The organism is Pantoea sp. SIMBA_079 (genome assembly GCF_046940275.1).
Classification (GTDB): domain Bacteria; phylum Pseudomonadota; class Gammaproteobacteria; order Enterobacterales; family Enterobacteriaceae; genus Pantoea; species Pantoea borealis.
The window spans coordinates 1-57671 of the sequence record NZ_JAWRYR010000003.1 but is presented as its reverse complement, the minus strand read 5'-3'; the positions used below and the strand labels follow the sequence as shown (position 1 = coordinate 57671).

Annotated in this window: 47 protein-coding genes and 3 tRNA genes (1 of these 50 running past the window's edge); 35 read left to right on the top strand and 15 right to left on the bottom strand. The window is 58.6% G+C overall.

What is annotated here, in order from left to right; translation table 11 throughout:
* On the bottom strand, window positions 1-563 hold the 5' portion of the coding sequence (locus SB719_RS06100; protein ID WP_065648264.1) for a MurR/RpiR family transcriptional regulator. It extends 169 nt beyond the left edge of the window; only the first 563 of its 732 coding nucleotides appear in the window; the start codon lies at window positions 561-563; the stop codon falls past the left edge of the window.
* A gap of 174 nt (window positions 564-737) precedes the next feature.
* Here SB719_RS06100 and trhA point away from each other — a divergent pair, with 174 nt between their 5' ends.
* Window positions 738-1391 carry a PAQR family membrane homeostasis protein TrhA gene (gene trhA, locus SB719_RS06095; protein ID WP_065648265.1) on the top strand — a complete coding sequence of 218 codons (654 nt, stop codon included), beginning with the start codon at window positions 738-740 and terminating at the stop codon, window positions 1389-1391.
* Between the two features lie 50 nt (window positions 1392-1441).
* On the opposite strand, the gene ygfZ is transcribed toward trhA, so the two are convergent.
* The gene (gene ygfZ / locus SB719_RS06090; RefSeq protein ID WP_065648266.1) at window positions 1442-2425 is read right to left on the bottom strand and encodes a tRNA-modifying protein YgfZ; all 984 of its coding nucleotides are present in this window, start codon (window positions 2423-2425) and stop codon (window positions 1442-1444) included.
* A 227-nt stretch (window positions 2426-2652) separates the two neighbouring features.
* Here ygfZ and sdhE point away from each other — a divergent pair, with 227 nt between their 5' ends.
* Both sdhE and SB719_RS06080 read left to right on the top strand, forming a co-directional pair.
* Window positions 2653-2919: an FAD assembly factor SdhE gene (sdhE, locus tag SB719_RS06085; RefSeq protein WP_039380010.1), complete on the top strand. Its 267-nt coding sequence runs from the start codon at window positions 2653-2655 to the stop codon at window positions 2917-2919.
* Window positions 2894-3310: a protein YgfX gene (locus tag SB719_RS06080; protein ID WP_314687390.1), complete on the top strand. Its 417-nt coding sequence runs from the start codon at window positions 2894-2896 to the stop codon at window positions 3308-3310. Before sdhE ends, SB719_RS06080 begins: the two co-directional genes overlap by 26 nt.
* Here SB719_RS06080 and fldB read toward each other — a convergent pair.
* Window positions 3307-3825, bottom strand: coding sequence for a flavodoxin FldB (gene fldB / locus SB719_RS06075; protein WP_065648268.1), 519 nt, complete (start codon window positions 3823-3825; stop codon window positions 3307-3309). The genes SB719_RS06080 and fldB overlap by 4 nt on opposite strands.
* Before the next feature lie 68 nt (window positions 3826-3893).
* Here fldB and xerD point away from each other — a divergent pair, with 68 nt between their 5' ends.
* From xerD to lysS, 5 genes are all read left to right on the top strand, one after another.
* A complete protein-coding gene (gene xerD / locus SB719_RS06070; protein ID WP_139074169.1) occupies window positions 3894-4820 on the top strand; it encodes a site-specific tyrosine recombinase XerD in 927 nt (308 codons plus the stop codon).
* 22 nt (window positions 4821-4842) lie between these two features.
* Complete coding sequence (gene dsbC, locus SB719_RS06065) at window positions 4843-5556, top strand: bifunctional protein-disulfide isomerase/oxidoreductase DsbC (protein WP_065648269.1); 714 nt, start codon at window positions 4843-4845, stop codon at window positions 5554-5556.
* A 9-nt stretch (window positions 5557-5565) separates the two neighbouring features.
* On the top strand, window positions 5566-7290 hold the full coding sequence (gene recJ / locus SB719_RS06060; RefSeq protein ID WP_412159093.1) for a single-stranded-DNA-specific exonuclease RecJ: 1725 nt from the start codon (window positions 5566-5568) through the stop codon (window positions 7288-7290).
* 94 nt (window positions 7291-7384) lie between these two features.
* Window positions 7385-8483, top strand: a protein-coding gene (gene prfB / locus SB719_RS06055) for a peptide chain release factor 2 (protein WP_139074170.1) whose coding sequence is annotated in 2 segments (ribosomal slippage) — window positions 7385-7459 and window positions 7461-8483 — 1098 coding nt in all. Because the reading frame shifts where the segments join, the coding sequence is not laid out codon by codon here.
* A 9-nt stretch (window positions 8484-8492) separates the two neighbouring features.
* Window positions 8493-10013, top strand: coding sequence for a lysine--tRNA ligase (gene lysS / locus SB719_RS06050; protein WP_039380000.1), 1521 nt, complete (start codon window positions 8493-8495; stop codon window positions 10011-10013).
* 49 nt (window positions 10014-10062) lie between these two features.
* Here the strand turns inward: lysS and SB719_RS06045 are convergent, their stop codons facing one another.
* Window positions 10063-10689: a hypothetical protein gene (locus tag SB719_RS06045; protein ID WP_065648271.1), complete on the bottom strand. Its 627-nt coding sequence runs from the start codon at window positions 10687-10689 to the stop codon at window positions 10063-10065.
* A 292-nt stretch (window positions 10690-10981) separates the two neighbouring features.
* Between SB719_RS06045 and SB719_RS06040 the strand changes: the two genes are divergently transcribed.
* Window positions 10982-12145, top strand: a complete 1164-nt coding sequence (locus tag SB719_RS06040; protein WP_293005917.1) for an MFS transporter — start codon at window positions 10982-10984, stop codon at window positions 12143-12145.
* Here the strand turns inward: SB719_RS06040 and SB719_RS06035 are convergent.
* Window positions 12142-13062 (bottom strand): LysR family transcriptional regulator, encoded by a 921-nt coding sequence (locus tag SB719_RS06035; RefSeq protein ID WP_412159039.1) that lies wholly within the window; start codon window positions 13060-13062, stop codon window positions 12142-12144. The genes SB719_RS06040 and SB719_RS06035 overlap by 4 nt on opposite strands.
* A 109-nt stretch (window positions 13063-13171) precedes the next feature.
* On the opposite strand from SB719_RS06035, the gene lysA reads away from it, so the two are divergent.
* Together lysA and SB719_RS06025 are read left to right on the top strand one after the other, a co-directional pair.
* Window positions 13172-14425 carry a diaminopimelate decarboxylase gene (gene lysA / locus SB719_RS06030; RefSeq protein ID WP_292968581.1) on the top strand — a complete coding sequence of 418 codons (1254 nt, stop codon included), beginning with the start codon at window positions 13172-13174 and terminating at the stop codon, window positions 14423-14425.
* Complete coding sequence (locus SB719_RS06025) at window positions 14425-14877, top strand: GNAT family N-acetyltransferase (protein WP_084798749.1); 453 nt, start codon at window positions 14425-14427, stop codon at window positions 14875-14877. The genes lysA and SB719_RS06025 overlap by 1 nt, the downstream gene beginning before the upstream one ends.
* A 755-nt stretch (window positions 14878-15632) precedes the next feature.
* Here the strand turns inward: SB719_RS06025 and galR are convergent.
* Entirely contained in the window at window positions 15633-16634 is a 1002-nt protein-coding gene (gene galR / locus SB719_RS06020) for an HTH-type transcriptional regulator GalR (RefSeq protein WP_039379986.1), read from the bottom strand.
* 194 nt (window positions 16635-16828) lie between these two features.
* Between galR and SB719_RS06015 the strand changes: the two genes are divergently transcribed.
* The 4 genes from SB719_RS06015 (at window position 16829) to lplT (ending at window position 24800) form a co-directional block, all read left to right on the top strand.
* The gene (locus SB719_RS06015; RefSeq protein ID WP_412159038.1) at window positions 16829-19102 is read left to right on the top strand and encodes a molybdopterin guanine dinucleotide-containing S/N-oxide reductase; all 2274 of its coding nucleotides are present in this window, start codon (window positions 16829-16831) and stop codon (window positions 19100-19102) included.
* A 274-nt stretch (window positions 19103-19376) separates the two neighbouring features.
* Complete coding sequence (locus SB719_RS06010) at window positions 19377-21107, top strand: penicillin-binding transpeptidase domain-containing protein (protein ID WP_412159037.1); 1731 nt, start codon at window positions 19377-19379, stop codon at window positions 21105-21107.
* A 346-nt stretch (window positions 21108-21453) separates the two neighbouring features.
* The gene (gene aas, locus SB719_RS06005; RefSeq protein ID WP_292968633.1) at window positions 21454-23604 is read left to right on the top strand and encodes a bifunctional acyl-ACP--phospholipid O-acyltransferase/long-chain-fatty-acid--ACP ligase; all 2151 of its coding nucleotides are present in this window, start codon (window positions 21454-21456) and stop codon (window positions 23602-23604) included.
* Window positions 23601-24800, top strand: a complete 1200-nt coding sequence (gene lplT / locus SB719_RS06000; RefSeq protein ID WP_412159036.1) for a lysophospholipid transporter LplT — start codon at window positions 23601-23603, stop codon at window positions 24798-24800. Before aas ends, lplT begins: the two co-directional genes overlap by 4 nt.
* 315 nt (window positions 24801-25115) lie before the next feature.
* Here the strand turns inward: lplT and SB719_RS05995 are convergent, their stop codons facing one another.
* The 3 genes from SB719_RS05995 to mutH all read right to left on the bottom strand — a co-directional run bounded on the left by SB719_RS05995 (window position 25116) and on the right by mutH (window position 27396).
* The gene (locus tag SB719_RS05995) at window positions 25116-26156 is read right to left on the bottom strand and encodes an NADP(H)-dependent aldo-keto reductase (RefSeq protein ID WP_304234252.1); all 1041 of its coding nucleotides are present in this window, start codon (window positions 26154-26156) and stop codon (window positions 25116-25118) included.
* A gap of 143 nt (window positions 26157-26299) precedes the next feature.
* Complete coding sequence (locus SB719_RS05990; RefSeq protein WP_065648281.1) at window positions 26300-26518, bottom strand: YgdI/YgdR family lipoprotein; 219 nt, start codon at window positions 26516-26518, stop codon at window positions 26300-26302.
* 224 nt (window positions 26519-26742) lie between these two features.
* On the bottom strand, window positions 26743-27396 hold the full coding sequence (gene mutH, locus SB719_RS05985; protein ID WP_412159035.1) for a DNA mismatch repair endonuclease MutH: 654 nt from the start codon (window positions 27394-27396) through the stop codon (window positions 26743-26745).
* A 716-nt stretch (window positions 27397-28112) separates the two neighbouring features.
* Between mutH and rppH the strand changes: the two genes are divergently transcribed.
* From rppH to recD, 12 genes are all read left to right on the top strand, one after another.
* Window positions 28113-28643, top strand: coding sequence for an RNA pyrophosphohydrolase (gene rppH, locus SB719_RS05980; RefSeq protein ID WP_039379969.1), 531 nt, complete (start codon window positions 28113-28115; stop codon window positions 28641-28643).
* 12 nt (window positions 28644-28655) lie between these two features.
* A complete protein-coding gene (gene ptsP, locus SB719_RS05975) occupies window positions 28656-30902 on the top strand; it encodes a phosphoenolpyruvate--protein phosphotransferase (RefSeq protein ID WP_293005310.1) in 2247 nt (748 codons plus the stop codon).
* A gap of 112 nt (window positions 30903-31014) precedes the next feature.
* Window positions 31015-31896, top strand: coding sequence for a prolipoprotein diacylglyceryl transferase (lgt, locus tag SB719_RS05970; RefSeq protein ID WP_065648284.1), 882 nt, complete (start codon window positions 31015-31017; stop codon window positions 31894-31896).
* Window positions 31893-32687: a thymidylate synthase gene (gene thyA / locus SB719_RS05965; RefSeq protein WP_065648285.1), complete on the top strand. Its 795-nt coding sequence runs from the start codon at window positions 31893-31895 to the stop codon at window positions 32685-32687. Before lgt ends, thyA begins: the two co-directional genes overlap by 4 nt.
* A gap of 188 nt (window positions 32688-32875) precedes the next feature.
* A complete protein-coding gene (locus SB719_RS05960) occupies window positions 32876-33346 on the top strand; it encodes a prepilin-type N-terminal cleavage/methylation domain-containing protein (RefSeq protein ID WP_065648286.1) in 471 nt (156 codons plus the stop codon).
* On the top strand, window positions 33337-33876 hold the full coding sequence (locus SB719_RS05955; protein WP_412159034.1) for a prepilin peptidase-dependent protein: 540 nt from the start codon (window positions 33337-33339) through the stop codon (window positions 33874-33876). The genes SB719_RS05960 and SB719_RS05955 overlap by 10 nt, the downstream gene beginning before the upstream one ends.
* Entirely contained in the window at window positions 33873-34301 is a 429-nt protein-coding gene (locus tag SB719_RS05950) for a DUF2509 family protein (RefSeq protein ID WP_304234262.1), read from the top strand. The genes SB719_RS05955 and SB719_RS05950 overlap by 4 nt, the downstream gene beginning before the upstream one ends.
* A complete protein-coding gene (locus SB719_RS05945) occupies window positions 34285-34620 on the top strand; it encodes a prepilin-type N-terminal cleavage/methylation domain-containing protein (protein WP_240484884.1) in 336 nt (111 codons plus the stop codon). The genes SB719_RS05950 and SB719_RS05945 overlap by 17 nt, the downstream gene beginning before the upstream one ends.
* A 36-nt stretch (window positions 34621-34656) precedes the next feature.
* Complete coding sequence (gene recC, locus SB719_RS05940; RefSeq protein WP_304234266.1) at window positions 34657-38037, top strand: exodeoxyribonuclease V subunit gamma; 3381 nt, start codon at window positions 34657-34659, stop codon at window positions 38035-38037.
* 90 nt (window positions 38038-38127) lie between these two features.
* Window positions 38128-41022: a pitrilysin gene (ptrA, locus tag SB719_RS05935; protein WP_412159033.1), complete on the top strand. Its 2895-nt coding sequence runs from the start codon at window positions 38128-38130 to the stop codon at window positions 41020-41022.
* Window positions 41019-44561, top strand: coding sequence for an exodeoxyribonuclease V subunit beta (gene recB / locus SB719_RS05930; RefSeq protein WP_293005315.1), 3543 nt, complete (start codon window positions 41019-41021; stop codon window positions 44559-44561). The genes ptrA and recB overlap by 4 nt, the downstream gene beginning before the upstream one ends.
* Window positions 44558-46405: an exodeoxyribonuclease V subunit alpha gene (gene recD, locus SB719_RS05925; RefSeq protein WP_412159032.1), complete on the top strand. Its 1848-nt coding sequence runs from the start codon at window positions 44558-44560 to the stop codon at window positions 46403-46405. The genes recB and recD overlap by 4 nt, the downstream gene beginning before the upstream one ends.
* A gap of 560 nt (window positions 46406-46965) precedes the next feature.
* Here recD and argA read toward each other — a convergent pair.
* Window positions 46966-48294, bottom strand: a complete 1329-nt coding sequence (gene argA, locus SB719_RS05920) for an amino-acid N-acetyltransferase (protein ID WP_065648293.1) — start codon at window positions 48292-48294, stop codon at window positions 46966-46968.
* A 16-nt stretch (window positions 48295-48310) separates the two neighbouring features.
* On the opposite strand from argA, the gene SB719_RS05915 reads away from it, so the two are divergent.
* Window positions 48311-48508, top strand: coding sequence for a hypothetical protein (locus tag SB719_RS05915; protein ID WP_139074171.1), 198 nt, complete (start codon window positions 48311-48313; stop codon window positions 48506-48508).
* Between the two features lie 18 nt (window positions 48509-48526).
* Entirely contained in the window at window positions 48527-49762 is a 1236-nt protein-coding gene (amiC, locus tag SB719_RS05910) for an N-acetylmuramoyl-L-alanine amidase AmiC (protein WP_304234275.1), read from the top strand.
* A gap of 87 nt (window positions 49763-49849) precedes the next feature.
* Here amiC and SB719_RS05905 read toward each other — a convergent pair.
* From SB719_RS05905 to SB719_RS05895, 3 genes are all read right to left on the bottom strand, one after another.
* A tRNA-Met gene (locus tag SB719_RS05905) sits at window positions 49850-49926 on the bottom strand.
* A gap of 51 nt (window positions 49927-49977) precedes the next feature.
* Window positions 49978-50054 (bottom strand) — tRNA-Met (locus SB719_RS05900).
* A 51-nt stretch (window positions 50055-50105) separates the two neighbouring features.
* Window positions 50106-50182: transfer RNA gene (locus SB719_RS05895), tRNA-Met, on the bottom strand.
* Between the two features lie 205 nt (window positions 50183-50387).
* Here SB719_RS05895 and mltA point away from each other — a divergent pair.
* Window positions 50388-51536 (top strand): murein transglycosylase A, encoded by a 1149-nt coding sequence (mltA, locus tag SB719_RS05890; protein WP_065648295.1) that lies wholly within the window; start codon window positions 50388-50390, stop codon window positions 51534-51536.
* Between the two features lie 84 nt (window positions 51537-51620).
* Window positions 51621-52427 carry a tRNA cyclic N6-threonylcarbamoyladenosine(37) synthase TcdA gene (tcdA, locus tag SB719_RS05885; RefSeq protein ID WP_065648296.1) on the top strand — a complete coding sequence of 269 codons (807 nt, stop codon included), beginning with the start codon at window positions 51621-51623 and terminating at the stop codon, window positions 52425-52427.
* Here tcdA and csdE read toward each other — a convergent pair.
* Both csdE and csdA read right to left on the bottom strand, forming a co-directional pair.
* The gene (gene csdE, locus SB719_RS05880; protein WP_065648375.1) at window positions 52415-52858 is read right to left on the bottom strand and encodes a cysteine desulfurase sulfur acceptor subunit CsdE; all 444 of its coding nucleotides are present in this window, start codon (window positions 52856-52858) and stop codon (window positions 52415-52417) included. The two genes, tcdA and csdE, sit on opposite strands and share 13 nt — an antisense overlap.
* A gap of 4 nt (window positions 52859-52862) precedes the next feature.
* Window positions 52863-54068 carry a cysteine desulfurase CsdA gene (csdA, locus tag SB719_RS05875; RefSeq protein WP_065648297.1) on the bottom strand — a complete coding sequence of 402 codons (1206 nt, stop codon included), beginning with the start codon at window positions 54066-54068 and terminating at the stop codon, window positions 52863-52865.
* A gap of 206 nt (window positions 54069-54274) precedes the next feature.
* Between csdA and SB719_RS05870 the strand changes: the two genes are divergently transcribed.
* From SB719_RS05870 to rlmM, 4 genes are all read left to right on the top strand, one after another.
* Window positions 54275-54499 (top strand): YgdI/YgdR family lipoprotein, encoded by a 225-nt coding sequence (locus tag SB719_RS05870; RefSeq protein WP_039379928.1) that lies wholly within the window; start codon window positions 54275-54277, stop codon window positions 54497-54499.
* A 336-nt stretch (window positions 54500-54835) separates the two neighbouring features.
* Complete coding sequence (locus SB719_RS05865) at window positions 54836-55753, top strand: transcriptional regulator GcvA (protein WP_039379926.1); 918 nt, start codon at window positions 54836-54838, stop codon at window positions 55751-55753.
* 50 nt (window positions 55754-55803) lie between these two features.
* Window positions 55804-56199, top strand: a complete 396-nt coding sequence (locus SB719_RS05860; protein WP_065648298.1) for a DUF423 domain-containing protein — start codon at window positions 55804-55806, stop codon at window positions 56197-56199.
* Window positions 56192-57292, top strand: coding sequence for a 23S rRNA (cytidine(2498)-2'-O)-methyltransferase RlmM (rlmM, locus tag SB719_RS05855; RefSeq protein WP_065648299.1), 1101 nt, complete (start codon window positions 56192-56194; stop codon window positions 57290-57292). Before SB719_RS05860 ends, rlmM begins: the two co-directional genes overlap by 8 nt.
* Window positions 57293-57671 lie beyond the last annotated feature (379 nt).

The following is a 57671-nucleotide window of genomic DNA, read 5'->3' as shown; positions in this document are numbered from 1 at the left end:
GCGATGATTTTGCAGCGGTTGAGACTGAACTGACTGGCGAAGCGCAAAATCTCTTCAGTCTCACCGGAAACAGAGAGAATAATCGCCAGCGCGCTCTCACTGGCACCGGGCATAACCGGATAGTAAGGGTCATCAATATGGTGGCTGAATTTGCCCACGTTGGAAAAGAAGCGCGCGCCATATTTACCGAGACTGCCCGATGTGCCGGCACCAATAAAGAAAATGTGCCCGGCCTGCAGGATCATCTGCGCGGCCTGCGTAATCTGCTGCTCAAACTCGGCGTTATGAATACTTTTGAAAAAACTCAGCATTTCGCCGGGACCCGATGAGGGGATCGCAGGCGTTGTCTGCTCCTGCGCCAGACGAAAGCGAATGCGAAACTCTGACCAGCCGTCACAGTGCAGCTTACGGCAAAAGCGCAGCACGGTGGTGGTGGAGACGCCCGCCTGCGCCGCCAGATCGCGAATGGTCATATAGCTGACGCTTTGCGGATGTTTAATGATGAAATGGTAAACCTGCATCTCAAGATCGTTCAGGCTGGAGAGATCGCGGTGTGCAAACATGCGGGACATCGCTCAGGCAGAAAAGGGGATCTGCAGTGTACCAGATTGCGTTGCGTGCCGGAGGACACACCTCGTCACAGAAATAGTTGAGCGTACAGGTGTACACTGAAAAAGATCCCGGTTAGGCTGGGGATGATAAAAAACAACACTCTCTATCTTCAGGAACCCCGCGCCATGGTAAAACCCGCACTCACTACGCCCGGCTATACGCTGGCCGAAGAGATAGCTAACAGCATCAGCCATGGCATTGGCTGCCTGTTTGGTATCGCCGGTCTGGTGCTGCTGCTGACGCAGGCAGTGGAAACACAGGCAAGCGTCACCGCCATCACCAGCTACAGCCTCTATGGCGGCAGCATGATTTTGCTCTATCTCGCCTCCACGCTCTACCACGCTATTCCGCACCAGCGCGCGCGGCCGTGGCTGAAAAAATTTGATCACTGCGCTATCTATCTGCTGATTGCCGGCACCTATACGCCGTTCCTGCTGGTCGGGCTGAAATCGCCGCTGGCACACGGACTGATGGTAGTGATCTGGAGTCTGGCGCTGGCAGGCATCATTTTTAAGCTGACGATTGCGCACCGCTTTAAGGTCCTGTCGCTGGTGACTTATCTCAGTATGGGGTGGCTGTCGCTGGTGGTGATCTATCAGCTGGCGATGCGGCTTTCCGCCGGTGGTATCTGGCTGCTGGCAGCAGGGGGAGTGGTTTACTCACTGGGGGTGATTTTCTACGTATCGCGCCGGATACCCTTTAACCATGCGATCTGGCACGGCTTTGTTCTCGGCGGCAGCGTACTGCACTTCTGTGCCATCTATTTTTATGTGAAATAAACGCGTTATGCGCAAAGCGGGACGCCTGATGGCCCCCCGCTTTATGCGCCTTATGCGTCCAGTGCGTAAGGCAGTGGCTGAAGGGTGAGTTCGCCGCCCTCATCACCTTCAGCGCGCAGGATAGCATCTGGTTCCGGATCGTTATTCATCACCATCTGCACCCAGACGCTGCCATCCTCAAGCTGTACCGCGCTCAGTACCGTGCCGGTGCGCCGCCAGCGCTCGCCCATCTGCAGCTCCATTGCACTCCCCGCTTCCGGAACTTTACCGGCGCTGCCCGCCAGCCAGAACAGGGCGCGCTTGTTGGCACCGCGGAATTTTGCCCGCGCCACCATCTCCTGCCCGGTATAGCAGCCTTTCTTGAAGCTGATGGCATCCAGCGCCTGCAGGTTGGTTGCCTGCGGGATCAGCTGCGCGGTGGTGGCGGCGTCGATAACCGGAATACCCGCCTCGATATCCAGCGCCAGCCACTGCCTGCTGTCGTTGAACTGCGCCTCACCGTCCAGTGCCGCTTTAATTGCCTCCGCTTTTGCCGGCGTGGTCACCACCACAAAACGTTCAGCAGGCTGATCCAGCCACAGCAGCGTGCTCTCATCCTGCTGCACCACCGCGTGCTCTGCATCCGGCAGCGCTGTAAACAGATTGGCCAGTGCCGCACGCGCCTGAAAACCGGCAACGCCCAGCAGGACAGCGTCATCGTCAGCTTCGATGGCCACTTTGGCAAACACCGCATACTTTTTCAGCTCAGCGATTTGCTGGTCACGCAGGCTGCGGCGCACCAGATAGGCGTATCCCTCGCCGCGATGAAACAGGCGCAGGTTGCTCCACATTTTGCCTTTGGCGTCGCAGTGGGCGGCCTGACGATGCTGATCGCTGGCCAGCGTCGCGACATCCAGCGTCAGCTGCCCCTGCAGATAGCTGGTGCTGTCTTTGCCCTGCACCGACACCAGCGCCCACTCATCAAGCGACATCAGCGTCAGGGGCAGGCGTGCCGCAGCGACAGGCTGGCGGGGAGGGAGGGTGAAAATCGGCATGTGTCCATCCTGATTAATCAAATGTGTCCGGAGTTGTTTGTTCAATGTTAAAAGAGCAGCCGGGCAATGCAACCTGTTTACGGAACCGGGCGCACAAATCGCGTGATAGCGCAGCAACGTAGTCTGTCACTTTGCGTAATCCTGCGCAGGAAACAGCACTCAGCCTGCAGCGGGCCAAAAAAGCAGGTACACTGGCCCCCACTGTTTACAGCCGTGGAACACGACACATGGATATTCATGACAAATCACGCGTTAAGTGGGCCTGCCGCCGGGGCATGCTTGAGCTTGATGTCTCCATTATGCCTTTTTTTCACTATGAGTATGACTCGCTAAGTGATGAAGATAAGCGGGTGTTTGTTGCTTTACTGAAGAGTGACGATCCGGATCTGTTTAACTGGATGATGGACCACGGCGAGCCCGCGGATCCCGAGTTTAAGCGCATGGTAAAACTGATCCAGCAGCGTAACCGTGAACGCGGTCCGGTGGCAATGTAGCCTCCGTCCTTCACGCAGCGCCCGGCTGACTAATCTGGCGGCCGGTTTGAGCTGTGTGACGCTGCTGCTGTTCGCCTGGCCTGCGGAGCGGTATGTGCTGCAGGCGCTGCTTTCCGTCGCGGTGCTGGCGGAAAGCTGGCGCACTGAGCAACGCTTACGGCAACGCAGCGGCGAGCTGACGCGGGATGAACAGGGGAGCTGGGGCTGGCAGGGAACCTGCTGGTATACGGTACGGACGGCGCAGTGGCAGCCGTGGGGTGTGCTGCTGACCCTGCAGAACGCGCAGGACCAGCGCTGGCGTTTCTGGCTGATGCAGGACGCCATGACGATGCGCAGCTGGCGGCAGCTGCGCGCGCACGACGCGCTCAGTGACGCTGCAGATCGGCGTTAAAGCCGGTCTGCTGTTTCCGTGAGCACCTGCTCGCACCACTGCTCAATGCGCTCGTCGCTCTGCTCAAACTGGTTAACGTCGTCCAGCGCCAGGCCAACAAACTGTGTGCCGTCAGCGGTCAGCGGCTTGCGGCTGGTAAAGGTGTAACCCTCCAGCGGCCAGTAGCCGACAAACTGCACGCCCATCGGCTGCAGCAGCTCATGCAGCATGCCCAGCGCATCAAGAAACCACTCGCTATACTCAATCTGGTCGCCCATGCCGTAGAGCGCCACAATTTTCCCCTGCAGATTTAGTCCGGGCAGCTGCGACCATATCGCTTCCCAGTCCTCCTGCAGCTCGCCAAAATCCCAGGTCGGAATACCGAGGATCAGCAGGTCATACTGCTCCATCAGCGAGGGGTCATCATCTTTGAGGTTATGCAGCGTCACCAGCTCTTCACCAATAAAGTCGCGGATTTTTTCCGCTGCCATTTCGGTGTAACAGGTACTTGAACCGTAAAAAAGTCCGATATTCATGCGGTTAATGCTCTGTATGAAACTCACTCTGGCGCAATTGTACCAGAACCCCTCTGCTTTAAGGCATAATGAGCACGATTTCACACTGGCGAGAGGATAACGTGCAGGATAGCGATCTGATTGAACAGTTTCTTGATGCGCTCTGGCTGGAGCGCAATCTGGCGCAAAACACGCTGGCCTCTTACCGTCAGGATCTGCAAACCCTCACCGCATGGCTGCAGCATCACAACCTGACGCTGCTGACGCTGCAGGCGCTGGATCTGCAGCAGTTTCTTGCAGAGCGTATTGAGGGCGGCTATAAAGCCACCAGTTCAGCCCGCACGCTGAGCGCCATGCGCCGGCTGTTTCAGTATCTCTACCGTGAAAAGCTGCGCAGTGACGATCCCAGCGCGCTGCTTTCCGCCCCTAAGCTGCCACAGCGGCTGCCGAAAGATCTCAGCGAGAGTCAGGTCGACCGGTTGCTGCAGACGCCGGCAACAGATATTCCGCTGGAGCTGCGCGATAAAGCGATGCTGGAGGTGCTTTACGCCACCGGCCTGCGCGTCTCAGAGCTGGTGGGGCTGACCATCAGCGATGTCAGTCTGCGGCAGGGGGTTTTACGCGTCATCGGTAAAGGTAACAAAGAGCGGCTGGTGCCATTAGGTGAAGAAGCGATCTACTGGATAGAGCACTATATGGAACACGGGCGGCCCTGGCTGCTGAACGGCCAGACGCTGGACGTCCTGTTTCCCAGCCAGCGTGCACAGCAGATGACACGCCAGACCTTCTGGCACCGTATCAAGCACTATGCGACGCTGGCGGGTATCGACAGTGAAAAACTGTCACCGCACGTGCTGCGGCATGCCTTTGCCACACATTTACTGAACCACGGCGCGGATTTGCGCGTCGTACAGATGCTACTGGGCCACAGCGACCTGTCGACTACCCAGATTTATACGCATGTTGCCACCGAGCGGCTGCGTCAGTTACATCAACAGCACCATCCGCGCGCCTGAGCAGCGGCAACAAGGACTTATGATGAAAAAACAGTTTACCGTTCTGGCTCTGCTGGTCAGCGCCTTTTCCGCTCTGGCCCAGGCTGATGACAGCGCCATTCAGCAGACGCTGAAAAAAGTGGGTTTGCAGCAGGCTGAGATCCAGCCATCGCCGCTGCCGGGCATGAAAACGGTGCTGACGGAAAGCGGGGTGATTTACATCACCGAAGATGGCAAACATATGATTCAGGGGCCGCTGTATGACGTCAGCGGCGCGCAGCCGGTCAATGTTACTAACCAGCTGCTGGACAAAAAAGTCGCCGCGCTGGCACCGGAAATGATCGTCTATAAAGCGCCGAAAGAGCAGCACGTGATCACGGTATTTACCGATATCACCTGCGGCTACTGCCGTAAGCTGCATGAGCAGATGGCGGACTACAACGCGCTGGGTATCACGGTGCGCTATCTCGCTTTCCCGCGCGAAGGGCTGAACGGTCAGGTTGAGAAAGCGATGAAGGCGATCTGGTGCAGTGCCGATCGCAACAAAGCGTTCGATCAGGCAATGAAAGGCGATACGCCGCAGATGGATGCGCCAGCGACCTGCAAACTCAATCTCGATAAGCACTACAAACTCGGCATTCTGTTCGGTATTCAGGGCACGCCCGCCATTCTTACCGACAGCGGTATGATGATCCCCGGCTATCAGGGTCCGCAGGAGCTGAAGCAGGTGCTTGATGGTCAGAAGCGGGGCGGCTAATTCACAGTGATGCACACTACAGAACTGCGTCGGCGCACGCTGCCGGCTGATGCCAGCCTGCCTGACGATTTGCCGCCTCTGCTGCGGCGTCTCTATCTGCATCGCGGTGTTAAAACTGCGGCAGAGCTGGAGCGCGGGGCAAAATATCTGCTGCCGTGGCAGAGCCTCGGCGGCATAGACGCTGCGGTTGCGCTGCTGCACCGGATGCTCACAGGCGGTCAGCGCATTATGGTGGTCGGTGATTTTGACGCCGACGGCGCAACCAGTACCGCCCTTACCGTGCTGGCGCTGCGCAGCATGGGCGGCAACGTGGACTATCTGGTGCCTAACCGCTTTGACGATGGCTATGGCCTGAGTCCGGAAGTGGTGGAGCAGGCGCGCGCGCGCGGCGCGGAGATGATCCTCACCGTGGATAACGGCATCTCCTCGCACGCGGGCGTCGAAACGGCCGCGGCGCACGGCATCCCGGTCCTGATCACCGATCACCATCTGCCGGGCGAGACGCTGCCGGCCGCCGACGCTATCGTCAATTCCAACCTCAGCGACAGCGCTTTTCCGTCGCGCGCGCTGGCGGGCGTGGGCGTGGCGTTCTACCTGATGCTGGCGCTGCGCGCGCATCTGCGCGAACAGGGCTGGTTTACTCCCCAGCGCAGCGAACCCAATCTGGCCGCGTGGCTCGATCTGGTCGCACTTGGCACCGTCGCGGACGTGGTGCCGCTGGATGCCAACAACCGCATTCTGGTGTGGCAGGGGCTGAGCCGCATTCGTGCCGGTAAATGCCGCGCCGGTATCCGGGCGCTGCTGGAGATCGCAAACCGCGATGCGCGCCAGCTGGCGGCCAGCGACCTCGGCTTTGCCGTCGGCCCGCGTCTTAACGCGGCGGGGCGGCTTGACGATATGTCGGTTGGCGTGGCGCTGCTGCTGACCGAGGATATTGCGCAGGCGCGCATGCTGGCCAGCGAGCTGGATGCGCTGAACCAGACGCGCAAAGAAATTGAACAGGGCATGAAAAGCGAAGCGCTGGCGCTGTGCGACGCGCTGGAGCGTCAGCACAGCGATCTGCCGCTGGGTCTGGCCTTTTATCATCCTGAATGGCATCAGGGGGTGGTGGGGATCCTCGCCTCGCGCCTGAAAGAGCGTTTTCACCGGCCGGTTATTGCGTTTGCGCCCGCGGGCGATGGCACGCTAAAAGGGTCGGGCCGCTCAATTGCCGGCCTGCACCTGCGCGATGCGCTGGAACGGCTTGATACACTCTATCCGGGCCTGATTATCAAATTTGGTGGTCATGCCATGGCAGCGGGATTGTCGCTGGAAACGGAAAAATATGACGCGTTTCGCGAGCGCTTTGCCGCGCTGATTGATGAGTGGCTGGATGGCGAGGCGCTGCAGGGCGTGGTGTGGTCAGACGGTGAACTGCACGCGCAGGAGTTCAGCCTGCATACCGCGGAAATGCTGCGCGAGGCGGGGCCGTGGGGGCAGGCGTTCCCGGAACCGGTCTTTGACGGCAAATTCAAACTGCTGCAGCAGCGGCTGGTGGGCGAGCGTCACCTGAAAGTAATGGTGGAACCGCTCGGTGGCGGACCGCTGCTGGACGGGATCGCGTTTAACGTCGACACCCGGCTCTGGCCGGATACCAGCGTGCGGCAGGTTGAGCTGGCCTATAAGCTGGATATCAATGAGTATCGCGGTAACCGCTCTGTGCAGCTGATTATCGATCATATCTGGCCGCTCTGACCGCGCGCGCCGCTACAAACCGCGCGCGCTTTCGGGTAAACTCATGCGTTACTTTATCTTTTCTCACCGTATCGCCAAAAAAGACTGAAAAGCCATGTTTGAAATTAATCCGGTCAAAAATCGTATCCAGGACCTCAGCGAGCGCAGCGGCGTTCTTAGGGGGTATCTTTGACTACGATGCCAAGAAAGAACGTCTTGAAGAAGTAAACGCCGAGCTGGAACAGCCGGACGTCTGGAATGAACCTGAACGCGCGCAGGCGCTCGGCAAAGAGCGCGCGTCGCTGGAAGCCGTCGTTGAAACCCTCGAGCACATGCACCAGGGTCTGGAAGATGTGCAGGGCCTGCTGGAGCTGGCGGTTGAAGCGGACGATGAAGAAACCTTCAACGAAGCCGTGGTTGAGCTCGACGCGCTGGAAGTAAAGCTGGGTGAGCTGGAATTCCGCCGCATGTTCTCAGGCGAGTATGACAGCGCTGACTGCTACATGGATATTCAGGCAGGCTCCGGCGGTACGGAAGCGCAGGACTGGGCCAGTATGCTGCTGCGCATGTATCTGCGCTGGGCAGAGGCTAAAGGGTTTAAAACCGAGATCATCGAAGAGTCGGAAGGCGAAGTCGCAGGCACCAAATCTGCCACCATCAAGATCATTGGTGACTACGCCTACGGCTGGCTGCGTACGGAAACCGGCGTTCACCGCCTGGTACGCAAGAGTCCGTTTGACTCCGGCGGCCGTCGTCACACCTCGTTCAGTTCGGTGTTTATCTATCCGGAAGTGGATGACAACATCGATATCGATATCAACCCGGCCGATCTGCGCATTGACGTCTATCGCGCATCGGGTGCGGGTGGTCAGCACGTCAACAAAACCGAGTCTGCGGTGCGTATTACCCACCTGCCGACCAACATTGTGGTGCAGTGCCAGAACGACCGTTCACAGCACAAGAACAAAGACCAGGCCTTCAAACAGCTGCGTGCCAAGCTCTATGAATATGAGATGCAGAAGAAAAATGCTGACAAGCAGGCCGCAGAAGAGAACAAATCGGATATCGGCTGGGGCAGCCAGATTCGTTCTTACGTGCTGGATGACTCCCGCATCAAAGATCTGCGTACCAGCGTAGAGACCCGCAATACCCAGGCGGTGCTGGATGGCGATCTGGATCGTTTTATCGAAGCAAGTTTAAAAGCAGGGCTATAAGGAACCGACATGTCTGAACAACAACCGCAGAACGCTGACGCCGCACTTGAGTTAAACAACGAACTGAAAGCGCGTCGCGAAAAACTCAGCGCGCTGCGTGAAAAGGGCGTGGCGTTTCCTAACGATTTTCGTCGTGACACCACCTCCGATCGTTTGCACGCCAGCTATGACGACAAGAGCAACGAAGAGCTGGAAGCACTGGGCGTGGAAGTCAGCGTTGCCGGTCGTATGATGACGCGCCGTATCATGGGCAAGGCGTCGTTTGCCACGCTGCAGGATGTGGGCGGTCAGATCCAGATCTACGTTTCGCGCGACGATCTGCCGGAAGGCGTCTACAACGAGCAGTTCAAGAAGTGGGATCTGGGCGATATTCTGGGTGCACGCGGTAAGCTGTTTAAAACCAAAACCGGCGAGCTCTCAATCCATATCTCAGAACTGCGCCTGCTGACCAAAGCACTGCGTCCGCTGCCGGACAAGTTCCACGGACTGGCTGACCAGGAGACGCGCTATCGCCAGCGCTATCTTGATCTGATCTCCAATGATGAATCGCGTCACACCTTCCAGGTGCGCTCGAAAATCATGGCAGGTATTCGCCAGTTCATGGTAAACCGCGACTTTATGGAAGTGGAAACACCAATGATGCAGGTGATCCCGGGCGGCGCTTCTGCACGTCCTTTCATCACCCATCACAATGCGCTGGATATCGATATGTATCTGCGTATTGCGCCGGAGCTCTACCTGAAGCGTCTGGTAGTGGGCGGCTTCGATCGCGTGTTTGAGATCAACCGTAACTTCCGTAACGAAGGCATCTCGCCGCGTCATAATCCTGAGTTCACCATGATGGAACTCTATATGGCGTATGCAGATTACAAAGATCTGATTGAGCTGACTGAGAGCCTGTTCCGTACGCTGGCGCAGGACGTGCTGGGCACCACTGAAGTGGCATATGGCGAACACACCTTTGACTTCGGTAAGCCTTTTGAGAAGCTCACGATGCGTGAAGCGATCAAAAAATATCGTCCGGAAACGGACCTGGCCGATCTGGAAGACTTTGACAAAGCGGTGGCGATCGCCAGCGCGCTGCATATCAAAGTGGAGAAAAGCTGGGGTCTGGGTCGCGTAGTGACGGAGATCTTTGAAGAGACGGCGGAAGCTCATCTGATCCAGCCCACCTTCATCACCGAATATCCGGCGGAGGTTTCACCGCTGGCGCGCCGTAATGACGAGAACCCGGAGATCACCGATCGCTTTGAGTTCTTCATTGGCGGTCGTGAAATCGGTAACGGCTTCTCAGAGCTGAACGATGCTGAAGATCAGGCAGAGCGTTTCCTGCAGCAGGTGAATGCAAAAGATGCCGGCGATGACGAAGCGATGTTCTACGATGAAGATTACGTGACCGCTCTGGAGCATGGTCTGCCACCAACGGCTGGCCTGGGTATCGGCATCGACCGTATGGTAATGCTGTTTACCAACAGCCACACCATTCGCGATGTGATCCTGTTCCCGGCGCTGCGCCCGACGGCGAAGTAACGGCAGGCGCTGCCCGTCTCTCTCCCGGGAAAGAGACGGGCAGCGGTTATCACGGCGTGAGCACGTCTGCCAGCCACGTCTGAAAGCGCGCATACGGTACGTAGAGCGCCACATCGTTATACAGCGTTTTTCCGCTTTGGTTATCGTCGATTCGCCGACTGAAGCCCACGATGACCCCGGCCAGCGTATCGTCACTGGCGTTATAAACTGCACCGCCCGACATACCTTTCACTACGCCCGCACTGGCCGCCACCACCACACAGTTTGCTTTGTTCCAGCCGTTTACCAGCGTGGTATTCACCAGATTCTCACCGCTGGAGGCGACCGGCAGAGCGGAGATAAAGCTGTAGCCATAGAGATTAACGCGATCGCCAATATGACCGTTACGGAACGCCGGCGGCAGGCTGCCTGCCTGATTTTTATGGTAGACCACGGCAAGATCGCAGTCGGGATGCCAGGCTTTTACCCGATAAAGGGAATATTTCGCCACGTGTGCCGCCGTCAGGCTGTAGTCAGGGGTCAGCGGAATAGTCGTGCCCAGCGTGCCGATCCCAAGAATAGTGGGAATACCGGTAACGGTCATATCCACCCGGCGCGCGGCTTCTTTACTGTACTCATAGTGTCCGACCGAGCAGCCGCTGAGGCAGCATGCGGCCAGCGCAATTATCCGGCGCATCTCTTTTTTCTCCTGTAGGGGCGCTCACCTGGGCGCTGCGTTCTGACCGCTACCAGCCTCCGCCGGCTGAATGCCGGGCAACGCTATCACTATCCGGCACTGTGCCACAAGCCGGACCCGTGCGGATTATTGCCGCGCCGGCAACATAGCCTTGCGGCGTGCAGGGTGGTTGCGCTGGCAGGGCTGTGCTTTAATGCTGCGTGACGCAGTTCAAATATTAATAAGCGTTCTGTTTTACCGTGCTGTGTTCGCAGCACGGCCCGCCTGCAAAATTATCTTGGGAGAGTGTGTTATGCCTGTTGCATTACTGGCGCTGGCGCTGAGTGCGTTCGCCATTGGCACCACGGAGTTTGTCATTATGGGATTACTGCCGGAAGTGGCAGGCGATCTGCAGGTGTCGATTCCTTCAGCCGGCTGGCTGATCAGCGGTTACGCGCTCGGCGTGGCGATTGGCGCACCGATTATGGCGCTGCTGACCGCAAGCCTGCCGCGCAAGCGCACGCTGAGCCTGCTGATGGTGATTTTTATTATCGGCAACGTGCTGTGCGCGCTGGCCTATAGCTATAACCTGCTGATGCTGGCACGCGTGGTCACCGCACTCTGTCACGGTGCGTTTTTTGGCATTGGATCGGTGGTGGCAGCGAGCCTGGTAGCGCCGGGCCGTCAGGCGTCCGCAGTGGCGCTGATGTTTACCGGTCTGACGCTGGCAAACGTGCTGGGCGTGCCGCTTGGCACCTGGTTTGGTCAGCTGTTTGGCTGGCGTGCTACCTTCTGGGGCGTGGCGATTATCGGCATTCTGGCGTTTATCGCCCTGATAGTCAGCCTGCCGGCAAATAAAGAAGAGAAGCCGGTTCACCTGGCCAGTGAGATTAGCGCCCTGGCCAACGGACGGCTCTGGCTGTCGCTGCTGATGACGGTCTGCTTTGCCGCCGCGATGTTTGCGCTGTTCAGCTATATTGCGCCACTGCTGCTTCAGGTTACCGGCATCAGCGATCGCGGCGTGAGCTGGACGCTGTTCCTGATCGGCGCCGGCCTCACGGCGGGCAACATTATTGGCGGTAAACTGGCAGACTGGAAAGTCTCTTTCAGTCTGATCCTCAGCTTCTCGCTGATTGCGCTGTTCTCGCTGCTCTTCAGCTGGACCAGTCATGCGCTCTGGCTGGCTGAAATCACGCTGTTCCTGTGGGCAATGGCGACGTTTGCCACCGTACCGGGTCTGCAGATCAACGTGGTGCGTCACGGCAAAGAGGCGCCTAATCTGGTGTCCACGCTGAACATCGCTGCATTTAATGTGGGTAATGCGCTCGGTGCCTGGGTGGGCGGCGCCGTTATTGCGCGCGGCTATGGCCTGACGGCAGTGCCGGTTGCGGCTGCCGCCATCGCCGCTGTCGGCCTGGTGGTGTGTGTGATCACCTTCCGCAACGCCAGCGGGCAGGGCGATACGGTTCGCGTCTAAGCGAGTTGCGCGGCGATAAGCCCCGGAAACGCCGCCACCTGTTGCTGCAGGTGGTGGCAGAAGCGGTCAACCAGCGCAGAGGCGGGCCGGTGCTGCGGGCGGATCAGGCTCACGGTAAACGGCACGCTGATACTGAAACGCCGCATTACCACGCCGCTCGCCGCGTAATCCAGCGCGGTGAGCGGATTCACAATTGACAGACCAATCCCGGCGCGCACCATCGCGCACACCGACGCGGCGCTGTGGGTCTCCAGCACCAGCCGTCGCTCAACCTGCTGTTCCAGAAACAGCGCATCCAGCAGCTGACGATAACTGTCATGCCGCGACAGACTGACAAAATTTTGCTGATGGAAATCCGCAGGTGTCAGCACATCGCGCTGACAAAGCGGATGCTGCGGCGGCAGCACGCACACTTCATCGCAGGTCAGCAGGGAGAAGCGCTCCGTGCCGGCAGGTGCATGCTGTGTCTCGGTCAGGCCGAGATCGTAGCGCTGCGCCGACAGCCACTCCTCCAGCAGCGGCGACTCCTGCGGAATAATGTTCAGGTTCACCTGCGGATAGCGCTGCATAAAGGGTTGCAGCAAAGGCGGCAGCAGCGACTGCGAAAATGCCGGCAGGCAGGCCACTGAAAGCTCTCCGTGCCGAAACTGCCGCAATCCTTCCGCCGCATCCAGGATACGGTCCAGTCCGTACCAGGAGCGCTGCACCTCTTCAAACAGACCCAGGCCCTGCATGGTAGGCTGCAGACGACCGCGCACCCGTTCAAACAGCGTCAGTCCCAGCTGCTGCTCCAGACGCGCCAGCTCACGGCTGACGGTGGGTTGCGAAGTGTGCAGCAGCGCGGCGGCCTGCGTGAGATTACCGCTGGTCATTACCGCATGAAAAATCTCAATGTGCCGCCAGTTAATATTCGCCATCGTCCCTCCCTCAGAGGCATATCATATTTGCATAGCTGCCGCTAAAACAGATATTTCTGTGAATCGATGCGCTATGGCTAAATGGACGTAACAGTACAGGAGAATTGTTATGCCACGTCCGTTAGACACCACTGAATCCGCCCTTAATGCTACCCATCTGCTGCCGCTGGCACAGCGCTACAGTGGTCCGTTCTGGGCCTATGACGCCGCCATTATTCAGCAGCGTATTGCGCAGCTCAGCCAGTTTGACGTGGTGCGCTTTGCGCAGAAAGCCTGCTCAAATATTCATATCCTGCGCCTGATGCGTCTGGCCGGTGTGAAAGTTGATTCCGTCTCGCTGGGAGAGATTGAACGCGCGCTGGCGGCGGGATTTGAGCCCGGCGGCGAGGACATTGTATTTACAGCGGACCTGCTGGATCTGCCGACGCTTCAGCGCGTGGCTGAGCTGCAGATACCGGTGAATGCCGGTTCCGTAGATATGCTGCACCAGCTGGGCGCACGCTCACCAGGCCATAAAGTCTGGCTGCGCATCAATCCCGGCTTTGGTCACGGCCACAGTCAGAAAACCAACACCGGCGGCGAAAACAGCAAGCACGGCATCTGGTATGGCGATCTGCCGCTGGCGCTGGCTGCGATCCAGCAGTACGACCTGCAGCTGGTGGGGCTGCATATGCATATCGGCTCCGGCGTGGATTATGGTCATCTGCAGCAGGTGTGTGACGCCATGGTCGACCAGGTGATTGCGTTTGGTCAGGATCTCAGCGCCATCTCAGCCGGGGGCGGGCTCTCTATTCCCTACCGCTTTGATGAAGAAGCGATCGATACCGACCACTATTTTGGCCTCTGGAGCCGCGCGCGCGATCGGATTGCCGCACACCTCGGGCATCCGGTGAAGCTGGAAATTGAACCGGGCCGCTTTCTGGTGGCTGAATCAGGCGTGCTGGTGTCGCAGGTGCGGGCGGTCAAAGCGATGGGCAGCCGTCACTTTGTGCTGGTCGATGCGGGCTTCAGCGATCTGATGCGTCCGGCCATGTATGGCAGCTATCACCATATCTCGGTACTGCCCGCTGATGGCCGTACGCCGGGTGCAGCCACGCAGGAGAGTGTGGTCGCCGGGCCGCTGTGTGAATCAGGTGATGTGTTTACCCAGCAGGAGGGAGGGAAGGTGGAGACCCGCACGCTGCCCGCCGTACAGCCGGGCGATTACCTGGTCTTTCATGATACCGGGGCCTACGGGGCGTCGATGTCCTCCAACTACAACAGCCGCCCGCTGATCCCGGAGCTGCTGTTTGAAAACGGCAGCGTGCGTGAGATCCGCCGCGCGCAGACGATTCAGGAGCTGCTGGCGCTGGAGCTGAACTGATGCGTATTGTGCCGCTCAGCAGCGTGCCGCACCACGCCAGCCAGATAACCGACTGGCTGTGGCAGGCGTTTGGTGCAGGCACGACGCGTGAGTTTTATCACAGTATCGTGCGCAGCAGCCTCAATGGCGCGGATCTGCCAGTGACGTTTGTTGCGCTGGATGCGCACGATATTCCGCTGGGCACTATCGGTTTCTGGCGCTGCGATCTTATCAGCCGTCAGGATCTCTGGCCGTGGGCGGCTGCGCTCTATGTCGATCCCGCCTCGCGCGGCCAGGGAGTCAGCGAGGCGCTGCAGCAGCACGTGATCGGTTTTGCCCGCGAGCGTGGTCACGCGCGTCTCTGGCTGTGGTCAACGTTTGCCGGCTACTACGAGCGGCACGGCTGGGAGTTTGTCTGCGAGGCGCTGGAGTTTCCCGCCGAGCGGGTGAGGGTGTATAAGCAGGATCTGTGACGGAGGCCGGTTCTGCTTGCCGCGAGGGCGGGCGCCGGTTCCGTTCGGCACGGGGGTTGGTTCCGGGACGGGCACCGGTTCCGTTCGCCGTCAGCGGCGGCAGCTGCCTCTGCCCCGGCACGGCGACCGGGCAGAGGACGCCTGGCCGCGCCCTCTGCACTCCCCGGCCCTGCGCCAGCCCCGCCCGCCGCTGCGCGGTTCCCTCGCTCACGCCCGCTTCCCGGGGACCGGCCGCCATTCGCTCCTGCTCACCGCGCCCTTTCGCCGACGTCCTGTCGGCTCATCCCGGAACCGCGCCCTCCCTCGGCGGACCCGGATGGCGCTTCCCGCTGCTGCTGCTTTTTTCTCTCTATTATGTTTTTTATGGCTGTGGGTTCTGTCCGCAGGTTCAGACCCTGCGACCTTTTGAGAATAAAAAAATGAATATGCAGGCGGGGAGGGGCGCCATCCGCAGCGCCGGGCGCAGCGTGACGGCCAGGGCGAGCCGGCAGGACGCCGGCGAGAGCGCGGGGTGAGCAGGAGCGAATCCGCGCGGTCCGTTAAGGCCGGAGGGATGCGTCCGGGAATTCGCGAGGACGGCGCGGGGCGCGGATTGCTAAGGGGCGCGCCCACCCGGCCCTTAGCCCGTCCGCATGCGGAAATGCCGCTGAAACTGCCAGAAGCCTGGCGGGCGGAACCCCTTCAGAGCCTCGCGCTGCTCAGCGCACAGCCCCCGCGCTGCTCAGCGCACAGCCCCGCGCTGCTCCGCGCATCACTTAACCGGGCCCACCCACCGAGTGACGCCGTACCAGCGTCGGACTGAACATATTGGTGACTTCCGGCAGCTCGCTGCCGTGCGCCAGCGCCAGCGCGAGCTGCGCCGCCTGCTGTGCCATGGTGACGATAGGATAGCGCACGGTGGTAAGGCGCGGGCGCACGTAACGTGACACCAGCACATCATCAAAACCGATCAGCGACATCTCTTCCGGCACGCGGATGCCGTTATCACTCAGCACCGCCAGGGCACCCGCGGCCATTGAATCGTTATAACAGGCGACGGCCGTCAGAGACTTGCCGCGTCCCAGCAGTTCTGTCATCGCCTGCTCACCGCCTGTTTCATCCGGCTCACCCCAGGCTACCAGACGATCGTTACAGGGCAGACCATGTTCCCGCAGCGCATCGTAATAACCCTGCAGGCGATCTTCCGCATCAGAAATGGTGTGGGTGGAGCAGATAAAGGCGATATGCGTATGCCCCTGCTGGATAAGATGCCGGGTAGCGAGCCAGGCGCCATAGCGATCGTCCAGCGCGATACAGCGTGACTCAAAACCCGGGATCAGCCGGTTCAGCAGCACCATACCCGGCACCTGACGCATCAGCATCTCCAGATCGTCCGCCGGGATTTTCTTGGCATGCACCACCAGCGCCGCGCAGCGATGGCGCATCAGCTGCTCAATCGCCTGTCGCTCTTTTTGCTCATTATGGTAACCGTTACCAATCAGCAGAAAGTTGCCGGTCTCGCCAGCCACTTCATCCACCGCTTTTACCATCGCACCAAAAAAAGGATCGGAGACATCACCGACCACCAGCCCCAGCGTTTCAGTGGATTGCTGCGCCAGCGCACGCGCATTGGCGTTAGGGTGATACTGCAGCTGCTCCATCGCCTGTGTTACCGCAAGGCGCGAACCTTCGCTGGCTTTGGGAGAGTTATTGATAACGCGGGAAACGGTCGCAACCGACACCCCGGCCATACGGGCAACATCCTTAATGGTAGCCATGCAATTATCGACATCCAGGGAAAACGTTTACACATCGCATCAGTGTTACGGAAAAGCCCCTGAGCCGCAAGCGATCAGAATGCCAGCGTTGTCGCAAAAGCGCGGAAAATCAGCTGCTCACATGCAGACTTCAGGCGGACTGCAGCCTCATGCTATGCTGCCGCGCACTCTCTTTTTATCTGCCGGACACTCTCATGAAAACACGCGTGCCGCATCTGGCGCACTGGGGCGCTTTTACCGCCGTGACGGAAAATGGCCGCCTGACAGGCTGCGAACCCTTCTTTGCCGACGCCGATCCCTCACCGATGATCCATACCATCCCGGAGCTGGTTTACTCTGACAAACGTATCCGCCAGCCAATGGTGCGCCGCTCGTGGCTGAAATCACGCGAGCACAGCGATCGTACCCTGCGCGGGCGTGAAGATTTTGTGCCGGTCAGCTGGGACACCGCGCTCGATCTGGTGGCGGAAGAGAACCGTCGCGTACGTGAACGTTACGGAGCCTCCGGCATTTTTACCGGCTCATACGGCTGGTCCTCGGCCGGGCGGGTCAACCATGCGCGGACGCTGGTCCGACGTTTCTATTTTCAGGGGGGCGGCGGCGTCGATCAGCAGGGGAACTACAGCTGGGGCGCCGCACAGTTCTTCCTGCCCTATGTGATCGGCACTTACATGCCGCTGACCGGGCGCGTGACCGACTGGCCACAGGTAGTGGAGCATGCGGAAATTTTTGTCGCCTTTGGTGGTCTGGCGCTGAAAAATGCGCAGGTCGCGTCGGGCGGAGCGGGGCAACATAGTCTGAAACCGGCGCTGGAGCAGCTGCGCGCCCGGGGAACACCGGTGATCAATATCAGTCCGCAGCGCGATGACTGTCCGGCGTGGCTGAACGCCGAATGGATCCCGATTCGGCCCAATACTGACGTCGCGCTGATGCTGGCGCTGGGCTATGAGATCCTGCGTAACCGCGCCACTGACGAAGCCTTCCTCGCCACGCACTGCACCGGCTGGCCGCAGCTGCGCGCCTACCTGCTGGGCGAAAGCGACGGCGTCGCAAAAACGGCAGCCTGGGCGAGTGCCATTACCGGTATTCCGGCCGCGCGTATTGCGCAGCTGGCACAACAGCTGGCAGGTAAGCGCAGCTTTATGACCAGCGCGTATTCTGTGCAGCGCGCGCATCGCGGTGAGCAGCCCTACTGGATGATGATTGCGCTCTCCTGCATGCTGGGTCAGCCGGGCCTGCCGGGCGCAGGCTTCTCCTTTGGCCATGGCTCAATGAACAGCGTGGGCAATCCGCGTCAGGAGGGGCCGGCACCAATGATGAGTACCGGGCCTAATCCGGCAAACCTGGCGATTCCGGTAGCGCGCATCAGCGACATGCTGCTGCAGCCAGGCGAACCCTACGATTTCTGCGGTGAGACGCTGCACTATCCTGATATTCATCTGGTGCACTGGGCGGGCGGTAATCCGTTTCATCATCATCAGCAGCTCAACCGGCTGGTCGCCGGCTGGCAGCGACCCGATACGGTGATTGTGCAGGATATTGTCTGGACGCCCGCGGCGCAGATGGCGGACATTGTGCTGCCAGTGACCACCACGCTGGAGCGTAACGATATCGGCGGATCGTCGCGCGATCGTTTTGTGCTGGCGATGCACCAGGCGGTCAGGCCGCAGCATCAGGCAAGAAATGACTTCGATATCTTTGCCGATATCGCCGATCGCCTCGGTTATCGTGAGCGCTTTACGGAAGGGCGCAATGAGATGCAGTGGATTGAGCATCTCTATCAGCAGTGCGCACAGGCCCATGCGCGACGCGATATCCCTTTCCCGGCCTTCAGTGAGTTCTGGGAGCGCGGGTTTGTGGAGATCCCTGAAGGCGGAAAACCCTATATCTTTATGGAGGAGTTTCGCGCCGATCCGGACGCACATCCTATCGCCACCGCCAGCGGCAAAATTGAGCTCTTTTGCCAGACCATCGCGGACTATCAGCTGGATGACTTCGCAGGCCATCCCACCTGGCGTGAGCCGCAGGAGTGGCTGGGTGCGCCGCTGAGCGCTGACTATCCGCTGCACATGATTTCAGTACAGCCTGCCGACCGGCTGCATAGCCAGCTGGATGCGACCCCTGCCGTTCAGTCCAATAAAACCGCCGGGCATGAGACGCTGTCGATGCATCCGCAGGATGCGGCACAGCGCGGGATTGCCGACGGGGAAGTGGTTGAGGTAAGCAATGCGCGCGGACGGATGCTGGCTGGCGTGCGCCTGACCAACGGCGTCGCGCCAGGCGTGGTGATCATCGCGACCGGCGCATGGTTCGATCCCGGCTTTGGCGGTACGTGGCAGCCGTGGGATCGCGCCGGCAACCCGAACGTACTGACGCTGGATATCGGTACTTCTTCTCTGACGCAGGGGCCGAATGCGATGAGCTGTCTGGTCGAGGTCCAAAAACATCGCGGTTGCACAACCCACTAACAATCTCACCGCTGGTTACATTTTGCGGGCAACTGTTGCGTTTAAGCAGGTGCAGGGCGGTCAGCCCGCTTGCTACAGTCAGGGTCCCAGAGGTATTGATGGGTGAACATCAACACGTTTTTTTGATTACACCAACCTGCGCAGATGCGCAGGTTTTTTTTGTCCGCTGTCTCTGCAAATAACTGAAACACAGTTTTCCTGTCAACTTACCAGGCCTTTCTTTATAACAGCCGATAACCAGTCCGGATAACGACTTTTACCGCAGCGGAATGCTATGCCTCCAATCAAAAAATTTCTGGGTAAAGACCAGATTAAAGCCCCGTTTAACCCGTTTCGTTTTCGTCTGATCTGTCTGGGCGTGCTGACCTGTATGGGACTGCTGCTCGCCCGCGTCGGCGATCTGCAGCTCATCAACCACCCGATGCTTGAGCATGAAGCGGACCAGCGTTCGCTGCGCACCGTTACGCTGCCCACAAATCGGGGCACGCTGCTGGATCGCGACGGCCAGGCGCTGGCACTGAGCGTGCCGTCGCGCGACATCATTGCCGATCCCAAACGCGTGCTGGAGGCGAATCCCGACTTCAGCAGTGCAAAGTGGGGATACCTGGCTGCGGCGCTCAGCCTTCGGCCGGAAGATCTGCAGGCGCAGATCGTGGCTAATCCGAAAAAACGGTTTCTCTATCTGGGACGTAAAATCGAGCTGGGCATAGCCAAAGATATCGCGGAACTGCATCTGAAAGGGATCAGCTCGGTGTATAACGACAGCCGTTTTTATCCGATGAGTGAAGCGGCCGCGCCGCTGATTGGCATTGTCGGTGCCGACAGTAACGGGCTTAACGGGCTGGAGAAAGGGTTTGATCGGGTGCTGCAGGGCGAGCCGGGCAAAGAGGTCTATCGCCAGGATGGTGAGGGTAATATTATTTCGATGATTGAGTATGAGCCGCCGAAGCAGCCGCCCACGGTGCAGCTCAGCATCGATAAGTTTGATCAGTTTACCCTGTACAGCAGGCTGCGCGACGGCGTGCTGCTGAACAAAGCGGACTCCGGCGCTGCGGTGCTGGTGAAGATCGATACCGGTGAAATTCTGGCAATGGCATCGTATCCGTCATTTAACCCGAATAATTTTGATAAAGCGACGCCCGCTCAGATGCGTAACGTTGCCATTAATGACAGTTTTGAACCCGGTTCAACGGTCAAACCGCTGGTGGTGATGGAGGGGCTGGAGCGCCATCTGGTCAGGCCTGATTCGGTGATCGATACCACGCCCTACAGCGTCAATGGCCACCTTATCCGCGATGTCGGCCACTGGCCGCGTCTCACCATGACCGGCATTCTGCAAAAATCGAGTGACATCGGCGTATCGCACATTGCGCTGGCGATGCCGGCAGAAGCGCTGGTCAATACCTATCAGGCATTTGGCCTCGGCAAGCCTACCGGGCTGGGATTAACCGGCGAGAGCGTAGGCTACTTTCCGCTGCATCGCGAGCGCTGGGCGGATATTGAACGCGCAACGTTCTCCTTTGGCTATGGCCTGCGCGTGACGCCGCTGCAGATTGCGCGCGAATATGCCACGCTGGGCTCGTTTGGCGTTTATCGCCCGCTGTCGATAACCAAAGTTACACCGCCGGTGCTGGGCAAGCAGGTTGCCAATCCGCAGATTGTACAGACCGTGGTGCATATGCTGGAGAGTGACGTACTGCCGGGCGGCACCGGTATCAAGGCTGCGGTACCGGGTTATCGCCTGGCGACCAAAACCGGTACCGCAGAGAAGATGGGCAGCAGCGGCAAATATGATGGCGGTTACGTGAACTATACCGCCGGGATCGCGCCAGCCAGCCACCCGGAGGTGGCGCTGGTGGTGATGATCAACCATCCCACCGCGGGCGATCACTTCGGCGGCTCGGTGGCCGCTCCGATCTTCGGCAATATTATGGGGCCGGTGCTGAAGCACATGAACATTGCGCCGGATGCGCTTTACAGCAAGCCGCCGCCAGATAAATCCTAGCCAAATCAAAATGTAACCAGCAGGAGGCGCTGTTCACACCTGGTTGCATTTCACCGAATACGGTTGCGTTTAGCCGCTGTTATTCCTCAGGCTGCTGCGCGACGATAGCGATCCCAGAGGTATGATTGGTGTGAAGATCGGCTGCTGCGGCAGCGATACCTGCAGTGCAGGTATAACCCTGTTCGGTTGCACCGACCCACGCAGACGCGTGGGTTTTTTTTATCTTTTTCCTGCGGCTCCGCGTCGCAGTTTGTCAGGGACTCCGCTTTAATTCTGCTCTGTACTTGTCGCCGCCCGGCAAATCCTGCAAGGTAATTATCATTTTTGACTTTGCTAAGGAGCTGGCATGCTGTTTAACATTTTGCGTACTCTCTGTCGCCTGCTATGGCGCGTGGAGCTGCGCGGCGATCTCACGGCGCTGCATAAAGAGAAAGTGCTGATCACCCCTAACCATATGTCCTTTCTGGATGGCGTGCTGGTTGCGCTGTTTTTACCGATCAGACCGGTATTTGCTGTCTATTCTGCGATCAGCACCCGCTGGTATATGCGCCTGCTGACGCCCATTATCGATTTTGTTCCGCTTGATCCTGCTAAGCCGATGTCGGTTAAACACCTGGTCCGCATGATCAACACCGGCCGCCCGGTCGTGATTTTTCCGGAAGGTCGCATCACCGTGACCGGGTCGCTGATGAAGATCTACAGCGGTGCCGGCTTTGTGGCAGCCAAATCGGGCGCAACGGTCGTGCCGATGCGCATTGAGGGAGCGGAGTACACGCCGTTTGGCCGTCTTGGCGGGGTTTTTAAGCGCCGCCTGTTTCCCCGAATTACGCTGAGCGTGCTGCCGGCGACCCATATTCCGATGCCGGAAGCGAAACGCGCCCGCGACCGGCGCGTGCTGGCAGGCGAACACCTGCACCATATTATGATGGAAGCGCGCATGGCGGTGCGCCCGCGTGAAACGCTGTATGAAGCGTTTCTCAACGCGCGTACCCGCTACGGACTGACCAAAGCCTGTATTGAAGATGTGAATTTCCAGCCAGACAGCTATACCGGGCTGCTGAAAAAGGCGCTTGGGGTCGGACGTATTCTTGAGCGCTACAGCCGGCAGGGGGAGTATATCGGCCTGCTGCTGCCTAATGCCACCGTGACCGCTGCGGCGATCCTCGGTGCATCAATGCGCGGGCGCGTGCCGGCCATGCTCAACTATACGGCTGGCGTCAGCGGCATGCGTGCCGCGCTGACCGCCTCGCAGGTAAAAACCGTGTTTACCTCACGCCAGTTTCTGGAAAAAGGCAATCTGTGGCATCTGCCGCAGGGGCTGACTGAAGTTGAATGGATCTACCTCGAAGATCTGAAAGAGACGGTAACGCTGCAGGATAAACTGTGGATCCTCGGCCATCTGCTGCTGCCGCGCCGGGCACAGCTGGCGCAGCAGCCGGAAGAGGCGGCGATGGTGCTGTTTACCTCTGGATCGGAAGGCTATCCCAAAGGGGTGGTGCATTCCCATAAGAGCCTGCTGGCTAACGTAGAGCAGATCCGCACCGTGGCCGACTTTACGCCGCGCGATCGCTTTATGTCAGCACTGCCGCTGTTTCACGCCTTCGGTCTGACGGTGGGCCTGTTTACACCGCTGCTGACCGGGGCGCAGGTTTTCCTCTATCCCAGTCCGCTGCACTATCGCATCGTGCCGGAGCTGGTTTATGACCGCAACTGCACCGTGCTGTTCGGTACGTCAACGTTTCTGGGTAACTACGCGCGTTTCGCCAGCCCCTATGATTTTGCCCGTTTGCGCTACGTGGTCGCCGGTGCGGAGAAGCTGCAGGAAGGCACGCGCCAGCTCTATATGGAGAAATATGGCATCCGTATACTGGAGGGTTATGGCGTCACCGAGTGCGCACCGGTTGTGGCGATCAACGTGCCGATGGCTGCCCGTACCCATACCGTTGGCCGTCTGCTGCCCGGCATGGATTCCCGCCTGATTTCAGTGCCGGGCATTGAGCAGGGGGGCCGGCTGCAGCTGCGTGGCCCGAATATCATGAATGGCTATCTGCGCGTTGACGCGCCCGGCGTGCTGGAGCCGCCCGTGGCGGACAATGGCGAAGGTGTGATGGAGGCGGGCTGGTATGACACCGGTGATATTGTCAGCTTTGATGAAGGCGGTTTTTGTCAGATTCAGGGCCGGGCGAAGCGCTTTGCCAAGATAGCGGGTGAGATGGTGTCGCTGGAGAGCGTTGAACAGATCGCGCTGAAAGCCTCCGGCGAAAAACAGCATGCCGCCTCGCTGCGGCCGGACGGTAATCGTGGCGAAGCGCTGGTGCTGTTTACCACCGACAGTGAGCTGACGCGCGAGCAGCTGCTCCAGGCGGCGCGTGAAACAGGTGCGCCAGAGCTGGCGGTACCGCGCGATATCCGCGTCATGAAACAGCTGCCGCTGCTGGGCAGCGGCAAGCCAGACTACGTCAGCCTGAAGCAGCTGGCAGAAGAGGAGAGAGCATGAGCCAGCATGAGGAGGCCCGTGCTCCGCTGCTGTCGCGCGGTATGATTGCCGTGATCGTGGCGCAGTTTTTTTCCGCTTTTGGGGATAACGCGCTGCTGTTTGCCACGCTGGCGGTGCTGAAGAATCAGTTCTACCCCGACTGGAGCCAGCCGATCCTGCAGATGCTGTTTGTCGCCACCTATATTCTGCTGGCGCCGTTTGTCGGGCAGATGGCCGACAGCTTCGCCAAAGGACGGGTGATGATGCTGGCGAATAGCCTGAAGCTGCTGGGTGCGCTGACCATCTGTTTCGGCTTTAATCCGTTTCTCGGCTATACGCTGGTAGGCATCGGTGCGGCCGCTTACTCGCCGGCGAAGTATGGCATTCTGACGGAAATCACCAGCGGTGAACGTCTGGTCAAAGCCAACGGGCTGATGGAGGCATCCACCATCGCGGCCATTCTGCTCGGTTCGGTTGCGGGCGGGGTACTGGCGGACTGGCATCTTCTGATGGCGCTGGCCGCCTGTGCACTGACCTACGCGCTGGCCGTTATCGCTAATCTCTTTATTCCCCGTCTCAGCGCGGCGCGTCCGGGTCAGAGCTGGCATGCGCTCAGGATGCTGCGCAGCTTCAGCAGTGCAGCACGTCAGCTGTGGCATAACGGTGAGACGCGTTTTTCCCTGCTGGGTACCAGCCTGTTCTGGGGAGCGGGAGTCACGCTGCGTTTTCTGCTGGTGCTCTGGGTGCCGGTGGCGCTGGGTATTACTGACAACAAAACGCCTACCACGCTCAATGCCATGGTAGCGATAGGGATCGTACTGGGCGCGGCGGCGGCGGCTAAGCTGGTGACGCTGCAGACGGTGAGGCGCTGCATGCCGGCCGGCGTGCTGATAGGGGTGATGGTCGTACTGTTTTCGCTGCAAACCACGCTGCTGAACGCCTGGCTCCTGCTGTTGGTGATTGGCGCGTTGGGCGGCTTTTTTGTGGTACCCCTTAACGCACTGCTGCAGGAGCGCGGTAAAGCGAGCGTGGGATCGGGTAATGCGATTGCCGTACAGAATCTCGGTGAAAACAGCGCCATGCTGCTGATGCTGGGGCTCTATACGCTGGCCATTAAGCTCGGTGCGCCGGCCGTTGCCACCGGCACAGGCTTTGGCGCAGTATTTGCCGCCGCCATCGCGCTGCTGTGGTGGAAAGCACGTCCCGTATCCCCGTAGGGGTCGCATTCAAAGGGCGTCATTAATGACGCCCCTACGTTAATCTCCACCGCATGATTCAAACCCCCGCAGGGGTCGCATTCATGCGACCCTGGCGCATTCAAAGGGCGTCATTAATGACGCCCCTACGTTAATCTCCACCGCATGATTCAAACCCCCCGTAGGGGCCGCATTCATGCGGCCCTGGCGTATGTATGCGACCCTGGCGTATGTATGCGACGCCGCCGCGTTTATACGATTTCGCCGCAACTGAAAAGGGCGTCATTCATGACGCCCTTACGCTAATTCCCGCCGCATTCATACGACCCTGAAAAATTACGGTGCGGGATAGGTATACTGCCGGTGGATGGTCTCCAGCGCTTCCAGCACATCGGCATTCAGCGTCAGATTGAAACTCTCCACATTCGTTTTCAGCTGCGCCATTGTGGTCGCGCCCAGCAGGGTGCTGGCAACAAATGGCTGCTGGCGTACATAGGCGAGGGCCATTTGCGACGGATCCAGATTATGCTGCTTTGCCAGATCGACATAAGCGGCAATCGCCTGTTGTGACTGCTCACTGCTGTAGCGGGTAAAGCGGCTGAATAGCGTGTTGCGTGCGCCAGCGGGTTTCGCGCCGTTCAGATACTTGCCGCTCAGGGTGCCAAATGCGAGGCTTGAATAAGCCAGCAGCTCCACGCCTTCATGCTGACTGATCTCAGCCAGCCCCACCTCAAAGCTGCGGTTCAGCAGACTGTAAGGGTTCTGAATCGTCACAATCCGCGGCAGCTCATGTTTTTCAGCCAGCTGCAGATAGCGCATAACGCCCCAGGCGGTCTCATTAGAGACGCCAATGTAGCGGATTTTACCGGCACGCACTTGCTCGGTCAGCGCTTCCAGCGTCTCCAGCAGTGTTACGGTCGCGGTACTTTCGCTGTACTCGTAGCCCAGCTTGCCAAAATAGTTAGTCTGGCGCTGCGGCCAGTGCAGCTGATAAAGATCGAGGTAGTCGGTGTTCAGACGCTTCAGGCTGGCATCCAGCGCCTCGCGGATATTTTTGCGATCGAGCGCCTGATGCGGACGGATCAGCGCGTCGCTGCCGCGAACCGGACCGGCGACTTTGCTGGCGAGGATCACTTTATCGCGGCTGCCGCGCTTTTTCAGCCAGCTGCCAATGTACTGTTCTGTTAATCCCTGGGTTTCAGGACGCGGCGGCACCGGGTACATCTCTGCGGTATCGATCAGATTGATGCCCTGGCTGACAGCGTAATCGAGTTGTTCGTGGGCGTCGGCTTCGCTATTTTGCTCACCAAACGTCATCGTGCCTAACCCCAGTTGACTGACTTCCAGCGTACTGTGGGGGATACGGTGATAATGCATTGCCGGCTTCCTTTTTTCATTATGAAACGGAATGTTCTGTCCTTTTGGACTATAGCCTGTCTGGCACACGGGAAGGAAGGGGGGAAACTCCGGGAAATCGCCTGCACAGAGGAAAACACCATGCAGGCCGTTCAATCTGGCACTTAACGTTCAATAATGGTGGACACTTCGTCGCCGTTAATCTGCATAACGTGGCCCTGCCGATCGGTATACTCAACCAGGCCGGTCTCCTTATCAATAGAGGGTTTGCCCTCAGTCATGATCATCTGGCCATCTTTTGTTGCCATCACGTAGTCGCTGCTGCACCCGCTCAGCACTGCCGCTGCCAGCAGCAAACCTGCTACACCCGCTAACCCTTTCATTATCCGCTCCCTAAGCTGCCTTAACTGCAAAAGTGTAGTAATAAATGCTTTTACATGACGAAGTAATCGCATGATTCTTAAAAAAGCGGGGGACAGCGTACATTAGCTTGACAAGCAGGCGCGTTTCCTGCTGGTTGCGCAGCATCAGAAGACGCTGGCGCCACGGGAGGATGAGGGCAAAACCCGATATCGGGAAACGTGCAGTATAAAATCTGTGTCGCGTATTACAGTAAAAAATGGCGCGCCAGCAGCGCACCCGTAAAGCGCTTTTTGAGGTAAAAACCGCGCGGCAGCGTCATGATGCGTTCACCCTGTTCACCTACCGCTTCCGTCAGCGCCCGGTTATTCGCGGCTTTAGGACGAATTTGCAGCCAGGCCCCGTGACGGGCGGTAATTCGCTCGACCTGCCCCAGCACAATCATATCCATCAGCTCTTCCCAGTCGGCGCGCAGCTGTTGCTCTTCTTCTGCGTCAGGCTGCCAGAGCAGGGGCATCCCCACCCGACGCTCAGCCAGCGGGATAGTGCGCTCGCCCTCAACCGGGATCCACAACACCCGCGCCAGCTTATGGCGCACATGACTTGACGCCCAGGTGACGCCGCTGTTACCGGTTAACGGCGCCACACAGACGAAGGTGGTCTCCAGCGGTTTACCCTGCGCATCAATCGGAATGGTTTTAAGCTCAATGCCTAAATGCGCAAAATCCTGCTCCGCTTTGCTGCCAGCGCTGGCACCCAGATGCAGCTCCAGCAACATACCGACCCAGCCTTTATCGCGTTTGAGATTATCAGGTACAGGCAGGTTAAGCCGGGCCGCCAGCGTGTCCAGCCGCTGTCCGGCCAGCTGATGCGCACGCTGCAGCAGCTCTTCTTTAGTCATTGGGCTAGCAGGTAAAGCGGCATGAGATGTCATAATGGAATCTGGGCTGGTTAAAAATTAATCAATTTGCGGTCAGGCAGGTTGTCCACACAGCCTCTTTCTGAACGGGCATCATAATAGCATGATTCACACCGTTTTTTTTCTGACTGCTATAAAGCGTGGTGTTCTCACGGGCATTTTATCCCGATTTGTCTGCCACAATAAACAGGATATCAGTGTAAGTTATCCACAGATAAGTGGGATAAGCCCGCTCTGAACCCATGCCTGTTTGTATTTACAGGGCATGGCAGAGCGCAATGCGCGATTTTTTTACAGCATCTGTCCAGGTTTAGGGCGTTACTTGTGGATAAAAACAACGGTGGTTAATTCTTAACCACACGGCTCTCTGCACCTTGCAGGCACAGAAAAAAAACTGCGATCCAGACAGCGATTTTCCTGTTAATACGCTGATAGTAAATATCTTTATCTGAAGATAAGAATCTTCTGCTTTGCTCTGGCAGCAAACTGTCTGCAGCTAATTACCGCGTTCTGCACAAAGCTATCCACAGAAAAAGTGCATAAGATCGCGTGCGGCGCCGGTTAACTGTTTATAAGTTAACTCATCTCTGTGGGTTAACTCTTTTTTATTCTGCGAAGGTCCGGCTTATCCAGTGGTTTACCGCCTGTAAGGAGTGTGAAACAATCAGACCATTCAAATTAAGCTTTGAGGTAGTCCAGTGATCGATGATGATGGCTACCGCCCGAATGTTGGTATCGTAATCTGCAACAGGCAGGGGCAAGTGTTATGGGCCAGGCGCTTTGGACAGCACTCCTGGCAGTTTCCTCAGGGAGGCATCAATCCGGGTGAAACCGCAGAGCAGGCGATGTATCGCGAACTGTTCGAAGAAGTGGGTTTACACCGCAAAGATGTTCGAATACTTGCTTCAACCCGTAACTGGTTACGTTACAAGTTGCCTAAACGTTTGGTGCGTTGGGATACAAAGCCGGTCTGTATCGGCCAGAAACAGAAGTGGTTTCTTCTGCAGTTGATGTGTAATGACGCGGATATCAATGTGCAACACAGCAGCACACCCGAGTTTGATGGCTGGCGCTGGGTGAGCTTCTGGTATCCGGTACGTCAGGTGGTCTCCTTCAAGCGCGATGTTTACCGGCGCGTCATGAAAGAGTTTGCTGGCGTGGTAATGTCGATGCAGGAGAGTGTGGGGCAGCGCAATAACCCTGTTGCCCACCGTCGTAAAAGAGGATAGGCCACGCCCCTTATGCTCACTCAGTTGCGAGAAATAGTAGAAAAAGTGGCGGGTGCACCGCGTCTGAATGAAGCACTCGACATTCTGGTTAACGAAATCTGCCTGGCGATGGAGACCGAGGTCTGCTCGGTTTACCTCGCGGATCACGATCGACACTGCTACTACCTGATGGCGACCCGCGGTCTGAAAAAGCCGCGCGGCCGTACCATTGCGCTGGCGTTTGATGAAGGTATTGTCGGCCTGGTTGGCCGGCTTGCTGAACCCATTAACCTGGCCGATGCGCAGAGTCACCCCAGTTTTAAATATATTCCTGCCGTAAAAGAAGAGCGTTATCGCTCTTTCCTTGGCGTACCCATCATCAGCCGTCGTCAGCTACTGGGCGTGCTGGTGGTACAGCAGCGCGAACACCGTCAGTTTGATGAGAGTGAAGAGTCATTTCTGGTGACGCTCGCCACGCAAATGGCGGGACTGCTCTCCCAGTCACAGCTCGGCCAGCTATTTGGCCAGTTCCGGCAAACCCGTGTTAAAGCCATTGCCGCCTCTCCGGGCGTTGCGGTGGCAACCGGCTGGGTGGATGAAACACAGCCGCTGCTGGACCAGGTCTCTGCCGCATCAACCCTGGATCCACAGCGGGAGCGCGAGCGACTGGTGGTGGCGATGGGTGAAGCGGGCAATGAATTCCGCCGTTTCAGTAAACGCTTTGCGGCAGGTGTGCAGAAAGAGAGCGCGGCCATCTTCGATCTTTACTCGCATCTGCTGACCGATGCGCGGCTGAAGAAAGATCTGTTTGCGGAGATCGAACGCGGATCGGTGGCCGAGTGGGCGGTGAAAACCGTGATCGAAAAGTTTGCTGCGCAGTTTGCCAGTCTGCAGGATCACTACCTGCGCGAACGGGCCGGCGATCTGCGGGTACTGGGGCAGCGACTGCTGTTCCACCTTGATGACACGCTGGTGGGGACCAACGCCTGGCCGGAACGTTTTGTGCTGGTGGCTGATGAGCTTACGGCCACCACGCTGGCAGAGCTGCCGCATGAGCGGCTGGCAGGCGTGGTCGTGCGCGATGGTGCCGCCAACTCACACGCCGCGATCCTGACGCGGGCGATGGGGATCCCGACTGTGATGGGTGCCGATATTCTGCCGGCGCAGCTCAACAAGCGGCAGCTGATCGTGGATGGCTATCGCGGGGAAGTTCTGATCGATCCTGAGCCGGTGCTGGTACAGGAGTATCAGCGTTTGATCAGCGAAGAGAATGCGCTGAGTAAAATGGCTGAAGGTGTGGTTGATCAGCCCGGTGAGCTAAAAAGTGGTGAGCGGGTAGAGGTCATGCTCAACGCCGGCCTTAGCCCGGAGCATGAGCAGGCGCTGGACAGCTGGGTGGATGGCATCGGTCTCTATCGCACAGAGATCCCGTTTATGCTGCAAAGCGGCTTCCCGTCAGAAGAGGAGCAGGTGGCGCAGTACCAGGGCATGCTGCAGCTGTTTTACAATAAGCCGGTCACGCTGCGCACGCTGGACGTGGGTGCGGACAAACAGCTGCCCTACATGCCGATCAGCGAAGAGAACCCCTGTCTGGGCTGGCGCGGTATTCGCCTGACGCTCGATCAGCCGGAGATCTTTCTGGTGCAGGTGAGGGCTATGCTGCGCGCCAACGTCGCCTCCGGGAACCTCAATATCCTGCTGCCGATGATCAGCCATATTGATGAGATCGATGACGCGCGCCGGCTGATTGATCGCGCCGGACGTGAAGTGGAAGAGGTACTGGGCTATCCCATTCCCCGGCCGCGTATCGGCGTTATGATCGAAGTGCCCTCAATGCTGTTTATGATCCCGCATCTGGCCAGCCGCGTTGATTTTATCTCGGTCGGCACCAACGATCTGACGCAGTATCTGCTGGCGGTGGATCGCAACAATACCCGGGTCGCAAACCTCTACGATCCACTGCATCCTGCGATGCTGCGCGCGCTGCATACCATTGCGCGTGAAGCCCGGGAAGCCAAACTTGAGCTCTGCCTGTGTGGTGAAATGGCGGGCGATCCCATGTGTGTCGCGCTGCTGGTCGGGCTTGGCTATCATCATCTCAGCATGAACGGCAAAAATATTCCGCGGGTGAAGTACCTGTTGCGACATCTGGATCGGGAAGAAGTACAGAAGCTAAGTCAGCAGGGCATTGCGGCGCATACCGCTTCGGAAGTGCGTCATCTGGTTGCAGCATTTATGGAGCGTCGCGGCCTGGGTGGACTGATTCGCGGCGGTCGTTAACGGTTTACATTTCTGCGGAAATTGTGAAAAGCGGCTGTGCTATGATGCGCAGCCTTTTATTGTCTGGCCCTTTAGCCACGCCCGTGTTGGGCAGAAAAATCGATGGTGAATAATGAATAACGGCTACATTTCATTTCCCCAATTCGATCCGGTGATCTTCTCTATCGGACCGATTTCGCTTCACTGGTACGGCCTGATGTATCTGGTGGGCTTTGTTTTTGCCATGTGGCTTGCGGTGCGCCGCGCCAATAAGCCCGGTAGCGGCTGGACGAAAGACGAAGTGGAAAACCTGCTTTATGCCGGATTCCTCGGCGTCTTTCTGGGTGGCCGTATCGGCTATGTGCTGTTTTATAATCTGCCGCTGTTTCTGGAAAACCCGCTCTATCTGTTTAAAGTCTGGGATGGCGGCATGTCCTTCCACGGCGGCCTGATTGGCGTGATTGTGGTCATGCTGATATTTGCCCGTCGCACGAAGCGTACGTTCTTCCAGGTGTCTGACTTCATTGCGCCGCTGATCCCGTTTGGGCTTGGCGCGGGTCGTCTCGGTAACTTTATCAACGGTGAGCTGTGGGGCCGCGTGGCGCCTGATTTTAAGTTTGCCATGCTGTTTCCGGGATCGCGCAGCGAAGATCTCGCGCTGGCGGTCAATAACCCGCAGTATCAGCAGCTGCTGAACACCTATGGCGTGCTACCCCGTCACGCCTCCCAGCTCTATGAGCTGTGCCTGGAAGGCGTGGTGCTGTTTATAATTCTTAACCTGTTTATCCGCAAACCGCGTCCCATGGGCAGCGTCTCTGGCCTGTTCCTGATTGGCTACGGCGCGTTTCGCATTATTGTCGAGTTTTTCCGCCAGCCGGATGCGCAGCTGGGGCTGTTTGAAGGCGGCATCAGCATGGGACAGATTCTCTCTGTGCCGATGATTCTGGCGGGTATTATCATGATGGTCTGGGCGTATCGTCGTCGTCCGCAGCAACAAACCCGAGAGGTAAAATGAAACAGTATCTGGAACTGATGCAGCATGTGCTGAATGAAGGCGCAGAAAAAGCGGACCGTACCGGTACCGGCACGCTTTCCATTTTTGGCCACCAGATGCGTTTCAATCTGCAGGAAGGCTTTCCTCTGGTCACCACCAAAAAAGTGCACCTGCGCTCTATCATTCACGAGCTGCTGTGGTTTCTGAAAGGTGAGACCAACATTCAGTATCTGAAAGAGAACAAGGTCACTATCTGGGATGAGTGGGCAGATGAAAACGGGGATTTAGGTCCGGTCTACGGCAAGCAGTGGCGCAGCTGGGGCAGTGCCTCTGGCGCAGAGATCGATCAGATAAGCCGGGTCATTGAGCAGCTGAAACGCGATCCGGACTCACGCCGTATTATCGTCTCGGCCTGGAACGTGGGTGAGCTGGATCAGATGGCGCTGGCACCCTGCCACGCCTTTTTCCAGTTCTACGTCGCGAACGGCAAACTCTCCTGCCAGCTCTATCAGCGTTCGTGCGATATCTTCCTCGGCCTGCCATTTAATATCGCCAGCTATGCGCTGCTGGTGCATATGGTCGCGCAGCAGTGCGATCTGGAAGTGGGTGATTTTGTCTGGACCGGTGGCGATACCCACCTTTACAGCAATCATCTGGAGCAGGCTCGTCTGCAGCTGACCCGCGAACCGCGCCCGCTGCCGAAGCTGGTGATTAAGCGCAAACCGGCCTCAATTTTCGACTATACCTTTGAGGATTTTGAAGTAGAGGGCTACGATCCCCATCCGGCGATCAAGGCGCCTGTTGCCGTCTGATCTGCCGCTGAGCGCGCCTGAGCCCTGCCACTGTGCAGGGCTTTTTTTTGCCTGGACAGCATGCATTTCTGGCGCTGTCGCACAAAAAAATGGTTATCTCTGCGCCGGCGGAATGGTGCCTGTGAGCCACGCCTGATGGCACAACCGTAGCGCTTGTGCCGCTGCTGCGCTGACGGCAGAGTGACGCCATGAACAGAGATACTCATTGCGGATTTACTCTGCCGGAACTGCTGATCGTCATGATCATTACAGGCGTACTGGGAGGCGGGGCCATAACTGGATTTCAGCGCTGGCAGCAGCAGCAGCAACTGCGCGAAAGCGTGCTGCAGCTGCAGGCATTTCTGCTGCACCTGCGTGCGCACGCGGGCTGGCATAACCGTGAGCTAAAACTCTGGCTGCAGCCGGGTCAGGGGGGCTGCCTTGGTACCGGGCCGGTACCCGTTGCAGGCTGTAATACTCCCTCGCGCTGGTGGTTTACGCCACCGCATGCGGGCATACACCTTAGCGCACTGACGGGCGAGCCCGGTTTTTACGGGCGCAGGGATGTGGCGCGCGCCGGTAGCGTGGAAATGGCCAGCGCTGCCGGGCGCTGGCGCGTGATCATCTCCGCCCGCGCGCGTATTCGTCTCTGCCAGCCGGAGGCAGCGGCGTGCGAATAGCTCAGGCCGGGTTCACCCTGCTGGAAACACTGATTGCGCTGGCGATAAGCGCCATGCTGATGCTCAGCCTGGGACGTTTTCTGCCGCTGCTGCTGGAACAGAATCTGCGGCTGCAGCAGCGGGTACAGCTGCAGCAGGAGCTGGAGCACATAGCCGGCACGCTGGAAAAAGCGCTGCGCCGGGCGGGCTACTGCCGGGGAACGTGCCGCGGGGCGCCACTGACGCTGGCAAACAGCGGCAGTTGTGTGCTGTTGCGCTGGGATGAGAACAGCAACGGTCGCTGGGAGGGCGCGGGACACAGCGACAGTGATTACTACGGCTATCGTCTGCGCAACGGCCAGCTGGAGATGCAGCGTGGCGTTGAGGCGTGTCACGGCAGCGGCTGGGAGCGCATCACCGACCCCGCGTTTATGCGGCTTGAGCACTTTCACGTCAGCCGCCAGCAGCGGAAGCTGCGGCTGGAGCTGGCGGCGCGCGCAGGTCAGCAGCAGGTCACGCTGGTGCGCATTATTGAAGGCCTCAATCTGTGAAACAGCAGGGTAACAGTACGCTCGGCATGGTCATGATACTGCTGCTGCTGGGAGGCGTAACGCTGCATGCCACCCGCCAGCAATTGAGCCGCAGCATGGTACTGGTGGCCGATACACAGCACTACTTTCAGCACCACAGCCAGGCGCAGGCGGCGCTGCGCTGGGGAATGCAGCAGCAGTGGTCACCCGCTGATGGCTGGCAGTGCCAGCAGTGGATAACCGCGCAGTGGCAGAGCTGTCTGCTGCGCAGGGAGGAGGGGCATGGTTTGTTATCAGCGCGTCAGGCAGACAGCGCACTCTGGCTCTACCACTGGGTTGAGCTCAGTGGCATGCGCGTGCTGGCACTGCCGCACGGCTGGATCGACTTCTGCCCACTGGACGCACCGGAAGCGTGTCCGGGAGAGGCGATTGCAGCAGGGATTTAGTCTGGCAGAGGCGCTGGTGGGCATGCTGCTGCTGGCACTGAGCATCACGACGCTGCTGCACTATCAGCGCGCGCTGACGCTGGGGTTCAGCCAGCAGTGGCAGCAGCGTCAGGCGTGGCAGGTCGCGCAGCAGGCACTGCTGGGCTATGACACGGCGGGCTGGCACACGCAGCGTCAGCAGCAGATCCTGCCAGGCAGCTGCACGCTGGAACGGGTGACCGTAACCGGACCGCATCAGCGTACGGCCGTGCTGTCACGGCTGAAATGTCACGAAGATGAGCAGATTAATAGGCATCTCCACCGTTTAAGGGTAGAGTGACCAGGCTGTATTGTACTGCTTTGTTAAAGGAGAATTATGTTCCGGGTTTACCACTCCAATCAGCTCGATCTGTTGAAAAATCTGGCAGGCATTCTGATTGAAAACCAGCCTCTCGCCGATCCGTTTGCGGCTGAACAGGTGCTGGTGCAGAGCCCGGGAATGGCACAGTGGCTGCAGATGGAGCTGGCAAACAGTTTTGGCATTGCCGCAAATATCGATTTTCCACTGCCTGCCACCTTTATCTGGAGCATGTTTGTCAAAGTGCTGCCGGGGATCCCGGAGGAGAGCGCCTTTACCAAAGCCAACATGAGCTGGAAGCTGATGCAGCGCCTGCCGGTGCTGCTGGAGCAGGAAACGTTTCAGTCGCTGCGGCTCTATCTGCAGGATGATGACGACAAGCGTAAGCTCTACCAGCTCAGCACCCGCGTCGCCGACCTCTTTGACCAGTATCTGGTCTATCGTGCTGACTGGCTCAACAGCTGGGAGCGTGGTGCACTGATTGAGGGACTGGGTGACGCTCAGCAGTGGCAGGCGGCGCTCTGGCGCGATCTGGTCAGCTTTACGGAAAGCCTCGGTCAGCCGATGTGGCACCGTGCCAATCTGTACGCCCGCTTTATTGAAACACTGGAACGGGCTGAAAGCACGCCGCCTGGTCTGCCGCCGCGTGTGTTTATCTGCGGTATTTCTGCGCTGCCGCCCGTCTACCTGCAGGCGCTTGAAGCGCTGGGCCGCCATATCGATATTCATCTGCTCTTTACCAATCCCTGCCGCCACTACTGGGGAGATATTCAGGATTACGCATTTCTGGCAAAGCTGCAGAGCCGTCAGCGGCGCCGCCTGCATTCAGAAGAGACGCTGCCCCTGTTTCGCGAACCTGAAGCCGCCTCCACGCTGTTTAACAGCAGCGGTGAGCAGCAGCTGACAAACCCGCTGCTTGCCTCGTGGGGAAAGCTGGGACGCGACAACCTGTTTTTGCTCAGCCAGATGGAGTCAGCGGCCAACGACATTGATGCGTTTGTCGATCTGCCTGATGACACGCTGCTGCACAGCCTGCAGGCTGACTTACTGAATCTTGACGATCGCGCGGTGATTGGTCTGAGTGCCGGAGAACTGATGAACAGCGCAGAGAAGCGCCGTCTCGATCCGGCCGATCGCTCTATCACGCTGCAGATCTGCCACAGCGCACAGCGTGAAGTCGAGGTGCTGCAGGATCATCTGCTGGCAATGATGGAGGCCGATCCAGAGCTTAAGCCACGCGATATCATCGTCATGGTGGCAGACATTGACAGCTATGCGCCCTTTATTCAGGCGGCGTTTGCCAGCGCACCACCGGACCGCTATCTGCCGTTTGCGATTTCAGACCGCCGCGCCAGTCAGGCACATCCGGCCATTCTGGCGCTGCTAAGCCTGCTGACGCTGCCGGAAAGCCGCTTCGCCTCAGAAGAGATCCTCGCGCTGCTGGAAGTGCCGGCGCTGGCGCAGCGCTTTTCCGTGGATGAGAGCGGGTTGCGTCTGCTGCGCCGCTGGGTCATGGAGTCCGGCATTCGCTGGGGACTGGACGATGCCAGTATTGAAGCGCTGTCGCTGCCGGTTACCGGCCAGCACACCTGGCGTTTTGGCCTGCAGCGTATGTTACTGGGGTATGCGCTAGAGAGCCGCAACGGTGACTGGCAGGGGATCCTGCCTTACGACGAGTCAAGCGGCCTGATCGCAGAGCTGGCAGGGCATCTGGCCGAGCTGCTGACGCGGCTTGATACCTGGCGCAGCCGGCTGGGCGGCGAGCGCACGCTGGCTGAGTGGCTGCCCCTGTGTCGTGAGCTGATTGACAGTTTTTTCAGCGGTGATGCTGAAAGCGAGGCAGCGCTGCTGCTGGTAGAGACGCAGTGGAAAGAGATTATTGAGCAGGGCGTGGGTTCTGCTTACCAGCAGCCGGTGCCGGTGACGCTGCTGCGCGATGAGCTGCGTTCACGCCTCGATCAGCAGCGCATCAGTCAGCGTTTTCTGGCAGGGCCGGTAAACTTCTGTACGCTGATGCCGATGCGCTCGATCCCCTTTAAAGTCGTCTGCCTGCTGGGAATGAATGATGGTGTCTACCCGCGCACGCTGGCTCCGGTAGGGTTTGACCTGATGCAGCAGCAGACGCGCAAAGGCGACCGCAGCCGGCGCGATGACGATCGCTATCTGTTCCTTGAAGCCCTGATTTCCGCTCAGCAGCAGCTTTACATCAGCTATATCGGCCGGGCGATTCAGGATAACACCGAGCGCTATCCTTCGGTGCTGGTCACAGAACTGCTTGATTATCTGGGGCAGAGTTTCTGCCTGCCGGGTGATGAGCAGTGCGAACCTGACGTCAGTGAACAGCGTGTACGTGAGCACTTACAAACTTTGCACAGCCGCATGCCCTTTGCGGCAGAGAATTTCACTCCTTATAGCCACCGGCAGAGCTTCGCTGCCGAGTGGCTGCCGGCAGCCACCGGCCGCGGCGTGGCACAGCCCGATTTCGTGCAGCCGCTGGCGGTGAAAACGCAGGACGTCGTCACGCTGGAGCAGCTGCTGCGCTTCTGGCGTCATCCGGTTCGCGCCTGGTTTCAGCAGCGTCTTGGCGTCTCATTCTGGACAGAAGAGAGCGAACTGCCCGACAGCGAGCCTTTTGCACCCGATAGCCTGGAACGCTATCAGTTAAACGCACAGCTGCTCAATGTGCTGGTAAACGGTGAGGATCCGCAGCAGCTCTATGCGCATCACCGGGCCGCAGGTAACCTGCCTTATGGCGCTTTTGGTGAACTTTTCTGGCAGAGTCAGACCGAAGAGATGCAGGAGGTTGCGGCAGAAGTCGCCGGAGAGCGTCTGCCGGCAGAGAGTCAGGAAGTGAATCTGCAGCTTGGTGCCGTGCGGCTGACCGGCTGGCTGACGCAGGTGCAGGCTGATGGTCTGCTGCGCTGGCGGCCAGGCGTACTGAACATGAATGACGGCCTGCAGCTGTGGCTGGAGCATCTGGTTTACTGTGCGCTGGGCGGCAGCGGCGTAAGCCGGATGTATGGCCGCAAACAGAGCCGCTGGCGCTTTCATGCCGTTGATGCCGGCCGCGCGCAGGCGCTGCTGGCAGAGTACGCCGCCGCCTGCGAGCAGGGACTGGCGCAGCCGCTGCTACTGTTAAACAAAAGCGGCGGCGCCTGGCTGGAGGCGAGCTTTGATCGCAAAAGCGGCCAGCTGCTGGAAGATGAAGCCACGCAGAAAAAGGCGCTGAATAAGCTGCTGCAGGCGTGGCAGGGCGGCTATCAGGTGCAGGGTGAGGGCAGCGATCCCTATCTCCAGCGCCTGAATCGCACGCTGAATGAGGAGATGCTGCAGGCGATTATTAATGCGGCCCGGCAATGGTATCTGCCGGTACGCCTCGCCCATCAGGATGATGAATAGCCGCTAAGCGTCACGCTTATACCAGAACACTGAGTTGATAAACCTGCGCGGGAAACCCGCCGCAGGGCAGAGTAAGATTAAGGGGTTTACATGCGGATTTACGCACGCTGTATCGGCGCGCTGCTGTTGGGCACGCTGGCGCTGAATGTTTTTGCCGATACCGGACAGGGCTGGCAGCCGGTTAATGACATTATCCGCAAAAGCGATCGCGATCCGCGCAGCTATCAGGCAATTACCCTGAACAATGGCATGACGGTGCTGCTGGTGTCAGACGCTGAGGCACCTAAATCGCTGGCGGCGCTGACGCTGCCGATTGGCTCGCTGGACGATCCCGACCAGCAGCCTGGTCTGGCGCACTATCTGGAGCACATGGTGCTGATGGGGTCAAAGCGCTACCCGCAGCCCGATAATCTCGCCGAATTTCTCAAAATGCACGGCGGCAGCCACAACGCCAGCACCGCCTCTTACCGCACTGCATTCTATCTTGAGGTTGAGAACGATGCGCTGCAGCCCGCGGTGGATCGCCTTGCGGATGCGATTGCGGAGCCGCTGCTCGATCCGGTCAACGCCGATCGCGAACGTCATGCCGTCAACGCAGAGCTGACGATGGCGCGCTCGCGTGACGGGCTGCGTATGGCGCAGGTAAGTGCCGAGACGCTGAACCCGCAGCATCCGGGATCGCGTTTTTCCGGCGGTAATCTGGAGACGCTGAGTGATAAACCGGGCAGCAAACTGCAGCAGGCGCTGCGCGACTTCTACCGCACCCATTACTCTGCCAGCCTGATGAAAGCGGTGATCTACAGCAACAAACCGCTCTCTGAGATGGCGGAGATGGCAGCCGCGACCTTCGGGCGCGTCGCGGCGCATCCGGCAAGCGTGCCGGAGATAGATGTACCGGTGGTCACCGATGCGCAGAAAGGCATTATCATTCACTACGTGCCGGCTCAGCCGCGTAAACAGCTGAAGATTGAGTTTCGTATCGCGAACAACAGCGCCGATTTCCGCAGTAAAACCGATACGCTGATTGGCTATCTGCTGGGTAACCGCAGTGCCAACACGCTGAATGACTGGCTGCAGAAGCAGGGCCTGGCCGATGGCATGACGGCAGGAGCCGATCCCGTAACCGAACGCAGCAGCGGCGTTTTTGCTATTTCCGTATCGCTGACGGATAAAGGGCTGGCGCAGCGTGATGACGTCGTGGCCGCCATTTTCAGCTATCTCGATATGCTGCGCCGCAACGGCATTGATAAACGCTATTTTGATGAGGTATCGCATGTGCTGGCGCTTGACTACCGCTACCCGTCGATTACCCGAGACATGGACTACATTGAATGGCTGGCCGACACCATGCTGCGCGTGCCGGTCGCGCACACGCTTGACGCCCCTTACCTTGCCGATCGTTTCGATCCTGCGGCGGTAGCGGCACGCCTCGGTGAGATGACACCACACAATGCCCGCATCTGGTATATCAGTCCGCAGGAGCCGCACAACCAGCAGGCCTACTTTGTGAATGCGCCGTACCAGGTTGATAAAATCAGCGCGGCGCAGTTCAGCGACTGGCAGCAGCGTGCAGCGCATATTGCGCTCTCTTTGCCCGCGCTCAACCCCTATATTCCCACTGACTTTTCACTGATTGCACGCGACGGGAAAAACTACACGCATCCGATCGTGCTCAGTAATGACGCGGCAATGCGTACTTTATGGATGCCGAGCCGGTTCTATCCTGACGAGCCGAAAGCGGCAATTACGCTGGCGCTGCGCAACAAGACGGCTATCAGCGACGCGCGTCAGCAGGTGCTGTTCGGGCTGAATGATTATCTCTCCAGCCTGGCGCTGGATGAGCTTAACTCACAGGCGTCGGTGGGAGGGATCAGTTTCTCGGTGGGAGAAGATGATGGCATTGTGTTTAACGCCAGCGGATTCACCCAGCGTTTGCCACAGCTGCTGCAGGAGCTGGTTGCTGGTTACGGCAGCTTCCGTCCGGATGAATCGCAGCTCGCTCAGGCCAAATCCTGGTATCGCGACCGTCTGGATGCAGCTGAAAAAGGCAAAGCGTTTGAACAGGCGATCCAGCCGATGCAGATGCTGTCACAGCTGCCCTATACCCAGCGCGATGAACGACGCCGGTTGCTGCCGGAGATCACGCTGCAGGAGGTGATCGCCTGGCGTGACGCGCTGCTGCGTCAGGCAACGCCAGAGATGCTGGCGGTGGGTAATCTCTCAGCCAGAGAAACAGAAACGCTCGGCGCAACGCTGAAAGCGCAGCTGCAGAGCAGCGAACGGGCGCCATGGCGCAGTGACTATGTCGTGGTGGATAAAGCCATTAAGGCGAATCTGCAGCAGGCGGGAAGCAGCAGCGACTCGGCGCTGGCGGCACTCTATGTGCCCACCGGGTATGATGAATATCAGAGCATGGCCGCCAGCACCCTGCTGAGCCAGATTATTCAGCCGTGGTTCTATAACCAGCTGCGCACAGAAGAGCAGCTCGGCTATGCCGTCTTTACTTATCAGATGCCGATAGGTCGTCAGTGGGGCATCGGTTTCCTGCTGCAGAGCAACAGCCGGCAGCCCGCCTTCCTGCTGCAGCGCTTTCAGGCATTCTATCCGCAGGCAGAACAGCGGCTGCGCAGCATGAAGCCAGAGACTTTTGCGCAGTACCAGCAGGCGATGATCAATGAGCTGAAACAGCGACCTCAGACGCTGGAAGAAGAAGCCAGCCGCTACCAGCGTGACTTCAGCCGCCAGAATGATGCGTTCGACATGCGTGAGAAAGTGATTGCGCAGGTGCAGCAGCTGACGCCGGTGCGCCTGGCCACCTTCTTCCAACAGGCGATCCGGCAGCAGGGAATGGCGATGATTTCCCAGATTAGCGGTACGCAGGAGCGTACGCCGCAGACAGATTATGCAGCGCTACCCGGCTTCACGACCTGGCCGGCGCTGGCACAGCTGCAGCAGTCGCTGCCGGTTAAGAGTGATACGCCATGAGCCAGCGTGCTGAATCCCTCAATCCGCTGACGCTGCCGCTGCGCGGCGAGCGGTTAATTGAGGCCTCTGCCGGTACCGGTAAAACCTTTACGATTGGCCTGCTTTATCTGCGGCTGCTGCTTGGGCTGGGCGAAGAGAACGCTTACAGCCGCCCGCTTTCGGTAGAAGAGATTCTGGTGGTGACCTTCACCGAGGCGGCCACGGCTGAGCTGCGCGGCCGTATCCGGGCCAATATCCACGAGCTGCGTCTCGCCTGTATTCGCGGCGTCAGCAGCGATCCGATGCTGACCGCACTGCTGCAGGCGATCCCGCAGCGGGCGGAGGCCGCCTCGCTGCTGCTGGCGGCGGAAAGACAAATGGATGAAGCCGCTATTTTCACTATCCACGGCTTCTGCCAGCGCATGCTGAATCTTAATGCGTTTGAGTCCGGCATGCTGTTTGAGCAGCAGCTGATTGAAGATGAGCATCCGCTGCTGCGTCAGGCAACGGCTGATTTCTGGCGACGCCACTGCTATCCGCTGACGCTGGATATCGCGCGCGTGATTGTCAGCGAGTGGCTGGGGCCGGAACAGCTGCTGGCAACCCTGCGCCCGTGGCTGCAGGGGGAGTCGCCATCGCTGCGGCTGCCGCCGGATAAAGAGGAGACGCTTGCGTCGCGTCACGCACGTAATATGGCGCGCCTCGCAGAGATCAAGGCGCAGTGGCGATCGCTGGGCGACGACGTGCTGACGCTGGTTGAGCAGTCGGGGGTGGATAAGCGTAGCTACAGCAGCAAACATCTGCCCGCCTGGGTCAGTAAAGTCAGCCAGTGGGCTCACAGCGACAGCAGTGATTACCAGGTGCCGGCCGAGCTGGCACGCTTCGGGCAGCGCATCCTCGAAGAGAAAACCAAAAAAGGCGACGCACCCCGTCACGCGCTGTTCAGCGCAATTGACGCCTTTCTGGCCGAGCCGCTGTCGCTGCGCGATGTGGTCATTGCGCGGGCGCTGACCGAAGTGCGCGAGGCAGTGCATAAACAGAAACGGCTGCAGGCGCTGCTGGGCTTTGACGATCTGCTGAGCCGCCTTGACGATGCGCTGCAGCAGGCGGGGGGCGCACAGTTGGCGCAGCTGATCCGGCAGCGCTATCCGGTGGCGCTGATTGATGAGTTTCAGGATACCGATCCGCAGCAGTACCGGATTTTCCGTACGCTCTACATGCATCAGCCTGACCATGCGCTGCTGCTGATTGGCGATCCCAAACAGGCGATCTACGCGTTCCGCGGGGCGGATATTTTTACCTATATCCGGGCGCGAAATGAAATTGCGGCACACTATACGCTGGACACCAACTGGCGCTCATCACCTGCGATGGTGAAGAGCGTTAATCAGCTCTTCGCCCGCTTACCGGCCCCTTTTCTGTTTGCTGAAATTCCGTTTTTGCCGGTGCAGTTTGCACCGCCTAACCAGGCGCTGTCGCTGCAGGCGGAGGGTCGGGAGCAGCCTGCACTGCGCTTCTGGCTGCAGCCTGGCAGCGGCGCCAGCGTCAGCGAATATCAGCAGCAGATGGCAAAGCAGTGTGCAATGGATATCAGCCGCTGGCTGCAGGCAGGGCAGCAGGGCGAGGCGATGCTGGGGAAAGGGGCGGCGCTGCGGCCCGTACAGGCATCGGATATCACGGTGCTGGTGCGCAGTCGCAACGAAGCGAATCAGATCCGTGAAGCGCTGGCACAGCTTGCTATCCCGTCAGTCTATCTCTCCAACCGCGACAGCGTTTACACGACGCCGGAAGCGCGCGAGCTGCTCTGGCTGCTGCGGGCCATTCTGGCGCCGGAGCAGGAGCGTATGCTGCGTACCGCGCTGGCGACCTCGCTGTTTGCGCTCGATGCGGCTCAGCTGGATGCGCTCGATCACGACGCGCGCGGCTGGGATACGCTGGTGGATACCTTTGCGCGCTGGCAGCGTCTCTGGCATCAGCGTGGTGTGCTGCCGATGCTGCGGGAGATTATGCTGGAGCGCCAGCTGGCAGAAAATATGCTGGCGTCGGACAATGGCGAGCGTCGCCTGACCGATTTGCTGCATCTGGGAGAGCTGTTGCAGGAAGCGGCCGCGCAGCTTGATAGCCCGCACGCGCTGGTTCGTTACCTGGCTCAGCAGATAGCGCGGCCCGATAGCCAGTCAGCCAGTCAGCAGCTGCGACTGGAGAGCGATCGCCATCTGGTGCAGATCGTCACCATTCATAAATCGAAAGGGCTGCAGTATCCGCTGGTGTGGCTGCCGTTTGCAGCAGGGTTTCGTGAGGCCGATATTGCGCTTTACCACGATCGCGAAAACTTCAGCGCGGTGCTGGATTTGCAGAGCGATGAGCAGAGCCTGGCGCTGGCGGAGCAGGAGCGACTGGCAGAAGATCTGCGGCTGCTTTATGTCGCCCTCACGCGGTCTATCTATCACTGCAGCATCGGGGTGGCGCCGCTGTTTCGCGGCGCGCGTAAAAAAGAGGGCGAGAGCGATCTGCATAAAAGTGCGCTGGGTTATCTGCTGCAGCGCGGCGAAGCGGCGACGGCAGAGCAGCTCGGGGCGCTGCTGGAGGCGCTGAGCGGCGAGGGTTGTGACGTCGTGATGGCCGATCGTGCTGAAGCGGCGCGCTGGCAGGTACAGGCCGGCGCACGCGACGACCTTCGCGCACGCGCAATATCGCGCCAGCTGACTGAATCCTGGCGCGTGACCAGCTATTCAGGTTTGCAGCAGCACAGCGCACATCGCCTGCTGGATGTGGTGCCTCATTTCGATCTGGAAGCGGCAGGTGAAGAGCCGCAGGCGGCGACCGAAGAGATGGCGCTGACGCCACATCAATTTCCGCGCGGGGCCGCGCCGGGTACGTTTCTGCATGAGCTATTTGAGTCGATCGATTTTACCCAGCCGCCCGGAACGGCACTGCTGGAACAGCATCTGCAGCAGAATGGCTATCCGCTGCACTGGCAGCCGGTGCTGAGCAGCTGGATTGAGCGGGTAGTCACTACGCCGCTTAATGCGCAGCAGATCCGGCTGGCTGACGTAGGCGTACGCGATCGCCTGATTGAGATGGAGTTTTATTTGCCTATCAGCGGCCTGCTGACCGCGCCGGCGCTGGACCAGCTGATGCGCCAGCATGATCCGCTCTCCGCGCAGGCACCCGCGCTTAACTTCAGTCAGGTGCAGGGCATGCTCAAGGGCTTTATCGACCTGGTGTTTCGCCGCGAAGGAAAATACTACCTGCTGGATTACAAATCTAACTGGCTGGGGGAGAGTCATGAAGCCTATACCCCGGATGCCATGGCGCAGGCGATGATTGACCATCGCTACGATTTGCAGTATCAGCTCTATACGCTGGCGCTGCACCGGTTTTTGCAGCACCGGCTGCCTGATTACAACTATGAGCAGCATGTCGGCGGCGTGTTTTATCTGTTTTTACGCGGTATGGATGGCAGCTCGCCTGCTAACGGGGTCTTTTACACCCGTCCTGCCGCTGAATTTGTGACACAACTTGATAGCCTGTTTCGCGGGCAGGGAGAGGATGCATGAGCGATATCACTACGCTATTAAAGCAGGCAACAGAGCTGCGGCTGCTGCGCTCGCTGGATGTGCAGTTTGCTCAGCTGATAGCCACCAGTGATGAGCCCGCCCGTTTGCTGGCTGCTGCCTGTCTCAGCGCTGAAGCCGGAGAAGGGCATGTCTGTCTGCCGCTGGCCCATCTGAACCGCGAGAAGCTGTTTCGCGGTCGTCATCCCGAACTGGCGCAGGCGATCTGGCAGGCCGCCGGCGAGCCGCACGACTGGCACAGCCTGCTGGCGGGCTGGGATGCGGTCAGCACCCACGATCGCGCCGCGCCTGTTGTGCTGAGCGACGAGCGGCTCTATCTGCATCGCTTATGGCATCATGAGGGTGACGTAGCGCGCTTTTTCCACCCTCAGGCTGCGCCGCAGCCGTTTGCACCGGAACAGGTACGCCGTGTGCTGGATGCGCTGTTTGGCACCGCGCCGGATGACTGGCAGAAGATTGCCGCTGCCGTCGCATTGACACAGAAAACCGCAGTGATTTCCGGCGGGCCGGGCACCGGCAAAACCACGACCGTGGCAAAACTGCTGGCGGCCCTGATCCGGCTGAGTGACGGTGCGCTGCGTATTCAGCTGGCCGCGCCAACCGGCAAAGCGGCGGCCCGCCTGACGGAATCACTGGGGAAAGCGCTGCAGCAGCTGGCGGTCAGCGAGGAGGAGCGTCAGCGCTTTCCGGAAGAGGCCACCACGCTGCATCGCCTGCTGGGCGCACAGCCGGAAACGCAGCGCCTGCGCTATCATGCCGGTAATCCGCTGCATCTCGATGTGCTGGTGGTGGATGAAGCCTCGATGGTAGATCTCGGCATGATGGCCAGTCTGATCGCTGCGCTGCCGTCACAGGCGCGGGTTATTTTTCTCGGCGATCGCGACCAGCTCGCCTCTGTAGAGGCGGGCGCGGTACTGGGCGATATCTGCCGCTGTGCAGAGGCGGGCTACAGTGCGGTCCGGGCCACACAGCTGACGCTGATGACCGGCTGTGAGATTGACGGCAGTAATGAAACCGACGCGCCAGCGGTGCGCGATGCCATCTGTCTGCTGCGTAAAAGTTACCGTTTTGACGCCAGATCCGGCATCGGCCAGCTGGCGGCAGCGGTTAACGCCGGCGATGCGCAGGCGGTGGAACGCGCCTTTCAGGGCAACTTCAGCGATATCGCACGTGCGCCACTGAACAGCGGTGAGGCGTATCAGCGTATGCTGAATGAGATTGCTGCAGGTTACCGGGACTTTCTGCAGCAAGTGGCTGAGGAGGCTGCCCCGGCTGATATCCTCGCCTCTTTCGGGCGCTATCAGCTGCTGTGCGCACTGCGCGAAGGGCCGTTTGGCGTGGAAGGACTTAACCAGCGCATCGAGCAGAAGCTGATGCAGCTGCAGCTGATCCGTCGTCCTGCAGGCGGCAGCCGCTGGTATCCCGGACGGCCGGTCATGGTCACGCGCAATGACAGCGCGCTGGGGCTGTTCAACGGCGATATCGGTATTACGCTGACAGACGAGGAGGGCGTGCTGAAAGTCTTCTTTCCGCTGCCGGACGGCACAATTAAAGCAGTACAGCCGAGCCGCCTGCCGGCGCACGATACCGCCTGGGCAATGACGGTGCACAAGTCACAGGGTTCGGAGTTTGAGCACACTGCACTGGTGATGCCGGCTCAGTTTTTACCGGTGCTGACGCGGGAGTTGATTTATACCGCGATTACGCGTGCCCGCAGACAGCTGACGCTCTACAGCGATGAAAACATCTTCCGTCGCGCGGTCCAGCTGCGCACGCAGCGCCGCAGCGGCCTGCTGTCACGGCTTGGCGCGACGTCTGACGCGTAAAGCCCCGGTATAGAATAATGTGGCCAGGGCGTCATAAATGGCGCCTCTGCCGGATGCTGTAGGGGCCGCATTTATGCGGCCCTGTGGGATAACGTGTTCCGAAATTTGATGCGTAACAAGGGCGCTATAAATGGCGCCTCTGCCGGATGCTGTAGGGGCCGCATTAATGCGGCCCTGGGGGATAACGTGTTCCGAAATTTGATGCGTAACAAGGGCGCCATAAATGGCGCCCCTACGGGATGCTGTAGGGGCCGCATTTATGCGGCCCTGGGGGATAACGTGTTCCGAAATTTGATGCGTAACAAGGGCCCATAAATGGCGCCTCTGCGGGATGCTGTAGGGGCCGCATTAATGCGGCCCTGTGGGATAACGCGGTCAGGAATTTCATGCATGGCCAGGGCGCCATAAATGGCGCCCCTGCGGGATGCTGTAGGAGCCGCATTTATGCGGCCCTGTGGGATAACGTGTTCCGAAATTTGATGCGTAACAAGGGCGTCATAAATGGCGCCTCTGCGGGATGTTGTAGGGGCCGCATTAATGCGGCCCTGGAATATCGTGGCTTATTTTAAATCTGCCATCAGCACTTTTGAGCGACGCTGATAGTTATACATCTGCTGCTTGCTCTCTGGCAGCGACTCGATATCTACTGGCGTAAAGCCCCGCTCCTGGAACCAGTGAATGCTGCGGGTAGTGAGCACAAACAGCTTTTTCAGCCCCATCTGCCGCGCCTGTAGCGCCACGCGATCCAGCAGCAGCTCGCCGCGCGATGAGCTGCGATAGTCGGGATGCACGGCCACACACGCCATTTCGCCAATCTGCTCATCCGGGAACGGGTAGAGCGCGGCACAGGCGATAGTCATATTATCGCGCTGGATGATCGTAAACTTATCGATCTCCATTTCCAGCTGTTCACGCGAGCGCCGTACCAGAATACCCTGCTGCTCCAGCGGGCGAATCAGCTCCAGAATACCCCCAATATCGTTGATATTGGCGCGGCGGATCTGCTCAGCAGATTCCATAACAATCTGCGTACCGATACCGTCACGTGAGAAGAGTTCCTGCAGCAGTGCGCCATCCTCCTGATAGCTGATCAGATGGCTGCGGCGCACGCCGCTGCGGCACGCTTTAACCGCGCCGCGCAGAAAGCGCACCGTACCGGACAGGAAATCACCGTCGCTCTCCATCTCATCAATGCGCGCCTGCGCATCGCCAGGAAACAGCTCTGAAATAATGGTGCCGGCGCGATCGGTCACGCCCTGCTCGGAGCAGAAGCCAATCATCTTCTCTGCCTTGAGCTTGATAGCGAGCTGCGTGGCGACCTCTTCTGAGGTGAGGTTAAAGCTTTCGCCGGTCACAGAGACTGCGACCGGACCCAGCAGCACAATCGCGTTATTATCCAGCTGACGATGAATCGCCTCTTCATCAATACGGCGAATGCGTCCGCTGTGGCAGTAGTCAACGCCATCATCCACGCCCAGCGGCTGGGCGATGATAAAGTTACCGCTGACCACATTAATATGCGCACCCTGCAGCGGGGTGTTGTTAAGGCTCATCGACAGGCGTGCGGTGATATCAAGCTGCAGACGACCCGCCGCCTGCTTTACCAGCTCCAGCGATTGCGCATCGGTTACGCGGGTATGCTTGTGATACACCGGCTCCAGCTGCTGCTGCGCCATACTGGCGTCAATCTGCGGACGTGCGCCATAGACCACCACCAGACGGATGCCCAGGCTATGCAGCAGGCCAATATCGTTAACGATGCTGGAGAAGTTTTCATGCTCAATGGCTTCGCCGCCCAGCATGATGACAAACGTCTTGTCGCGATGGGCATTAATATAGGGAACGGTATGGCGAAAACCCTGAACCAGCTCGGTACTGCGTTCCTTCACGGTGCACCCTCTGTGAATGGTTATTCGTAATTATTGTATTTTTATTCTGTTTTGCGCCGTATTGCAAGCGTTGCGCCTGACGTTACTTTACGATTTTTCAGATGCATCCGGTGATAACAGCCTGCATTATCTGGCTTTTCCGACGAGACAAGCGTTGCCAGATTGGATAAAGTTTTCGCTTTCTGAGCGTCAGTTGACGCGGATTTATCCATAACACAGTAGCTGGAGTGGCATGTCCCAGGCTTTTTCCCGAAGACGATTATTACAGGGTGCGGGTGCGCTATGGCTCCTTAGCGTAACGCGTACCGGGCTGGCAGCGAGTCAGCACATTGTTGCAGTACGCATCTGGCCTTCATCAACGTACTCCCGCGTCACGCTGGAGTCGAATATCCCGCTGCACTACAAGCAGTTTGCGTTGAGTAACCCTGAACGTCTGGTCATTGATATCAAAAACCTGCATATCAATCCGACGCTGAAAGGCATCAATAAACTGGTGCGCACCGACGATCCCTTTATCAAAACGGCACGGGTCGGGCAGTTTGATCCGCACACGGTGCGAATTGTGCTGGAGCTGAAACGTCACGTTGCACCAAAGACCTTTACCCTCGCGCCTGTGGCCGGCATTAAAAACCGGCTGGTGGTGGATCTCTATCCGAGTCAGGCATCGCACGCCGACGATCCGCTGCTGGCGCTGCTGAATGATTACAACAAAGGCGATCTGGAGCGCGATCAGCCCGCGCAGGCGCCGTTGCCGGGCAAGGCGGGGCGCGATCGCCCGATTATCATCATGATCGATCCCGGTCACGGCGGCGAAGATCCCGGCGCACACGGTAAATATAAAACGCGTGAAAAGGATATTGTGCTGAAAATTGGTCGCTATCTGCGGGCACTGATTGATAAAGAGCACAATATGAAAGCCTACATGACGCGGAATGAAGATGTGTTCATTCCGCTGCGCGTGCGGGTTGCAAAAGCACGTAAGCAGCGTGCCGATCTGTTTGTTTCAATTCATGCCGATGCGTTTACCAGCCGGGCAGCGCGTGGCTCTTCGGTCTTTGCGCTCTCCACCCGCGGCGCCACCTCTGCAGCAGCACGTTTCCTGGCACAGACGCAGAACGAAGCCGATCTGATTGGCGGTGTCAGCATGAGCGGCGATCGCTATCTCGACCACACAATGTTTGACATGGTGCAGCGTCAGACCATCAGCGACAGCCTGAAGTTTGGCAAAGAGGTACTGACGCGCATGGGACGCATCAACCATCTGCATAAGCGTACGGTTGATCAGGCGGGCTTTGCCGTGCTGAAAGCGCCTGATATTCCGTCAATTCTGGTTGAGACGGCGTTTATCAGTAATGTGGAGGAGGAGCGCAAGCTGCGAACCGCACGCTATCAGCATCAGGTGGCGGAAGCGATTTTTCACGGTATCAAAGCCTATTTTGACAAAGGCGGCGTGCTGGCAAAGCGTTGAAGACAGGGCGGCAGCGATGCCGCTTTTCCGGCGGCAGAAACAAAAAAACACCCGTTAAGGTGTTTTGTGTTTCTTCATCAGAAGAAATGGTTGCGGGGGCCGGATTCGAACCGACGACCTTCGGGTTATGAGCCCGACGAGCTACCAGGCTGCTCCACCCCGCGTCCGTCTGTCGCACTGAGCGACGTTTCACATTGTATTCTTCTTAAGACAATTGGTTGCGGAGGCCGGATTTGAACCGACGACCTTCGGGTTATGAGCCCGACGAGCTACCAGGCTGCTCCACCCCGCGTCCGTCTGTCGCCTGAGCGACACTTCATATTGTCTCTTCATTAAGAAGAATTGGTTGCGGGGGCCGGATTTGAACCGACGACCTTCGGGTTATGAGCCCGACGAGCTACCAGGCTGCTCCACCCCGCGTCCGTGGATGCGCACTATACACCTGGCACGTGGTGATGCAACCCCTTTTTGCACTTAACCAGTGAAACCCTGCAACAGTTGCTGAATAATGTCGCATCTGGATGAAAAAACATACAGATGTGAAGGTGATGGCGGGCGGCAGATTTCATTCTGACCAGGGCTTTGCTATCGTCGCCGGGCGAACAACCGACAACAAGAGAGAGTCATGAACGGACACCGGGTAAAGTATGCACTCACTGGCGCATTTCTGGCGCTATTAGCAGGTTGTAGCTCGAAGCCGACCGATCGCGGTCAGCAATATATTGATGGCAAGCTGGAGCAACCGCTCGGGCTGGTCAATGAGCCCAATGCCAAAGGGCGTCCGGTTAACGGGCAGGACTTCGGCCTGCAGGTGCAGCAGATTCAGTCCGCTTCGTCGCGCCTGTTCAGCCGTAATAATGGTACCTACAGCGCTATTCAGAACTGGCTGCTTTCAGGTGCAGATACCCGTCAGCTGCGTCAGTTCGGCCTGAATGCGTTTCAGATGGAAGGCACGGACAACTATGGCAACGTGCAGTTCACCGGTTACTACACGCCGGTAGTGGAAGCGCGCTACACCCGACAGGGTGAGTTTCAGTATCCTATTTACCGCATGCCGCCGCGCCCGCGCGGGGCGAAACTGCCGAGCCGCGCCGGTATCTATAGCGGCGCGCTCGATGAGCGCTACGTTATCGCCTGGAGCAACTCACTGATCGACAACTTTATGATGGATGTGCAGGGCAGCGGCTACGTCGATTTTGGTGACGGACGTCCGCTGCGCTTCTTTGGCTACGGCGGTAAAAATGGCTGGGCTTATCACAGTATCGGTAAAGAGCTGATCGATCGCGGCGAAGTTAAACGCGAAGATATGTCGATGCAGGCCATCCGGCAGTGGGCTGAGGAGCATTCACCGCAGGAGGTGCGTGACGTACTGGAGACTAACCAGTCCTTTGTCTTCTTTAAGCCTGAAGAGTACGTGCCGGTGCGCGGCGCCAGCGCGGTACCGCTGATTGCCAAAGCGTCGGTGGCTTCTGACCGCTCCCTGATCCCGGCGGGCACGGCGCTGCTGGCAGAAGTGCCGCAGCTGAATGCCAAAGGTAAGTTCAACGGTAAGTATGAAATGCGTCTGATGGTGGCGCTGGACGTCGGTGGCGCAATCAAAGGTCAGCACTTTGACATCTACCAGGGCGTGGGCCCGGACGCCGCACATCTGGCCGGCTTCTATAACCACTACGGCCGCGTCTGGGTACTGAAGGCGGCTCCCGGCGCCGGGCAGCCACTGTTCAGCAATGCGCAAAACGGCAACAACGGTTCACTGCTGCTCGGTGCAAATTGATACACTGACAGCCTGCTCTCCGCGGGAGAGTGACATTATCGGGTGCGCCACGCGGCGCACCGCATTCCGGAGTAAAGGTCAGATATGAAAGTGGTAAGCGACGCCTGGCGACAACGCTTTGGCGGGACGGCGCGTCTTTATGGGCAGGAGGCGCTGCAGCAGTTTGCAGAGGCGCATTTCTGCGTAATTGGTATTGGCGGTGTGGGCTCCTGGGCCGCTGAGGCGCTGGCGCGTACCGGCATCGGACACATTACGCTGATTGACATGGATGATGTCTGTATCACCAATACCAACCGGCAAATCCATGCGCAGCAGGGCAATGTCGGTCAGGCAAAAACGGAGGTCATGGCCGCGCGCATCCGCGCCATCAATCCGGAGTGCGTCGTGACCTGCATTGACGACTTTATTACGCCGCAAAACACCGCAGAACTGCTCTCTGCCGGCTTTGACTATGTGATTGATGCCATTGACAGCGTGCGGCCAAAAGCGGCGCTGATCGCCTGGTGCCGGCGCAATAAGATCCCGCTTATCACCACGGGTGGGGCAGGCGGACAGATCGATCCCACGCAAATTCAGGTCAGCGATCTGGCGAAAACTATCCAGGATCCGCTGGCGGCAAAACTGCGCGAGCGCCTGAAAAGTGACTTTGGCGTAGTGAAAAACAGCAAAGGCAAACTGGGGATCGACTGCGTATTTTCCACTGAAGCGCTGGTCTATCCGCAGCCCGACGGCAGCGTGTGCGCTTCGCGCAGCACGGCAGAAGGTCCGAAGCGTATGGATTGCGCTGCGGGCTTCGGTGCGGCAACGATGGTCACCGCCACGTTCGGGTTTATCGCCGTATCGCACGCGCTGAAAAAATTCCAGGCGCGCAGGGCGCGTCAGGCTGACTGACGCGCCGCGCGCGTTACCGCCTCTGCCAGCGCCTGCAGGCCGCTGCTGCGTGACGCGCTAAGCTGCGCACGCAGCCCCAGCGTATCAAACAGCGCCAGCGGATCCTGCGCCAGCAGCTGTGCCGGTGTTTTTCCTTCAGTGGCAGTCAGCAGCACAGCCAGCAGGCCGCGCACAATTCGTCCCTCACTGTCGCCATAAAAATGCAGCGTGCCGTCAGGCAGCTGCTGGCTGCTGAGCCAGACGCGGTTTTCGCAGCCGCTCAGCTCAATGTCCGCACATTTCAGTTCATCCGGCAGCGCCGGCAGCTGACGGCTGAGCTGAATCAGCTGCCGGTAGCGATCTTCCCACTGCTGAAAGCGGGCAAACGTGTCGGTCAGCCCTTCTGCGGTAATGGTATGGCCGAAGGGATGGGGCGCGAGCAGGGTTGTCATAAGCTTATTCACCTAAAAGATCCACGGCGCAGTGCATGGCGCGCACCAGCGCATCCACATCCTGCAGGTTATTGTAAGGCGCGAATGAGACGCGCAGCGTGCCGCTAACGCCCAGGGCTGCCATCAGCGGCTGCGCACAGTGCTGTCCGGCACGCAGGGCAATTCCCTGTTCAGCCAGCAGCGTGACGATATCGCTGTGATGGATCCCGGCAATGTCAAAGGCGAGCAGGCTGGAAGAGCCGCAGCGGAAGCTGCGAAAACCGGGCAGCGCGCTCAGCTGCTCTTCGGCCAGGCAGGCGAGCTGCTGGCTCCACATCTCCGCTTTTTCCTGATGATGGTGTGACAGCCAGCTCAGCGCTGCGCTAAGACCCACCACACCCGCCACGTTGGGTGTGCCGGCTTCAAAGCGCCACGGCACAGGCTGCGGCGTAAATCCGCTGAAGTCGACCTGCGTCAGCATTTTGCCGCCGCCCTGCCACGGCTGCATCGACTCCAGCAATTCCGCTTTGCCATACAGCACGCCAATACCCATCGGACCATAGAGTTTGTGGCCGGAAAAAGCATAGAAGTCGATATCCAGCGCCTGCACGTCAGGCGGGCAATGCACCACGCCCTGAGCACCATCCACCATGACCTTTGCGCCTGCCTCGTGTGCCAGCGTGATAGCCTGCGCCAGATCCGGACAGCCGCCGGTGACGTTTGACATCTGGCTTACGGCCAGCAGGCGGGTGCGCGCGTTGATCAGCCCCGGCAGCAGAGTGATATCGGGCCGGCGATCGGCGCCCAGCGGCCATTTCACCACGCTGGCACCGCTTGCCTGAGCCACCATCAGCCACGGCACCAGGTTAGCGTGATGCTCCGCCTCGCTGACGATGATTTCATCGCCCGGCTGCAGGCGCGGCGCCAGCCAGCTGTATGCCACCAGATTAATCGCTTCGGTGGTTCCGCGCGTCCAGACAATCTGCCGATCGTCAGCGGCGTGCAGCCACTGTGCGACCACGCCGCGCGCCTGTTCATACTGTGCGGTCAGTGCACGCGCCGCAGCAAACTGACTACGGTGCACGGTGCCGGCACTAAGCGAATAGAATTGGGCGGTGGCATCAATGACCGCCTGCGGCTTAAGTGCCGTCGCAGCACTGTCGAGATAGACGCCGGCATCGTTCAGCGCAGGAAACTGCTGACGAAAGGTGCCAGGGGAGAAGATGGTCATATCGGGCCCACTCCGGTGATTTAGGGCCAGCCGTAACAGCAGGCTGCTGGCTGGCAAAGCTGTAAAAGCGCGTTATGCTCATTATGGCAAGGTTTGAACCGAAACCCGCATAACCCGTTCGCCATTTTCAGCTCTGGTTTCAGGCTGATAGCGTAATGTCGTGGCTGCGGGAGGTTTAATGCAATCAATCTGCAAGGAGATAGAAGATGAACAAACTTACCGCAGTGCTGGCTGTCTGCACCATGGCGTTTACCCTGGCGGCCTGTTCCAGCAACTATGTTATGCACACGAACGATGGCCGCACGATTGTCGCTGACGGCAAGCCAAAAGTTGATGATGATACCGGTATGATCAGCTATAAAGATGCCAATGGCAATGAGCAGCAGATTAACCGCTCCGATGTGAAAGAGATGGTTGAGATGGGGCAGTAAAATTGCGCAAAAAAAAGCACCGCAATTTGCGGTGCTACATAAAATCACTTTGGACAGACAGGGTAAATCTCAGGAATTAAAAGTTTGATCTGCAAGTTTCAGATCAAAAAATGCAAACACAACATCACGACCACAAGCCAAAAGCTCTCCAAAAGTCTGCGATCTCTCGCACGTTTTCAGAAAACTTTTCGTTCCGGCTCTGGAAGTGCGGCAACTATAGGTATTTGCTGGAGCTTCCTCAACGGACAAATTATAATGTCTCGGATTAAAAAATCTAATAGCTGACGACGTTGTATAAGTTGCAGTTTTACACTATGAATCCACCTGTGGAAAACCATGTCTAAACGCCTTCCGCCGCTCAATGCTTTACGTGTGTTTGATGCGGCTGCCCGTTATCTGAGCTTTACCAAAGCCGCTGAAGAGCTGTTTGTGACCCAGGCGGCAGTGAGCCATCAGATCAAGTCACTTGAGGATTTTCTCGGACTCAAGCTGTTCCGCCGCCGAAATCGCTCGCTGCTGCTGACGGAAGAGGGGCAGAGTTACTATCTCGATATCAAAGAGATTTTTTCAGCGCTTAACGATGCGACCCGCAAGCTGCAGGCGCGCAGCGCTAAAGGTGCGCTCACCGTCAGCCTGCTGCCCAGTTTTGCAATTCAGTGGCTGGTTCCGCGTCTCTCCAGCTTTAATATGGCTTATCCGGGCATCGACGTGCGTATTCAGGCGGTAGACCGCGAGGAGGAGAAGCTGGCAGACGATGTTGACGTCGCTATCTTCTATGGCCGCGGCAACTGGCCGGGCCTGCGGGTGGATAAGCTGTATGCTGAATATCTGCTGCCGGTCTGCTCGCCGCTGCTGCTCTCCGGGGATAATCCGCTGAAATCGCCCGCCGATCTGGCGCACTTTACACTGCTGCATGATGCGTCGCGTCGCGACTGGCAGGCTTATACCCGCCAGCTGGGACTGCAGCATATCAATGTGCAGCAGGGACCTATTTTCAGCCACAGTGCCATGGTGCTGCAGGCGGCGATCCACGGGCAGGGTGTGGCGCTGGCTAACAATGTGATGGCAGAGAGTGAGATTGAAGCGGGTCGCCTGGTCTGCCCGTTCAATGATGTGCTGGTAAGTAAAAACGCTTTTTATCTGGTTTGTCATGACAGCCAGGCAGAACTGGGTAAAATAGCCGCCTTTCGTCAGTGGATTCTGGAAAAAGCCGCCACCGAACAGGAAAAATTCCGTTTTCGCTACGATCACTAAGTTACCGTTCGCTGCACAGTGATGTGCGGCGGGACCATGAGGATAGTTCGATGTCCAGTCGTGCCATGTTTATATTTGCAGCCATCAGCGGTTTCGTGCTGGTGGCGTTTGGTGCGTTTGGCGCGCACGTATTGAGTAAATCGCTGGGGCCATCTGAAATGGCGTGGATCCATACCGGCCTGGAATATCAGGCTTACCACACGCTGGCGGTAATGGGACTGGGTGCTGCGATGCTGCGACGCGCCAATATCTGGTTTTACTGGAGCAGCGCCGCGATGGCGCTGGGTACCGTTCTTTTCAGCGGCAGTCTTTATTGCCTGGCGCTGTCGCACCTGCAGTTCTGGGTGTTTGTTACGCCGGTAGGGGGGCTGTGCTTCCTGACCGGCTGGTTTTTGATGTTGATTGGCGCGCTGCGTCTGAAAACAAAGGCAGAACGCCATGAATAAAGTATTACTCTATTGTCGTCCCGGGTTTGAAAAAGAGTGCGCGGCAGAAATCAGCGCTAAAGCAGCAGAGCGGGAAATTTACGGTTTTCCGCGGGTGAAAGAAGAGTCGGGCTATGTGCTGTTTGAGTGCTATCAGCCGGAAGATGCAGAGAAGCTGCTGCGCTCCCTGCCGTTTGCTGAACTGATTTTTGCCCGGCAGATGCTGGTTGTCGGCGAGCTGCTGCGCGATCTGCCCCCGGAAGATCGCATTACCCCCATTACCGGCATGCTGACCGGAGTAGTGGAGAAAGGGGGGGAGCTGCGCGTCGAGGTTCCGGACACCAATGAAGCCAAAGAGCTGACCAAATTCTGTCGCAAACTAACGGTGCCACTGCGCGCCAGCCTGCGCGCCAGCAATATCCTGCTCAACTATGAGAGTCCTAAGCGGCCGGTGGTGCACGTATTTTTTATTGCACCGGGCACCTGTTACGTGGGCTATTCACTGCCGGAAAACAATTCATCATTCTATATGGGGATCCCGCGGCTGAAGTTTCCTTCCGACGCGCCCAGCCGCTCAACGCTGAAGCTGGAAGAGGCATTTCATGTGTTTGTACCGGCAGATGAGTGGGACGAGCGTCTGGGAAGCGGTATGTATGCGGTCGATCTCGGCGCGTGTCCGGGCGGCTGGACCTATCAGCTGGTGAAGCGCAGCATGTGGGTTTATGCGGTAGATAACGGACCCATGGCCCCGAGCCTGATGGATACCGGACAGGTTACCCACTGCCGTGAGGATGGGTTTAAGTTTCGTCCACCGCGCAGCAATATCAGCTGGCTGGTATGCGATATGGTAGAAAAACCGGTGCGTGTGGCGACATTGATGACTGAGTGGCTGGTAAACGGCTGGTGTCGTGAAGCGATTTTCAACCTCAAGCTGCCGATGAAAAAGCGCTATGAAGAGGTTACCCAGAATCTGGCAATGATGGACGAAGCGTTAAAGGCGCAGGGTATTAATGCTCAGATTCAGGCTCGTCAGCTGTATCACGATCGCGAAGAGGTAACGGTACACGTCCGGCGCATCTGGGCTGCAACAGGCGGCCGCCGCGACGAGCGCTGATTTGTCAGGCCGGGGCGTCATCACGTTCCGTATCTGCATCAATCCGGGCGCCATTAATGGCGTCATCACGTCCCGTGCGCGCATCAATACGGGCGCCATTAATGGCGTCATTACGTCCCGCACGCGCATCAATACGGGCGCCATTAATGGCGTCATTACGTCCCGCACGCGCATCAATACGGGCGCCATTAATGGCGCCCCTACGGATCCGAGCGTAGGGGACGCATTCATGCGTCCCTGGTGTTCGCGGTCATATCACCGGGTGAACCACGGACGTCATTACGTCCCGCACGTGCATTAACACGGGCGCCATTAATGGCGTCATTACGTCCCGCACGCGCATCAATACGGGCGCCATTAATGGCGCCCCTACGGATCC

Coding starts and splice junctions, on each gene's coding strand:
- sdhE (WP_039380010.1), top strand. CDS start 2,653: ATGGATATTCATGACAAATCACGCGTTAAGTGGGCCTGCCGCCGGGGC.
- dsbC (WP_065648269.1), top strand. CDS start 4,843: ATGAAAAAACAGTTTACCGTTCTGGCTCTGCTGGTCAGCGCCTTTTCC.
- mutH (WP_412159035.1), bottom strand. CDS start 27,396: ATGACTAAAGAAGAGCTGCTGCAGCGTGCGCATCAGCTGGCCGGACAG.
- mltA (WP_065648295.1), top strand. CDS start 50,388: ATGAACGGACACCGGGTAAAGTATGCACTCACTGGCGCATTTCTGGCG.
- recD (WP_412159032.1), top strand. CDS start 44,558: ATGAGCGATATCACTACGCTATTAAAGCAGGCAACAGAGCTGCGGCTG.
- csdE (WP_065648375.1), bottom strand. CDS start 52,858: ATGACAACCCTGCTCGCGCCCCATCCCTTCGGCCATACCATTACCGCA.
- rlmM (WP_065648299.1), top strand. CDS start 56,192: ATGAATAAAGTATTACTCTATTGTCGTCCCGGGTTTGAAAAAGAGTGC.
- lysS (WP_039380000.1), top strand. CDS start 8,493: ATGTCTGAACAACAACCGCAGAACGCTGACGCCGCACTTGAGTTAAAC.
- SB719_RS06010 (WP_412159037.1), top strand. CDS start 19,377: ATGCCTCCAATCAAAAAATTTCTGGGTAAAGACCAGATTAAAGCCCCG.
- thyA (WP_065648285.1), top strand. CDS start 31,893: ATGAAACAGTATCTGGAACTGATGCAGCATGTGCTGAATGAAGGCGCA.
- recB (WP_293005315.1), top strand. CDS start 41,019: ATGAGCCAGCGTGCTGAATCCCTCAATCCGCTGACGCTGCCGCTGCGC.
- SB719_RS05860 (WP_065648298.1), top strand. CDS start 55,804: ATGTCCAGTCGTGCCATGTTTATATTTGCAGCCATCAGCGGTTTCGTG.
- SB719_RS06025 (WP_084798749.1), top strand. CDS start 14,425: ATGCGTATTGTGCCGCTCAGCAGCGTGCCGCACCACGCCAGCCAGATA.
- tcdA (WP_065648296.1), top strand. CDS start 51,621: ATGAAAGTGGTAAGCGACGCCTGGCGACAACGCTTTGGCGGGACGGCG.
- fldB (WP_065648268.1), bottom strand. CDS start 3,825: ATGAATATCGGACTTTTTTACGGTTCAAGTACCTGTTACACCGAAATG.
- galR (WP_039379986.1), bottom strand. CDS start 16,634: ATGGCTACCATTAAGGATGTTGCCCGTATGGCCGGGGTGTCGGTTGCG.
- SB719_RS06040 (WP_293005917.1), top strand. CDS start 10,982: ATGCCTGTTGCATTACTGGCGCTGGCGCTGAGTGCGTTCGCCATTGGC.
- SB719_RS05870 (WP_039379928.1), top strand. CDS start 54,275: ATGAACAAACTTACCGCAGTGCTGGCTGTCTGCACCATGGCGTTTACC.
- aas (WP_292968633.1), top strand. CDS start 21,454: ATGCTGTTTAACATTTTGCGTACTCTCTGTCGCCTGCTATGGCGCGTG.
- lplT (WP_412159036.1), top strand. CDS start 23,601: ATGAGCCAGCATGAGGAGGCCCGTGCTCCGCTGCTGTCGCGCGGTATG.
- SB719_RS05865 (WP_039379926.1), top strand. CDS start 54,836: ATGTCTAAACGCCTTCCGCCGCTCAATGCTTTACGTGTGTTTGATGCG.
- SB719_RS06015 (WP_412159038.1), top strand. CDS start 16,829: ATGAAAACACGCGTGCCGCATCTGGCGCACTGGGGCGCTTTTACCGCC.
- recJ (WP_412159093.1), top strand. CDS start 5,566: ATGCACACTACAGAACTGCGTCGGCGCACGCTGCCGGCTGATGCCAGC.
- SB719_RS05990 (WP_065648281.1), bottom strand. CDS start 26,518: ATGAAAGGGTTAGCGGGTGTAGCAGGTTTGCTGCTGGCAGCGGCAGTG.
- trhA (WP_065648265.1), top strand. CDS start 738: ATGGTAAAACCCGCACTCACTACGCCCGGCTATACGCTGGCCGAAGAG.
- ptsP (WP_293005310.1), top strand. CDS start 28,656: ATGCTCACTCAGTTGCGAGAAATAGTAGAAAAAGTGGCGGGTGCACCG.
- amiC (WP_304234275.1), top strand. CDS start 48,527: ATGTCCCAGGCTTTTTCCCGAAGACGATTATTACAGGGTGCGGGTGCG.
- csdA (WP_065648297.1), bottom strand. CDS start 54,068: ATGACCATCTTCTCCCCTGGCACCTTTCGTCAGCAGTTTCCTGCGCTG.
- SB719_RS06045 (WP_065648271.1), bottom strand. CDS start 10,689: ATGCGCCGGATAATTGCGCTGGCCGCATGCTGCCTCAGCGGCTGCTCG.
- SB719_RS05995 (WP_304234252.1), bottom strand. CDS start 26,156: ATGCATTATCACCGTATCCCCCACAGTACGCTGGAAGTCAGTCAACTG.
- SB719_RS05915 (WP_139074171.1), top strand. CDS start 48,311: ATGGTTATTCGTAATTATTGTATTTTTATTCTGTTTTGCGCCGTATTG.
- SB719_RS06035 (WP_412159039.1), bottom strand. CDS start 13,062: ATGGCGAATATTAACTGGCGGCACATTGAGATTTTTCATGCGGTAATG.
- recC (WP_304234266.1), top strand. CDS start 34,657: ATGTTCCGGGTTTACCACTCCAATCAGCTCGATCTGTTGAAAAATCTG.
- xerD (WP_139074169.1), top strand. CDS start 3,894: ATGAGCACGATTTCACACTGGCGAGAGGATAACGTGCAGGATAGCGAT.
- lysA (WP_292968581.1), top strand. CDS start 13,172: ATGCCACGTCCGTTAGACACCACTGAATCCGCCCTTAATGCTACCCAT.
- ptrA (WP_412159033.1), top strand. CDS start 38,128: ATGCGGATTTACGCACGCTGTATCGGCGCGCTGCTGTTGGGCACGCTG.
- lgt (WP_065648284.1), top strand. CDS start 31,015: ATGAATAACGGCTACATTTCATTTCCCCAATTCGATCCGGTGATCTTC.
- ygfZ (WP_065648266.1), bottom strand. CDS start 2,425: ATGCCGATTTTCACCCTCCCTCCCCGCCAGCCTGTCGCTGCGGCACGC.
- SB719_RS05960 (WP_065648286.1), top strand. CDS start 32,876: ATGAACAGAGATACTCATTGCGGATTTACTCTGCCGGAACTGCTGATC.